At 72.3% G+C, this 57,671-nt stretch carries 46 protein-coding genes and 1 tRNA gene (2 of these 47 cut by a window edge); 28 read left to right on the top strand and 19 right to left on the bottom strand.

Going from position 1 to position 57,671, the window contains the following annotated elements; translation table 11 throughout:
• The 5 genes in view from ACFPGP_RS22040 to idi are tightly spaced (at most 14 nt apart) and all read left to right on the top strand, a layout consistent with a single transcriptional unit that may run on beyond the window.
• Positions 1-851, top strand: partial view of a geranylgeranyl reductase family protein gene (locus ACFPGP_RS22040; protein ID WP_378593456.1) — the 3' portion only. Its footprint begins 76 nt before the window's first position; the window shows 851 of its 927 coding nt (coding positions 77-927); its start codon lies beyond the left edge, outside the window; it ends in the stop codon at positions 849-851.
• A 14-nt stretch (positions 852-865) separates the two neighbouring features.
• Positions 866-1,927, top strand: a complete 1,062-nt coding sequence (locus ACFPGP_RS22035; RefSeq protein WP_378593455.1) for a type III polyketide synthase — start codon at positions 866-868, stop codon at positions 1,925-1,927.
• Positions 1,924-2,457, top strand: a complete 534-nt coding sequence (locus tag ACFPGP_RS22030; RefSeq protein ID WP_378593453.1) for an isoprenylcysteine carboxyl methyltransferase family protein — start codon at positions 1,924-1,926, stop codon at positions 2,455-2,457. Before ACFPGP_RS22035 ends, ACFPGP_RS22030 begins: the two co-directional genes overlap by 4 nt.
• Complete coding sequence (locus ACFPGP_RS22025; RefSeq protein WP_378593451.1) at positions 2,454-3,485, top strand: NAD(P)/FAD-dependent oxidoreductase; 1,032 nt, start codon at positions 2,454-2,456, stop codon at positions 3,483-3,485. The genes ACFPGP_RS22030 and ACFPGP_RS22025 overlap by 4 nt, the downstream gene beginning before the upstream one ends.
• Positions 3,482-4,063, top strand: coding sequence for an isopentenyl-diphosphate Delta-isomerase (idi, locus tag ACFPGP_RS22020; RefSeq protein WP_378593449.1), 582 nt, complete (start codon positions 3,482-3,484; stop codon positions 4,061-4,063). The genes ACFPGP_RS22025 and idi overlap by 4 nt, the downstream gene beginning before the upstream one ends.
• Here idi and ACFPGP_RS22015 read toward each other — a convergent pair.
• On the bottom strand, positions 4,051-4,911 hold the full coding sequence (locus ACFPGP_RS22015; RefSeq protein WP_378593448.1) for a hypothetical protein: 861 nt from the start codon (positions 4,909-4,911) through the stop codon (positions 4,051-4,053). The two genes, idi and ACFPGP_RS22015, sit on opposite strands and share 13 nt — an antisense overlap.
• 11 nt (positions 4,912-4,922) lie before the next feature.
• The gene (locus ACFPGP_RS22010; RefSeq protein ID WP_378593446.1) at positions 4,923-5,750 is read right to left on the bottom strand and encodes a hypothetical protein; all 828 of its coding nucleotides are present in this window, start codon (positions 5,748-5,750) and stop codon (positions 4,923-4,925) included.
• Between the two features lie 149 nt (positions 5,751-5,899).
• Here ACFPGP_RS22010 and ACFPGP_RS22005 point away from each other — a divergent pair, with 149 nt between their 5' ends.
• The 4 genes from ACFPGP_RS22005 (at position 5,900) to ACFPGP_RS21990 (ending at position 9,091) form a co-directional block, all read left to right on the top strand.
• Positions 5,900-6,547 (top strand): GAP family protein, encoded by a 648-nt coding sequence (locus ACFPGP_RS22005; RefSeq protein ID WP_378593445.1) that lies wholly within the window; start codon positions 5,900-5,902, stop codon positions 6,545-6,547.
• On the top strand, positions 6,544-7,452 hold the full coding sequence (mmuM, locus tag ACFPGP_RS22000; RefSeq protein WP_378593443.1) for a homocysteine S-methyltransferase: 909 nt from the start codon (positions 6,544-6,546) through the stop codon (positions 7,450-7,452). Before ACFPGP_RS22005 ends, mmuM begins: the two co-directional genes overlap by 4 nt.
• 103 nt (positions 7,453-7,555) lie before the next feature.
• Positions 7,556-8,380: a DUF4397 domain-containing protein gene (locus ACFPGP_RS21995; RefSeq protein ID WP_378593442.1), complete on the top strand. Its 825-nt coding sequence runs from the start codon at positions 7,556-7,558 to the stop codon at positions 8,378-8,380.
• Between the two features lie 24 nt (positions 8,381-8,404).
• Positions 8,405-9,091 (top strand): class F sortase, encoded by a 687-nt coding sequence (locus ACFPGP_RS21990; protein WP_378593441.1) that lies wholly within the window; start codon positions 8,405-8,407, stop codon positions 9,089-9,091.
• Positions 9,092-9,150: 59 nt separating this feature from the next.
• Here ACFPGP_RS21990 and ACFPGP_RS21985 read toward each other — a convergent pair.
• Positions 9,151-9,227: transfer RNA gene (locus ACFPGP_RS21985), tRNA-Arg, on the bottom strand.
• 711 nt (positions 9,228-9,938) lie between these two features.
• Here ACFPGP_RS21985 and ACFPGP_RS21980 point away from each other — a divergent pair.
• The 5 genes from ACFPGP_RS21980 to ACFPGP_RS21960 all read left to right on the top strand — a co-directional run bounded on the left by ACFPGP_RS21980 (position 9,939) and on the right by ACFPGP_RS21960 (position 21,260).
• Complete coding sequence (locus tag ACFPGP_RS21980) at positions 9,939-13,286, top strand: hypothetical protein (protein ID WP_378593440.1); 3,348 nt, start codon at positions 9,939-9,941, stop codon at positions 13,284-13,286.
• 62 nt (positions 13,287-13,348) lie between these two features.
• Positions 13,349-17,980 carry a hypothetical protein gene (locus tag ACFPGP_RS21975; RefSeq protein WP_378593438.1) on the top strand — a complete coding sequence of 1,544 codons (4,632 nt, stop codon included), beginning with the start codon at positions 13,349-13,351 and terminating at the stop codon, positions 17,978-17,980.
• Positions 17,981-19,232: 1,252 nt separating this feature from the next.
• The gene (locus tag ACFPGP_RS21970) at positions 19,233-19,766 is read left to right on the top strand and encodes a TetR family transcriptional regulator (protein ID WP_378593436.1); all 534 of its coding nucleotides are present in this window, start codon (positions 19,233-19,235) and stop codon (positions 19,764-19,766) included.
• On the top strand, positions 19,759-20,493 hold the full coding sequence (locus ACFPGP_RS21965) for an ABC transporter ATP-binding protein (RefSeq protein ID WP_378593435.1): 735 nt from the start codon (positions 19,759-19,761) through the stop codon (positions 20,491-20,493). Before ACFPGP_RS21970 ends, ACFPGP_RS21965 begins: the two co-directional genes overlap by 8 nt.
• 17 nt (positions 20,494-20,510) lie before the next feature.
• Positions 20,511-21,260, top strand: a complete 750-nt coding sequence (locus ACFPGP_RS21960; RefSeq protein WP_378593434.1) for an ABC transporter permease — start codon at positions 20,511-20,513, stop codon at positions 21,258-21,260.
• A 121-nt stretch (positions 21,261-21,381) separates the two neighbouring features.
• Here ACFPGP_RS21960 and ACFPGP_RS21955 read toward each other — a convergent pair whose 3' ends face one another.
• The gene (locus tag ACFPGP_RS21955; protein WP_378593432.1) at positions 21,382-21,741 is read right to left on the bottom strand and encodes a COG4315 family predicted lipoprotein; all 360 of its coding nucleotides are present in this window, start codon (positions 21,739-21,741) and stop codon (positions 21,382-21,384) included.
• 262 nt (positions 21,742-22,003) lie between these two features.
• On the opposite strand from ACFPGP_RS21955, the gene ACFPGP_RS21950 reads away from it, so the two are divergent.
• A complete protein-coding gene (locus tag ACFPGP_RS21950) occupies positions 22,004-24,703 on the top strand; it encodes a phosphoenolpyruvate carboxylase (RefSeq protein ID WP_378593430.1) in 2,700 nt (899 codons plus the stop codon).
• Between the two features lie 995 nt (positions 24,704-25,698).
• Here ACFPGP_RS21950 and ACFPGP_RS21945 read toward each other — a convergent pair.
• From ACFPGP_RS21945 to ACFPGP_RS21920, 6 genes are all read right to left on the bottom strand, one after another.
• On the bottom strand, positions 25,699-26,109 hold the full coding sequence (locus ACFPGP_RS21945; RefSeq protein ID WP_378593429.1) for a hypothetical protein: 411 nt from the start codon (positions 26,107-26,109) through the stop codon (positions 25,699-25,701).
• A 353-nt stretch (positions 26,110-26,462) separates the two neighbouring features.
• Complete coding sequence (locus ACFPGP_RS21940) at positions 26,463-27,005, bottom strand: hypothetical protein (RefSeq protein ID WP_378593428.1); 543 nt, start codon at positions 27,003-27,005, stop codon at positions 26,463-26,465.
• A 15-nt stretch (positions 27,006-27,020) separates the two neighbouring features.
• Positions 27,021-28,301: an alpha/beta fold hydrolase gene (locus tag ACFPGP_RS21935; RefSeq protein ID WP_378593426.1), complete on the bottom strand. Its 1,281-nt coding sequence runs from the start codon at positions 28,299-28,301 to the stop codon at positions 27,021-27,023.
• 144 nt (positions 28,302-28,445) lie between these two features.
• Complete coding sequence (locus tag ACFPGP_RS21930; RefSeq protein WP_378593425.1) at positions 28,446-28,697, bottom strand: hypothetical protein; 252 nt, start codon at positions 28,695-28,697, stop codon at positions 28,446-28,448.
• A gap of 341 nt (positions 28,698-29,038) precedes the next feature.
• A complete protein-coding gene (locus ACFPGP_RS21925; RefSeq protein ID WP_378593423.1) occupies positions 29,039-29,560 on the bottom strand; it encodes an RNA polymerase sigma factor in 522 nt (173 codons plus the stop codon).
• A 76-nt stretch (positions 29,561-29,636) separates the two neighbouring features.
• Positions 29,637-30,629 carry a TolB family protein gene (locus tag ACFPGP_RS21920; RefSeq protein ID WP_378593421.1) on the bottom strand — a complete coding sequence of 331 codons (993 nt, stop codon included), beginning with the start codon at positions 30,627-30,629 and terminating at the stop codon, positions 29,637-29,639.
• A 1,425-nt stretch (positions 30,630-32,054) separates the two neighbouring features.
• Between ACFPGP_RS21920 and ACFPGP_RS21915 the strand changes: the two genes are divergently transcribed.
• Both ACFPGP_RS21915 and ACFPGP_RS21910 read left to right on the top strand, forming a co-directional pair.
• A complete protein-coding gene (locus ACFPGP_RS21915) occupies positions 32,055-32,627 on the top strand; it encodes a calcium-binding protein (RefSeq protein ID WP_378593419.1) in 573 nt (190 codons plus the stop codon).
• Between the two features lie 263 nt (positions 32,628-32,890).
• Entirely contained in the window at positions 32,891-34,303 is a 1,413-nt protein-coding gene (locus tag ACFPGP_RS21910; protein WP_378593417.1) for a hypothetical protein, read from the top strand.
• Between the two features lie 713 nt (positions 34,304-35,016).
• On the opposite strand, the gene ACFPGP_RS21905 is transcribed toward ACFPGP_RS21910, so the two are convergent.
• Together ACFPGP_RS21905 and ACFPGP_RS21900 are read right to left on the bottom strand one after the other, a co-directional pair.
• The gene (locus ACFPGP_RS21905; RefSeq protein ID WP_378593415.1) at positions 35,017-38,199 is read right to left on the bottom strand and encodes an ATP-binding protein; all 3,183 of its coding nucleotides are present in this window, start codon (positions 38,197-38,199) and stop codon (positions 35,017-35,019) included.
• A 98-nt stretch (positions 38,200-38,297) separates the two neighbouring features.
• Positions 38,298-39,026, bottom strand: a complete 729-nt coding sequence (locus ACFPGP_RS21900) for a PIG-L deacetylase family protein (RefSeq protein WP_378593413.1) — start codon at positions 39,024-39,026, stop codon at positions 38,298-38,300.
• 508 nt (positions 39,027-39,534) lie between these two features.
• On the opposite strand from ACFPGP_RS21900, the gene ACFPGP_RS21895 reads away from it, so the two are divergent.
• The 5 genes from ACFPGP_RS21895 to ACFPGP_RS21875 all read left to right on the top strand — a co-directional run bounded on the left by ACFPGP_RS21895 (position 39,535) and on the right by ACFPGP_RS21875 (position 43,645).
• Complete coding sequence (locus tag ACFPGP_RS21895; RefSeq protein ID WP_378593411.1) at positions 39,535-40,104, top strand: OsmC family protein; 570 nt, start codon at positions 39,535-39,537, stop codon at positions 40,102-40,104.
• Between the two features lie 98 nt (positions 40,105-40,202).
• Positions 40,203-41,441: an NAD(P)-binding domain-containing protein gene (locus ACFPGP_RS21890; RefSeq protein WP_378593409.1), complete on the top strand. Its 1,239-nt coding sequence runs from the start codon at positions 40,203-40,205 to the stop codon at positions 41,439-41,441.
• An 11-nt stretch (positions 41,442-41,452) separates the two neighbouring features.
• Positions 41,453-42,619: an NAD(P)/FAD-dependent oxidoreductase gene (locus ACFPGP_RS21885; protein WP_378593407.1), complete on the top strand. Its 1,167-nt coding sequence runs from the start codon at positions 41,453-41,455 to the stop codon at positions 42,617-42,619.
• A gap of 10 nt (positions 42,620-42,629) precedes the next feature.
• Positions 42,630-43,349, top strand: coding sequence for an AzlC family ABC transporter permease (locus ACFPGP_RS21880; RefSeq protein WP_378593405.1), 720 nt, complete (start codon positions 42,630-42,632; stop codon positions 43,347-43,349).
• On the top strand, positions 43,346-43,645 hold the full coding sequence (locus tag ACFPGP_RS21875; RefSeq protein WP_378593403.1) for an AzlD domain-containing protein: 300 nt from the start codon (positions 43,346-43,348) through the stop codon (positions 43,643-43,645). Before ACFPGP_RS21880 ends, ACFPGP_RS21875 begins: the two co-directional genes overlap by 4 nt.
• A gap of 58 nt (positions 43,646-43,703) precedes the next feature.
• Here the strand turns inward: ACFPGP_RS21875 and ACFPGP_RS21870 are convergent, their stop codons facing one another.
• From ACFPGP_RS21870 to ACFPGP_RS21860, 3 genes are read right to left on the bottom strand one after another with little or no spacing between them, the layout of a single operon-like run.
• Positions 43,704-46,481, bottom strand: a complete 2,778-nt coding sequence (locus ACFPGP_RS21870; RefSeq protein WP_378593401.1) for a multicopper oxidase domain-containing protein — start codon at positions 46,479-46,481, stop codon at positions 43,704-43,706.
• Positions 46,478-47,647: a hypothetical protein gene (locus ACFPGP_RS21865; RefSeq protein WP_378593399.1), complete on the bottom strand. Its 1,170-nt coding sequence runs from the start codon at positions 47,645-47,647 to the stop codon at positions 46,478-46,480. Before ACFPGP_RS21865 ends, ACFPGP_RS21870 begins: the two co-directional genes overlap by 4 nt.
• Positions 47,644-48,276 carry a helix-turn-helix transcriptional regulator gene (locus tag ACFPGP_RS21860; RefSeq protein WP_378593397.1) on the bottom strand — a complete coding sequence of 211 codons (633 nt, stop codon included), beginning with the start codon at positions 48,274-48,276 and terminating at the stop codon, positions 47,644-47,646. The genes ACFPGP_RS21865 and ACFPGP_RS21860 overlap by 4 nt, the downstream gene beginning before the upstream one ends.
• A gap of 135 nt (positions 48,277-48,411) precedes the next feature.
• Between ACFPGP_RS21860 and ACFPGP_RS21855 the strand changes: the two genes are divergently transcribed.
• On the top strand, positions 48,412-49,245 hold the full coding sequence (locus tag ACFPGP_RS21855; RefSeq protein ID WP_378593395.1) for a DUF2249 domain-containing protein: 834 nt from the start codon (positions 48,412-48,414) through the stop codon (positions 49,243-49,245).
• Between the two features lie 135 nt (positions 49,246-49,380).
• Here the strand turns inward: ACFPGP_RS21855 and ACFPGP_RS21850 are convergent, their stop codons facing one another.
• Positions 49,381-50,052, bottom strand: a complete 672-nt coding sequence (locus tag ACFPGP_RS21850; RefSeq protein WP_378593393.1) for a GNAT family N-acetyltransferase — start codon at positions 50,050-50,052, stop codon at positions 49,381-49,383.
• Between the two features lie 54 nt (positions 50,053-50,106).
• Entirely contained in the window at positions 50,107-51,024 is a 918-nt protein-coding gene (locus ACFPGP_RS21845) for a homocysteine S-methyltransferase family protein (RefSeq protein ID WP_378593391.1), read from the bottom strand.
• A gap of 70 nt (positions 51,025-51,094) precedes the next feature.
• Between ACFPGP_RS21845 and ACFPGP_RS21840 the strand changes: the two genes are divergently transcribed.
• Together ACFPGP_RS21840 and ACFPGP_RS21835 are read left to right on the top strand one after the other, a co-directional pair.
• On the top strand, positions 51,095-51,748 hold the full coding sequence (locus ACFPGP_RS21840; RefSeq protein WP_378593389.1) for a TetR/AcrR family transcriptional regulator: 654 nt from the start codon (positions 51,095-51,097) through the stop codon (positions 51,746-51,748).
• A gap of 453 nt (positions 51,749-52,201) precedes the next feature.
• A complete protein-coding gene (locus ACFPGP_RS21835) occupies positions 52,202-52,798 on the top strand; it encodes a hypothetical protein (protein ID WP_378593387.1) in 597 nt (198 codons plus the stop codon).
• A gap of 73 nt (positions 52,799-52,871) precedes the next feature.
• Here the strand turns inward: ACFPGP_RS21835 and ACFPGP_RS21830 are convergent, their stop codons facing one another.
• Positions 52,872-53,762, bottom strand: a complete 891-nt coding sequence (locus tag ACFPGP_RS21830) for a hypothetical protein (RefSeq protein WP_378593385.1) — start codon at positions 53,760-53,762, stop codon at positions 52,872-52,874.
• A gap of 139 nt (positions 53,763-53,901) precedes the next feature.
• Between ACFPGP_RS21830 and ACFPGP_RS21825 the strand changes: the two genes are divergently transcribed.
• Entirely contained in the window at positions 53,902-55,554 is a 1,653-nt protein-coding gene (locus ACFPGP_RS21825) for an amidohydrolase (RefSeq protein WP_378593383.1), read from the top strand.
• A 16-nt stretch (positions 55,555-55,570) separates the two neighbouring features.
• Here ACFPGP_RS21825 and ACFPGP_RS21820 read toward each other — a convergent pair whose 3' ends face one another.
• The gene (locus ACFPGP_RS21820; RefSeq protein ID WP_378593381.1) at positions 55,571-55,783 is read right to left on the bottom strand and encodes a hypothetical protein; all 213 of its coding nucleotides are present in this window, start codon (positions 55,781-55,783) and stop codon (positions 55,571-55,573) included.
• Between the two features lie 382 nt (positions 55,784-56,165).
• Here ACFPGP_RS21820 and arcD point away from each other — a divergent pair, with 382 nt between their 5' ends.
• The gene (gene arcD, locus ACFPGP_RS21815) at positions 56,166-57,641 is read left to right on the top strand and encodes an arginine-ornithine antiporter (protein WP_378593379.1); all 1,476 of its coding nucleotides are present in this window, start codon (positions 56,166-56,168) and stop codon (positions 57,639-57,641) included.
• Positions 57,638-57,671: the start of an arginine deiminase gene (locus ACFPGP_RS21810; protein ID WP_378593377.1), read on the top strand. 1,229 nt of this gene lie beyond the right edge of the window; the window shows 34 of its 1,263 coding nt (coding positions 1-34); it begins with the start codon at positions 57,638-57,640; its stop codon lies beyond the right edge, outside the window. The genes arcD and ACFPGP_RS21810 overlap by 4 nt, the downstream gene beginning before the upstream one ends.

Here is a 57,671-nt window from a genome sequence, read left to right as displayed (position 1 = left end):
GCCACCGGGTCCGAGGCGTCGAGGTCGGCCCCGACGGCGTGGTGCTCGACGGCGCGCTGCGCGCGCCGGTGGTGGTGGGGGCCGACGGCGTCCACTCGGTGGTCCGCGCGGCCGTCGGGCTCGGGCGGCCGGGGCGGCGCGCGCTCGCGCTGCGCGGCTACGCCCCGACGCCCGCCGACCGCCGCGGCACGCAGGTGATCGCGTACGGCGAGCGGCGCCAGCCGTCGTACGCCTGGGCGTTCGACCGCGGCGACGGCCTGTCCAACGTCGGGTACGGCGAGCTGCTGGCGGGCGGTGACGACGAGGCGACGCCGCGGGCGGTGCTGCTCGAGCAGCTCGAGCTGCTGCTGCCGGGCTCGACCGACGGCGGCCGCGGGTGGCGCGGCCACCACCTCCCGCTCTCCGGCTGGTCGTGGCAGCAGCCCGACGGGCCGGTGCTGCTCGCGGGCGACGCCGCCTCGTTGGTCAACCCGATGACGGGGGAGGGCATCTACTACGCCGTCGCCACCGGCATCCGGGCCGGCCGGGCGGCCGCCGCAGCCGTGGCCGACGGCACGCCGGCGCTCGCGGGCGCGGCGTACCGCAGGGAGGTGCGGCGCCTGCTGGCCCGGCACCTGCGGCACACCACGGTGGCCTCCCGGCTCTCGCGCTCGCCGCGCTGGGTGGGCGCCGGCATCACGGCCGCGCGCCGAGACCCGGGAGCGTTCGACGACCTGGTCGAGATCGGGCTCGGCCGCGGGGTGATCACACCCCGACTGGTCAACGGGCTGGTCAACGGGCTGGTGAACGGGCTGGTGCGCGGCCCGGCACGAGGTGGAACCGACGGGGTACCGGGGCGTCCAGCCCCATGACGAAGGAGACGGGCATGCAGATCCTCGCCGTTCGCGGTGCACTGCCGGAGCACCGCTACGCGCAGAAGGAGATCACCGACGCCTTCGCCGAGGTGATCGCGACCGGGCCGGTCGACGACCGGCTGCTCCGGCGGCTGCACGGCAACGCCGGCGTCGAGCACCGCCACCTGGTGCAGCCGCTCGACGCGTACGGCGCGATGACCGACTTCGGGCACGCCAACGACCTCTTCATCGAGGCCGCGGTGCGGCTCGGGTCGCGGGCGCTGCGCGACGTGCTCGACGCCGCCGGGGTCGCGCCGCACGAGGTCGACGTGGTGATGGTGACGACGGTGACCGGCCTCGCCGTGCCCTCGATCGACGCCCGGATCGCCGCCGAGGTGGGCCTGCGGCCCGACGTGAAGCGCTGGCCGCTCGTCGGGCTCGGCTGCGTCGCGGGCGCGGCCGGGTTGGCCCGGCTGAACGACCACCTCGTCGGGCACCCCGACGACGTCGCGGTGCTGGTGTCCGCCGAGATCTGCTCGCTGACCGTGCAGCGCGACGACACCTCGGTCGCCAACCTGGTGGCCAGCGGCCTCTTCGGTGACGGGGCAGCAGCCGTCGTGGCGCGTGGCTCGGCCGGGGCTCCGGGCGCGGTCGAGGTGCTCGACTCGCGCAGCCGGCTCTACCCCGACTCCGAGCGGGCGATGGGGTGGGACGTCACCGCCGGTGGGCTGCGGATCGTCCTCGACGTGTCGGTGCCCGAGCTGGTCGAGACCTACCTGCGCGAGGACGTCACCGGCTTCCTCGCCGACCACGGCCTCGGGCTCGACGACGTCGCCTGGTGGGCCTGCCACCCCGGCGGGCCCAAGGTGCTCGAGGCGGTCGAGACCGCGCTCGAGCTGCCGCGCCGCGCGACCGAGCTGACCTGGGAGTCGCTGGCCCGGATCGGCAACCTCTCCTCGGCGTCGGTGCTGCACGTGCTCGAGGACACGCTGCGTGACCGGCCGCCCGCACCCGGGAGCTGGGGGCTCGTCGTCGCGATGGGTCCGGGGTTCTGTTCCGAGCTGGTGCTGGTGCGGGCGGGGGAGCCGGCGTGACCTCGTTGGTGGCGTTCACCGTGCTGGTGGGGCTGGTCGGGCTCGAGCGGGTGGCCGAGCTGGTCGTCTCGAAGCGCAACGCCGCCTGGGCGCTGGCCCGCGGTGGCGTCGAGGAGGGGCGGGGCCACTACCCGGTGATGGTGGTGCTGCACACCGGTTTCCTGGTCGCGATGCTGGTCGAGGCGTGGGTCGTGCAGCCCGACGTGCCGGCCGCGCTGGCGTGGTCGATGCTGGCGCTCGTCGTCGCGGCCCAGGCGCTGCGGTGGTGGTGCATCGCGACCCTGGGCAGGCGCTGGAACACCCGGGTGATCGTGGTGCCCGGCCTGCCGCTGGTGTCGTCGGGCCCCTACCGGTGGTTCTCCCACCCCAACTACGTCGCCGTGGTCGTCGAGGGGGTCGCGCTGCCGATGGTGCACGCCGCCTGGGTGACGGCCCTGGTGTTCACGGTCGCGAACGCCTTCCTGCTCCGCGTCCGGCTGCGCGTCGAGAACACTGCGCTGGCCCTCGCCCCTGCCGGGAGGCCCGCATGAGGGATCTCGTCGTCGTCGGCGGCGGACCGGTCGGGCTGGCCACCGCGCTGCTCGCCGTGCGGGCGGGGATCGACGTGGAGGTACGCGAGCGGCGTCCGGGCGTCGTCGACAAGGCCTGCGGAGAGGGGCTGATGCCCGGTGCCGTGGCCCTGCTCGCCGAGCTCGGCATCTCTCCTCCGGGCCACCGGGTCGACGGCATCCGCTACCTCGCCGGCGACCGCAGCGTCGACGCGCCGTTCACCCACGGCCCCGGTCTGGGGGTACGGCGCACCGCGCTGCACGCCCGGCTGCGCGAGGCGATCGCGGACGCCGGCGTGCCGGTCGTGGAGCGGGGCGTGCACGACGTGCGTCCGGTGCCCGGTGGGGTGGACGTCGACGGCGAGCGGGCCGGCTGGGTGGTGGCCGCCGACGGCCTGCACTCCACGGTGCGCCGCGGACTCGGCCTCGACGTGCCCGTCCGCCGCGGCCGTCGCTACGGTCTGCGGGTGCACGTGCCCCTCGCCCCCTGGACCTCGCTGGTCGAGGTCCACTGGGGCCACCTGGGGGAGGCCTACGTGACCCCCGTGGCCGACGACTGCGTCGGCGTCGCGGTGCTGACCACGCGCCCCGGGCCCTTCCCCGAGCTGCTCGCCGCCTTCCCCGCGCTCGCCGACCGGCTGCGCGGTGCCGCGCTCGGCCGGGTGCTCGGCGCCGGACCGCTCCGGCAGCGTGCCCGGGCCCGCTCGGCCGGCCGCGTGCTGCTGGTCGGCGACGCCGCGGGCTACGTCGACGCGCTGACCGGCGAGGGCATCGCCGGGGGCCTCGCCCAGGCCGGGCTCGCCGTCCGCTGCGTCGCGGCGGACGACCCCACGTCGTACGAGAAGGAGGCGCGGCGGCTCACCCGCCGCCACGACCTGCTCACCGCAGGGCTGCTGGCCGTCTCGCGCACGCCTGCGCGCCGGGCCGTCGTACCGGCCGCGGACCTGCTGCCCGGCGTCTTCCGCGGGATCGTCGACCAGCTCGCCCGCCCGGCCGGGAGCGCGGCGTGAGCGCCCGCGAGCTCGTGGTGCTCCTCGACGAGGAGGGCCGGGCCGTGGGCACCGCGGACAAGGCGGAGGTGCACGGGGCCGACACCCCGCTGCACCTGGCGTTCTCCTGCTACGTGCTCGACGCGGACCACCGCCTGCTGCTGACCCGCAGGGCGTTGCACAAGAAGACCTGGCCCGGCGCCTGGACCAACACGGTCTGCGGCCACCCCGGGCCGCAGGAGCCGCTGGAGGACGCCGTGCGCCGGCGCGCGCGCGACGAGCTCGGTCTCGAGCTCGAGACGCTCACGCTGGTGCTGCCGGCCTACCGCTACCGGTTCGCGATGGACGACGGCACGGTCGAGAACGAGATGTGCCCGGTGTTCGTGGGGACGACGACAGCCCAGGCCCGCCCCGACCCCGACGAGGTCGACGACGTCGCCTGGGTCGACTGGGTCGAGCTCCGCACGCAGGTCCTGGCCGGCGCCCGGGACGTGAGTCCCTGGTGCGCCGACCAGGTCGGTCAGCTGCCGGCGGAGCCGTGGTCGTCACCCGAGGCCGACCCCGGGCTCCTGCCGGCCGCCGCGCGTCAGCGGGTCTGACGCGCCAGGGGCGCGTCGACGACGTCCACGACGACGGGGTCGAAGGACGTGTAGTCCCAGGTGATCCCGTCCCAGATCTCGTACGAGCCGCTGAGCACGGCCTGTCCGGGCTGGAAGGCCCACCCCGTCACGCTGTCGAACGCGAGCGTGACCGGGATCGGTGCGTCGGGACGGCACTCGAAGCCGCCGCCGTCCCAGTACCCGAGCGCCACGTTGTCCCCGCCAACCCGTTGGCTGGCTCGGACGTAGACGTACAGCAGGGACTCCGTGGTGCACGTGACATCAGCCGTGACGCTCAGGCGACCGGACAGACCGCCGGACGTCGCCTCGAGGTTGGTGAGCGCGAAGCCCGGGTTCGCGACCCGACCGATCGTCAGGAGCGCGGTCCCGCTGCTCGGCGACGGCCCCTGCGAGCTGACGGCGATCCAGTACTTCACCCCGTCGTGGACGCGCATCCGCACCGCGGCCGAGGCTCCCGGCCCACGGTTGCGGTCGGCGTCGACGAGCCGGCGGTGGTTGCGCGGGCCGGCAAACACCGCGAGCTGCGTGTCGTACGACGAGCCGGCGGTGGTGAGCGCCAGCCGGCCGGTGTGGTCGGACCTGAACGTGAACCAGACGCTGTGGGCACCCACGTGACGGCCGTCGGTCGGATCGGCGGTCGCCTCGGTGGTGTCGACCGAGTAGGTGCCCGGCGTGGTGGTCACGACCGTGGCACCGGAGATGTCGTCGTTCGCCGGCGGTTCTGCCTGTGCCGGCGCGACGAGGAAGGCAGGCACGAGGGCCACTGCCGCGGCTGTGCTGATCAGCGCGCCGAGGCGGGGTCGTCGGGTCGTGGTCGACCTGGACATGGTTCCCCCTGTCATCGAGTGGTGCGGGCGAGCGGGTCCTCCACGATGGGGAAGACCCCGGAGTCAAAGGTCAGGCCGGTGTGCGTGATGCCGTCCCACACCTCGGCGCTGCTCACGAACACTCCCTGGCCGGCCTCGAAGGCCCAGCCGGTGTCGCTGTCGAGCGTCAGGGTGATCGGGGTGGGAGCACCTCCGCAGCGCCGGACCTCCAGGTAGGTGAACCCGCGGGCGACGGCGTCACCGACGCGCTCGCTCACGCCGCCGTACAGCCACACCTCGGAGGGAGTGGCGCAGGTGATGGTGCCGGTGAGCACGAGGCGGCCGGACGCGGTGCCGGCGGTGGCGGACTCGACGTCCACGGTGTACGCGGGGTCGGCGACCTTGCCGAGGGTCAGCACGACGTGGCCGCCCGGTCCGCGGGCGGTGCTGACCGCGATCCAGTAGCGGTGCCCCCGCACGACCCTGGTCCGCTCCGCCGACGACTGGCCGGGACCACCGTTGTCGTCCCAGTCGACCAGCGTGCGGTCGCTGCGCGGACCCTGGAAGAGGGTGAGCAGCGTGTCGGGTGTGGAGCCCGCGGTGGTCGAGAGGAGGGTGGTGCTCCGGCTGGCGCGGAACGTGAACCAGATGCTGTGCCCACCGACGTGCCGTCCGTCGCCGGGGCTCGACGTGGCACCGGCGTTGCTCTGGCCGATCGAGCCCGGGACGGTGACGGTCATCGCGCCGACGACGTCGTCGTTCGGGGGTGACGCGGCCTGCGCCGGTGCGCCGAGGGACGCCGGTGCGAGCGTGAGCGCGGCGAGCGACGCCGTCGCCACGACCAGACGACCGTGGGACATGACCACCTCGGGAGACCTCCTGGGTCCCGGCCCCGTCGTCGTCTCCACCGTACGCAGCCACGGGAACGGCAGGTAGAGGACAACGTCACCGCGGCTCGTCGCCGCCGCACCGGACGCCTAGCACCACCCGGGCCTGCGATGATGTGGCCGTGGAGGAGGCCCTGCTGGCGGCCGTGGGCATCGCGGCCTCGCCGTTCGCCGTCGTGCCGGCCGTCCTGCTCCTCTTCGCGGCCCGCCCGGGGGCGTGCTCGGCCGGGTTCGCCGCGGGCTGGGCCGTCGGGGTCGGCGCGGTCACGGCGTCGGCCGTCGTCCTCGCGGACGTCCTCACGCTGCCCGACGCGCCGCCCTCGTGGGTGAGCTGGGCACGGGTCGCGCTCGGCGTGCTCCTGGTGGTGTACGGCGCGGTCAAGCTCGTGCGTCGTCCCGGCGGTGAGCCCGAGGTGCCGGGGTGGATGCGTTCGCTCGAGGAGGCCACGCCGCGGTCCGCACTGCGGTTCGGGCTGCTGGCCTCGGCCCCCAACCCGAAGGTCGCGCTGCTCGCCCTGGCCGGCGGCTTCTCGCTGGGCGCCGACACCGACGGCGGCGCCCGTGAGCTCGGGCTCGTCGTGGCGTTCACCGCGCTCGCGACGTCGACCGCCGCGGCGCCGGTGCTGGCCCACCTCGCCCTCGGCGACCGGGCGCTGCGGAGCCTCGGCCGGGTCAAGGACTGGCTCGTCACCCACCTCGACGCGGTGATGGGTAGCGTGCTCGTCGTGATCGGCGCGGCCGTGCTCTGGAAGGGGGTCGGTGGCCTGTGAGCGCCCGCTCCGGTGCCGCCTCCTCCGACGCCCTCGAGGTGGTCGTGCTCGACGGCGGCCTGTCCACCGCCCTCGAGGAGCAGGGCGCCGACCTCGGCGGCTCGCTGTGGACCGCGCGCCTGCTGGCCGACGAGCCGGACCGCATCGCCGCCGCGCACCGCGCCTTCTTCGACGCCGGGGCTCGGGTGGCGACGACCGCGAGCTACCAGGCCAGCGTCGAGGGCTTCGTCGCCGCCGGTCTCGACCCCGGCGCCGCGCGCACCCTGATCACCCGCAGCGTCACGATCGCCCGCGAGGTGCGGGACGGGCTCGACCGGCCCGGCCTGCGGGTGGCCGCCTCCGTGGGGCCGTACGGCGCGCACCTCGCCGACGGTTCGGAGTACACCGGCCGCTACGGCGTCCCCACCTCGCGGCTGCGCGACTTCCACGGCCCCCGCCTCGAGCTGCTTGCCGCCGCCGGTCCCGACCTCCTCGCCGTCGAGACGATCCCCGACGCCGACGAGGCCGAAGTGCTCGTCCCGCTGCTCGAGGAGCTCGGCGTCCCCGCCTGGTTCAGCTACTCCGTCCGCGGCGACACCACCTGTGCCGGCCAGCCGCTGGACGCGGCGTACGCCGTGCTCGCCGGCGCCTCCTGCCTCGTCGCCGCCGGCGTGAACTGCTCCGACCAGGCCGACGTGCTCGGCGCCGTCCGCCACGCCGTGGCCGCCACCGGCCTCCCGGCGGTCGCCTACCCCAACCGCGGCGGGAGCTGGGACCCGGCCGCGAAGCGCTGGGCCTACGGCGACCCCGTCGACCTCGGCCTCGTCGACAGCTGGGTCGACGCGGGCGCCCGCTTCGTGGGCGGTTGCTGCGGCAACGGACCCGCCGAGATCGCCGCGCTCGCCCGTCACCTGTCCCGGCAGTGAGGGCGTCCCGGGAAGAATTCGCAAGCCCGGCCAATCCGGCACCGCCATGGCTCCGAACCTAGGACAAACCTTGGACAGCAAGGTCTCCCAGGAAGGCTCAGCCATGAAGCGAACCCTTGTCCTCATCTCCGCCGTCGGTCTGGCGGCCGTCCCCGCGGCGATGACCGCGCCCGCCTCGGCCGCCCCCTCGGACGCGACCGTGTCGGTCCTGCACGCCGTCCCCGGTCTCACCGTGGACGTGTACGCCAACGGTGAGGAGCTGATCCCGAACTTCGAGCCCGGCACCCTCACCGACCCGCTCACCCTGCCCGCCGGCACCTACGACCTGCAGGTGTTCGCCGACGGCGACGACCCGGACACCGCGGACCCGGCCATCGAGGCGAAGGGCGTGAAGGTGCCCGCCGGTGCCAACGCGACCGTGGTCGCCCACCTCGACGCCGACGGCAACCCGGTGCTCACGCCGTACGTCAACGACGTGTCGCCGACCGACCCGGGCGAGGCGCGACTCGTCGTCCGTCACACGGCCGCCGCGCCCCCGGTCGACGTCCGCGCGGACGGCAACGTGCTGTTCGCGGACCTCGCGAACCCTGACGAGGCCTCGGCCGACGTCCCCGCGGGCACCTACACCGCCGACGTGACGCTGGCCGGCAAGAACCAGGCCGTCCTCGGTCCGGCCGACCTCGACCTGGTGGAGGGCACGTCCACCATCGTCTACGCGTGGGGCTCCGCCGAGGACGACAACCTCGACCTCGCGGTGCAGACGATCGACGGGCTCCACTCGGCCCCGGCCGGCGTGCCCGGCGGCGAGACCGGAGCCGCGGTCGCCGAGGAGGGAGCCCCGCTGTGGGCCCTCGGCCTGGGAGCTGCCTCGCTGCTGGCCCTCGGCCTCGCCGGGACCCGCCTGGTGCCGGCGCGCGCGCGTCGCTGAGGTAGCGGACCGTAGGGCACGACCATGACGACGCGGGGCAGGAGAGTCTGGTGGGCCGTGGCGATAGCTGCGGTGGCCGGCCTCCTGCTCAGCGTCGTCACCCTCACGACCGGGGACGGCGCGCCGGAGGTCCAGGAGGTCCGCGGCGACGCCGCGGTCTCCGCGCCGGCGACCTCGCCGCGTCCGGGACCGGGCCCGACCCGACCCCCGGCCGACACCGTCGAGGCGCACGATGCGTCGCTGGGCGCCTCGTCCACCGGCCAGCCCCGACCGCCGTCCCGGGTGCGGGTCCCCAGCATCGGGCTGGACGCCACCGTGCGGCCGGTCGGGGTGTCGGAGGACCGGCAGATGCAGCTGCCCGACGACCCACGCGTGCTCGGCTGGTACCGCTTCGGTGCCGCGCCCGGCGAGCGTGGGTCTGTGGTGCTGGCGGGGCACGTCGACTCCCGCACCTACGGCGTCGGACCCCTCGTCGCACTGCAGACCATCACCGCCGGCGCTTGGGTCGAGCTCGCCACGGGTACCGGCGCCGGACGGACCTACCGCGTCGACAGCATCGAGCGCTTCGACCAGCAGGCGCTCCCGGCCACCGTCTTCGCCCGCACGGGCCCGGAGCGCCTCCGGATCGTCACCTGCACCGGCCCGTACCTGCCGGAGCAGGGCGGCTACCAGCAGAACCTCGTCGTCACCGCCGTCCCGGCGCGCAGGTGAACCCGGTCTCTGGAGGCGTCGCGAGCACGCGTGGCGCCCCCTGCATGGCGCCCCCTGCATGGCGCCCCCGGCAGGACTCGAACCTGCGACCAGCGGATTAGAAGGCCGCTGCTCTATCCAGCTGAGCTACGGAGGCGGGGGGTCGGAAGTACGGTCGGGATGACCCTCGGGATGACCACGGTGTCGTTCTCGCCGAACCCGGCGTCAGTCTACGCATGAGCTAGGTCCCGAGCCTGCCACCCTGTGCGACAGTTGAGTTCGCCCGTCACCAGCAAGTCGTGTTCGCGGCGTACTCCTCGCGCCGGAGAATCACCGCCACTGTCCTGGGCGACGGACGCGATCTGGCATGGCCACCTCCTCGGAGTCCGAGGCTCACCGGACCGGTGAGGTTCCTGAACTTCCTCCACCCCAACCCGCGTGCAACCGCTAGGCCCGGCTGCCCGAGGTTGTCTAGCCCGCTCCCTCGCGGGGCGGACCTTTGCGTCGACTGGCATCGGTCGAGGGGCGCGCGGGAACTCCGTGCATGACGTCGGCATCGCTCCACGCTTCGTGTGCCTCCGGTGAACTCAGCCCTGCACCGTCGGTCTGTCCGGGAACGTCCCGTCCCGGTCGTCACGTCTGATAGCCCCTTCGGGCTATGTCAGGGTGCAAGAACGACCTGCTTGACTGCCCTGAACCATGAGTCAGGCTGGGTCCGGGTGATCCCGGGCCATGGGGCGGCTTGCTAGTACCGAACAGGACCTCCGTGTCGATGCCGCCGCGTTCTCGCCCCAGCCGGACGCGTCACCAGCGCGTCGTTCGCCTCCTCGTCGCTGCCGCCCTCGTTCCGCTCGGGATGTTGGTCGCGGTGGCCACTCCGGCCACGGCCGACCACCTCGACTCCGGCGCTGTGATGTCCGACGTGGTGGTCGGCGACGGACACGTGTGCTCGCTGTCCACCGGCGGCGCGGTCTGGTGCTGGGGCGACAACACGTTTGGCCAGCTGGGAACGGGAAGCGACGTTGAGAACGAGTGGCGCCCCGGTCTCGTTCCGGGGCTGTCGGGGGTCACCGCCCTGGCGGCCGGTGCCCACCACACCTGCGCGGTCTTCGGTGTGGACGGCGAGGTCGCCTGCTGGGGCCGCAACGACTCCGGGCAGTTGGGCAACGGCAGCACGAAGCAGAGCAGCCTGCCGGTCGTGGCCGAGGGCGTCACCGGCGCCACCATGGTCGCGGCCGGGCGGGCGCACACGTGCGTCGTGACCGGGGCCGAGCCCGACCAGGAGGTGTGGTGCTGGGGGGCCAACGGGTTCGGCCAGCTGGGCCTCGGGTCGGTTGCCGACGCGAACCTGAGCTACGGGAACTTCTCCGCAGGCCTGCTTCTCGGGCACGACAGCGTCGCGTCCGACGAGGCAGGCCGGGTCTTCACCAGCACCCAGAACGCCCGTGTCTTCGCCTTCGACGAGGATGGCAACACCGAGCAGTCCTGGCGGGTGGGCAGCGGGGCCGCTCCCGGCGGGGCGGTGGCCCCGACCGGCGACGGCGGCGCGTGGGCGGCCGACCCGCGGGGCGGCTCTCCCCTTCTCTACCGGTTGCTGTCGGACGGAGGTGTCGCGGGTCCCGCCAACGTGACCGACCCCGCCATGGGCTGCACGGGCGACCTGTGCCGGCTGGTCGGGCTCGCTCCCACGCCGGATGGAGGGGTCGTGGCCGGCGTGGTCCGGGACTCCGGCCCACCGGTGAGCTGGCTGCGGCGGTACGACGCGACCGGGGCGCCGCTCGGCGGCCTGGTCAAGGTGCCGAACACCACCGGCCCGATCACCGATCTTGCGGCCAGCCGCAACGAGACCGGGACCGCCACATCGATCTTCGCGCTCGAGGGTGAGCGCGTCGTGCGGTTCACCACAAGCCTCACCTATGTGTCCGAGTTCTCGCTCCGCCAGGTCGGTGAGGACTGCGCGATCCGCGACGACTACACCGCGACGTCGCAGGACGTCCCCGACGACCCCACCAAGGCAGACTGGACCTTCACACGCCGGCTCTCGGACTTCCAGCACAGCCGGTTCGGCACCGGGGACGACGGCTACCTGTCGGTGCTGCTCCAGTACGACCTGATCACCCGGACCCTCACCCAGCGGCTCGCCAAGGACCCGGCCCCGGAGATCCCCGAGGACCACGGCCAGTACATCGATGCGCCGGGCAGTCCCGCCACGCAGCCACTGTGCCTGGCCACCGCCGACGCGTTCGGCGCCGGAGCAGGAACGTTGACCGAGGTGCCCACGAGCGCGGCTGTGGGCACGGATCTCCACGCCTCGATCGACGTCACGAGCCTCCCGGACGGCGGCTTCGCCGTCAGCGACGACGACGAGGGCACCAACGGACCGCGACTCTCCCGCCTCGTCCGCATCACCGCCGGTGGTGGCGACGTCGCCGGCTGGGGCCGGGTGTCCTTCCGGAGCATCCCGGCCCGCAGCGTGCCCGCCTGGATCTGGCGGGACGGGCTCAACGGGAACTCCCTCGCCACTGACGAGATCACCTCGCTGGCAGCCGGTCGGCACCACACCTGCGTCGGAGTGCGCCAGGACACCGGGGCGCAGGTGTCCACCGCCTTCGGGTGCTGGGGTGCTGACGGTGCCGGACAGGTGTCGGCGGGTGCTGAGGCGTTCTCCAGCCTGTCCCTGGGCAGGCCTCCCGCGGTCACCGGCTCCCAGACGAGCTTCCCCGTGACGTCGCAGAGATACGCCGCGCACCCGGAGTACGCCGGCCCAGTCTTCGCGGGGGGCAACCAGACGTGTCAGCTGCGCCCCGCCCAGCTCATCTGTCGGGGCGACAACGACGCGGGACAGTTGGGCGCTGCGGACCCGGCGGGAGGATTTGTTCTTTCCACGGTCTCCGGGTCGGATCTCGGAATTGGCGGGCGGCACACGTGCGTCGTGGTCCCGGCATCCCCCTCGGGGCTGACGTGCTGGGGCGCTAACGAGTCCTTCCAGCTGGGGTCCACCAACCCGGTCGGCAGCCCCGTAGCATTGCCCGGCGCCACGGCGGTCAGCGCCGGGCGTGAGACCACCTGTGCCATCAAGGACGGGGACGTCTGGTGCTGGGGCAGCCGGGAGGACGGTCAGATTGGTGACCCGGACCCGCTGCCGGTGCCCAATCCCGTAGCCATCGGCTACTTCCCGGGCGTGGACGCGGTCGTCGCGGGGCCCGCCACTCTCGACGACCCCGCCACCGTCACTTTCGGCCTTCCCGCCGACGCGGTCACCGGCTCGAACGTCGTACTTCGGTCGGCATCCTCCGGACTGCCCGTGAGCACCACGTTGATCTGCCGTGACGGGGACGGCTCGGTGGTCGACTGCGCAGCAGGCGTCGCGCTGGCCGAGGTTCGACCCGTAGCCGGCTGGGTGCCCGGTGGCTCATACGAGCTCGAGGTGAATCCCGCCGGTGTCGAGCCGGCGACGGTCTCCGGGGTTCCGGTTACCGCCGACATCGGCGAGTTCCGTGCCGCGACGTCGGTCGACGCCGTCACGCCCAGCGCCAACTCGGCGTGGGGTGTGGTCCGCGCCCGGAAGGCCCTCGACGGAACCTACCTGCGGGAACGCACGGCGGGAGCGGCCCTGAACTTCGACTTCCGGGGCCGACACCTGAGGCTCATCACTCCCTCCGGGCCCAAGTTCGGCAAGGCCAGCGTGCAGGTGGACGACCGCAAGCCGCTGGTGATCAACCTCTACGCCCCCGCGCCCCATCCAGGTCTCGTGCACGCGATCTTGCGGGTGGGCCGGGGTGCGCACACGGCGACCTTCACCGCGCTGGGTAGGGCCAGCCGCCAGGCACGCAACACCTTTGTCGGTCTCGACGGCCTGGAGACTAGGTCGGGGCTCGTCGGGTCGCCGGTCGCCCAGCAGACTTGGAGCTCCGCGGTCGACGACGCATCTGGCGCACTGCTGCGCTCCCGGGCGCGGGGATCCACGTGGCAGCTCGCGTTCGAAGGCACCGGCGTCAGCTGGTACGGACCCTCGGGACCGGGCGAGGGCGAGGCAAAGGTCTACGTCGACGGGGTGCTGCGCGAGGTCGTCACCGGCTACGCCGACGTGGCGGGCACTGTCGTCCACACCTTCGACGGCCTCACCGATGGGCCGCACACGCTGCTCGTCAAGGTGAAGAGCAAGGGGCCTGGGCCCCTCGACCTGGTTTCGATCGACGGAGCGGAGATCCACTGATGGGCGCCAGGAAGATCACACACGTGCTCCCGGCCCGCCGTCTCGGCCGGTACGGCGTGGCCGTGGCCGTGCTGACGGTGCTGGCACTGTTGGGCGCGCTGGGACCTGCGCTGGTCCCAGAGTCACTGGAGGTGGCGCCGCGAGCAGCCGCCGCGACAAGCGACTCGTGCCTCGACGAGCGCGGCGATGCAATCCCCTGCGAGTTCGGGCTCGAACCGGTGACCTTTCCGGTCGGACAGACCATCGGCGAGTACGAGCTCGGTCTCCTGTCGCGGACCGCCACAGGCGAGGTGCCGAGGCTCGCGCCGCGTGACTTCGCCGCGGGTGACTTCCTCGGTGGATGCGTGCCCGACCAGGAGGCCTGTCTGCTTGACAACCGGATCCGAGTGGGGGCGCGCGACCCGGGACAGTCGCCGGAGGACTACTACCTCTACAAGAACGCCACACCCGTCGAGCCGTCCACAAACGGCGGCGTTCCGCGGGCAGCGGCGTCGGGAGACATGGCGCTCACTCGGCTCGACGCCAATGGTGACGGCCGCGAGGAACTGGTGTATGCGGCCGAGTGCCAGTCCTTCACAGGACCTTCCTCCGAGCTCTGCCTCTCCCTCTACGACCCGGCCGTCAACGAGTACGCGCCGTGGCAGCGGACCGGCCTCGACCTCGACACCGAGTTCGCCCCCATCCGACTGGCGGCCGGCAACATCGCTCAGACCACGGCCACCGTGATCGGGGCGTCCTTCCAGCCGGCCCCCGACGGCAACGGCATGTTCGTCACCTTCACCACCGACCAGCCGTCCGAGCTGCGCGCCGGCGAAGCGGTCCGGTTCGACCTCAACGAGGCCTACCTCCTCAACGAGAGCCTCTGCCTCACCGCCGAGGACGGGACCTCCTCGTGCGCGGGCGCCTTCGGCGAAGGGCTCCAGGCAGTGGAGAAGGTGGCGGCCGACGGCACCACCTTCACGGTGCGGGTCGGGTCACTGCTGAACGCCAGCCCCGGCGAGTGCCCGGAGGGCTTCACCTGCCTGCCGGACAACACGCTGCTGCCCAACGACTGGCCGGCCGCGGACTGCGTCGACGGGTGCTCCGTGGGTGTGATCGGAACCAGCCCGGGGTTGGCCGTCGCCTTCGCCGGGCCCGGCGCGGCGGCCGAGGTCGCGGCGTTCACGGTTCGCCCGAGCACCGCGACGCCGTTCCGTCTGGGCGACGTCGCGAACGTCGGCACCTTGGTGGGGGCGCGGAAGCCCCTCGCGATCACGGTCGGAGACCTGGACGGCGGCTTGCCCGACGAGATTGCCGTCGCGCACGGCACGATCTGTTCGGGTGCACCCTGTTCGCAGGTTCGGATCTTCCGGTGGAACGACTCGCGCCAACTGGTCTCGGTGCGAACCCAGCGGCTGCCCGACATAGCCGCCGACGGTTCCGCCACGACGACAGCGGCGACCACCGAGTCGATCGACCTGGCCGTGGGCAACGTCGCCACCTCGGGGAACGAGGACGGGGCCGACCTGGTGGTCGGGACCGTTCGCAACCGTGGTACGACCGTGGTGCAGGAGCTCGCCGTGCTCGATATCAACGCGGCGTACGGTGTCTCCTTCGCTCAGGGGCGGTTGCTGGCGACCTCGTCGGGAGCTTCCCAAGCCATAGCGGTCCAGCGGCACGCGCAGATCAAGGTCGCCGCCGACGACGTGGACGGCGACGGGGTCGACGACCCCGTCGTTGCGTCAACGCGGGGGGTCGACCTCGACTTCAACCAGACGCTCGCCGAGGTGGACCTGAAGGTCTTCGGCAGTCGCGGTGGCACGGACGTGCTGGACGGTGTCGCCACCGCGATCGGTCCGGACTGGAGCGGGCAGATCGACCTCGCAGTGGGCCAGGTCGGACGGGTCGAGGACCCAGCCGGCGTGGGCATGCCCAACGCCACCAACCCCGACATCGTCCTCGCCTGGACCTGCGACGCGCCCGAAACCTGTGGCGCCGGCACGACCGGCACCGGAGTGGCGGTGCGTGCCTTCGGCGTCGACGCCGATGGGGCGGACCTGGCTATCTCGGCACCGGCACAGGCGACACCGGTCTTCACTGCGGGCTTCATCGGCGACATGAGCTACAGCGCGGCCAGCGAGCGCAGCTTCGTCTCCGCGGAGCTTGCCGATCTCGACGCCGACAGCGAGACGCTCGGGGCGCCGGTGAGCTACCTCACAGTAGGCAAGGTGGAGCCGCTGCTGGTCCTGAAGTCGCCACCGGTCCACTTCGACGCCTTTGACGGCGGCTCGGACGGCAAGGTCGACGGCCTCATCTCCTACAACGACACCGACGACGTGAACGGCTGCTTCGCGCTGAACAAGTCCGACGACTGCGGCACCTCGAGCAGCTACGCGACCACGACCTCCGTGGACACATCGATGTCGGCGAGCTTCTCGAACTCTTGGGGCGTGAGCGGTGGGTTCACTGGCACCGCGTGGGTGGGGGACGTAGGTGAGGATGACGAAGGGGACCCCGAGTGTGACGGAGGGGTTTGCGCCGGGCTCACGCTCAAGCTGAAGGTCGACTACGAGGCGCAGCAGGAGGACGAGGCGAAGGCCGGCCGAACGTTCACCTACTCAGCGAACCGTGAGGTCGCCGCGGGCGCGGACAGCGCGTTCGCCGCCGTCCAGACGATCGAGACCCTCGAGTGGCCGGTCTACCCCGGCGTCTCGTCCTTCGGAGCAAACCTGGAACCCGGCCGCTACGTGCGCGTCGACAGTCCCGCGGAGACGAGGTTCCAGTGGATCGACGCACACGATCCCGAGCTGTCATCGAGCTGGTGGTTGAGCAGCGTCCCGAACAACGTGCTGTCCTACCCACAGAAGGCGGCGGACATCGCGGCCGACGCCAAGCAGGTAGAGCGTGTCGAGGCCGAGGGCACCGAGCTGACGATCACGACGAGCTCGAATCACGGGTGGACCTGCGAGCTTGCCGGATTCGCCCTTCCTGACGGTGACCGTGATGTGCAGGAGCCGGGCTACCTCACCGACTACCCGTGTGCCGCTGCCGCCGTGCCGGTCAGCCTGACCGGCCTCACCGGGCCGGGTCAGCGGTTCAACGGGTCCTACCTCGTGACTGAAGTTCAAGCAGCGGACAAGCTCGTGCTGCGCCGCACCAGTGGTGACCTGCCGTCCGGAAGCTGGCGGGCGGGTGATCAGGACGAAACGAACTGCACCGGTTGTCCCCCCGGTTCCCTGCGCCGCACGCCCGGGGCTTTCGTGGACCAGGACATCGCCGTGTCCCGCGGCGCGAGCTTCGAGAACACCGTCGAGGTGAAGGACGAGAGCGAGTTCAAGGCTTCCGCGTCGTGGTCCATCGACACGAGCCTCGATCTGGAGGTCGTCTTCGGCGCGGAAGCGTTCAACGTCGGTACGGCGGCCAAGGTAGAGGTGGGTGGACACTACAAGCGGTCGGAGGCAGTCAGCCGGACGGTGCAGGCGACGAGCGGTACGACCTTTGCAGTCAAGATCGGCTCCAATCTCAAGACAGGTACCGGCTACTTCGTGCGTCCCTACCTCGCGGCGGACCCGGTGACCCAGGCGATGGTGCTCGAGTGGACGGCCGACTGCCGGACCAGCTGCACCGAAGGCATCTGGGGCGACGTCTACCGGCGTAACCCCGACCTTGCCTTCGCCCTGCCGCGGCTGATGACGCCGTTCCGGGACCCGAACAACACGCCCTACGACCTCGGGAACCTGTTGCGGAGCCCGGACTTCCAGACCTGGACCTGCAAGTTCGACGCCGACTTGAGCCGCAGCTTCTGCGAGCCGGTCCCCGCCGCGGAGACCGGCAAGCCGCTGACGCTTACGTCCTTCGTCCACAACTACAGCCTCAAACCTTTCACCAGTCAGAAGCCGGCGAAGATCCGCTACTTCGTGGGCGATCCCGTGCGGGGTGGCTATCTCGTCACCGAGATCACCCAGGACAGGACTGGTTCCGACGCACCCCTGGTCTGCTCAGGAGCAGCCTTCTGCATCCCCGCCAGGGACCAGTCGCTCGTGAGTGGTACCTGGACACCGCCGCCTGGCCTCGCCGGTCGCGGCTCGCCGGAGAACCCGCTGGCAATCTACGGCGTGATCAAGCCACCGGCAGGGACCACCGAGATCCACCCGTGGGAGCCTGTCGACCTGGCGGCGTGCAAGAACGCCTACCCGCTGCTCGACGCGCTCCACTCGGAGTACTACGACCCGACCAGCGTCTACGACGATCGGCTCTCCCGGTGCCCGACCACCAACAACGAGGGGTTGTTCTTGCAGCGCTTCACGGGTACCCCGGCGCGGTCAAGCGACCTCTCCGTGAGCGCCTCGGAACTGCAGGTCTCCGCGGACGGGTCCTCGCTGAAGCTGGGAGTCCGATCCTCCCAGGCTCTGGCCGGTGACCGGGTCGAGTTCCGGATCTGGTCGTGCGCGAGGTCGGCGGCCTGCTCGCCTGCCACCTTGCCGATGCCGTCGAACGCGTCTCCGGCTCAGGGCCTGTCAGTGACCAAGAGGTTGACCATCGCGCGCGGCGGCGTCCAGAACGTGACGTTGCCGCTCGGGCTGCCGCCCGGCACGCGTACGTTGACGGTCCAGGTCGTTCCTCTCGACACGTGGGAGCGGCCGGGCGGACCGGGTGTGGCCAACGCTGGTCAGTTGCGGAACAACGTCGTGACGACGAGGGTCACGGTGGGCTGATCACCTGATCCAGACGCTCGAGCGCGCGGCCGCGGCAGACGCAGGCCGCGCGCAGAATCCGCGCGCGAGCTTGTTCGTGCCTGCGACGTGACGGTAGGTGGGCGGAGCACCTGACGTCGGCTGCCAGCAGCGATCACTCCGCGCCGAGTTCTGAGATCGCCGGACGAACGTTGCCTGGAGTCGGGCAGCGCCTTGAGACACCTGCTCAATGAGAATCCGGGTGCAGCGTGGCGTGCCAGTCGCAGCGGGGGGACGCCGGGAAGGCCGTTCTGGACTCGGCAGTCTGTCGTTCTGGAACGCAGGTGGGAACTGAGCTGGACGGCTGCACCACTACAGGACTCAGCACGGCCTCCTACCCCCTACGGAGGCGGGGGGCGGAAGTACGGTCGGGATTACCCTCGTGATAACCACTGTGTTGTTCGACCGATCCCAGCGGAAGTGTACTCACGCAGCGCTTGGGCCTGTCCCGCCCGCGAACGGATCATCACCGTGCAGTTGAGGCCGGCCATGGCTCGAAGTGTCCAGCTCTGTTGGACTCGGTCCAGTTGAGCTGGCGTGCCGCCCGTCTTGCAGCTCGGTTGCACCGCCCGTTGCCCTTCGCGCGGGGGGCACGCGCGGCGAAGGGCGTCTTCCTGCACGCGCAGCGGCCGGCCGCCAAGGGTGGCTGAGGCCACATCATCGTCGAAGGAGGTCGAGGCGCAGGGAGCGTTCGACATCGTTCAGGAGCCCGGCGGCGTGGTCGGCCGCCACGGTGTCGACGGACCCCTGGGTCGTGGCGAGCATCCTGCCGAGCAGCCTGCGCTCGAGGCTCCGGTCGAGAGGGTCGCCCTTGGCGCAGAAGGTAGCGGCCGAATGTGAACGTTCGTGGTCTTCTTCACCTGCTCTGGACGAAGCTTGGGCACCGGGCTGCGCCTGGGCTGACCTGGCGAGTCGGGACGTCACTTGCCGGTGCGCGACACGTCCTTGGGCCGATGGTCCCTGATGCGCGGGGCGTCGAGGCCGTTCGGTGGAATCATGGAACCCGACCCAGCGGCAGGTGAAGGATCAGATCGGCAAGCGGCTCGCGCAACGGCTTCCTCATCTGGGCCTTATTGGGCAGCGAGACTCGCGACCTGGTGGGCCCGGTGTTGATCCACCAACTCCTCCGGGGCCGCGGGGGCACATGCTGCCTGTTGCACCCCTGCATGTTAGTCACTAACATGCAGGGGTGATCACGGCCCGCGCACAGCGCACCCGCGACCGGCTTCAAGGGGTGGCTCTGCGCTTGATCGCGGAACAGGGCTACGAGCGGACGACGGTGGAACAGATCGCGCAGGCGGCCGGCGTGAGCCACATGACGTTCTTCCGCTACTTCCCGACCAAGGAGTCGGTGGTGCTCGATGACCCCTTCGATCCGGCGCTCGCGGCGGCCGTTGCTGCCACCCCGCCTGAGCTCCCGCCGCTGGTGCGGGCATGCCAGGGGCTCCGGTCCGCGGTGTCGGACGTGAAGCTCCCCGAGGAGGCACAGGTACGTGCACGGGTGCGGATCGGGGCGAGCACCCCGACGCTGCTGGCAGGGATGTGGGCCAACACCGTGGCCACCCAGGACGTCGTGGCGCAGGCCCTGACACTCACCGTGGACGCGGAGCCCGGCCTGGCAGAGCGGGTCGCCGCAGCAGCCGCGATCGGAGCGCTGACCGCCGCCGTCCTGGCCTGGTCGTTGAGCGATGACGACGTCTCGCTGGCGACGCGGCTGGTCGAGGCGCTGGACGTCCTCGACCCCGAAGGGAGCCCGGGTCGTGGCTGAGGACGTGGCACGCTGCGAAGCCGTCAGCAAGGGCTTCGGAGATGTGGCTGCCGTACGTGAGCTGGACCTCCACGTGGCGGCCGGTGAGGTGTTGGCCCTGGTCGGGCTCAACGGTGCCGGCAAGACCACCCTCATGCGGCTGGTGCTCGGCATGGTGCGCCCTGACGCCGGACGGGTCGAGGTGCTGGGCCGGCCGGTGGGCAGCCGGGTGCACTGGGCGGGTGTGGGGCACATGGTCGACACGCCGTTCGCCTACCCCGAGCTGACCGTGCTCGAGAACCTCAGGGCCGCCGCCCTGCTGCACGGGGTTCCGGTCCGCGACGTGCCTGCGGTGGTGCAGGAGGTGCTGGGACAGCTGCAGCTGGAGGCGTACGCGGGGCGCCGAGCCGGCACTCTCTCGCTGGGCAACCGACAGCGTGTCGGGCTGGGCAGCGCCCTGGCGCACCGTCCACGGTTGCTGGTGCTCGACGAACCCACCAACGCGCTGGACCCCGCGGGCGTGGTGCTTCTGCGCGACTTGGTGGTCAACGCAGCGGGCGGCGGTGCCGGGGTCCTCGTCTCCTCCCACCACCTCGACGAGGTCGCCCGCATCGCCGACCGGGTTGCTGTGATCCATGCCGGGCGCATCGTCGGTGAGCTCGACCCGCACCGGGCCGAGCTGGAGCAGGCCTTCTTCGCCATGGTCTACCAGGCCGACCTGGACTCCCGCTCCGGACGCGTGACGTGATGCAGGCTGCGTGCACCGTGGAGTGGCTCAAGCTCCGCCGCTCCCGCGTCCCCGGCGTGACCGCGGCGGCGCTCCTGCTGCTTCCCGCCGCGATGGCGGCGCTGTTTCTGGCCATGGCGGGCAGCGGCCGCGGTGACGCGATGAGCCTGAAGGCCGGGGCGCTGGTGACCCGTCAGGGGTGGCTCGGCTACCTCGACGCCCTGACCCAGATCTACGCCAGCGCCGGACTGCTCGGGATGGGCGTGCTGGTGGCGTGGTGCTTCGGCCGGGAGTACGCCGACCGAACCGTCGTCTCGCTCTACGCCAGCGCTACTCCCCGCGAGTCCGTCGCTGCGGCCAAGCTCGCCGTCCTGTCGCTGTGGTCTGCTGCGGTGTCCGTGGCGTTGATCCCCTCAGCCCTGCTCGTGGGGCTGGTGGCCGGTCTCGGCGTGCCGGACGACGACGACGTTCTGGCGGTGCTGCGGGTGGCGCTCCTGTCGGCGCTGACCGGACTCTCGGCGCTCACTGTCGCCTTGTTCGCCAGCGTCGGCCGCGGCTTCCTGCCGGCCGTCGGGGGCCTCGTCGGACTGGTCGCGGCTGCCCAGGTGGCCGCGGTCGCAGGAGCCGGCGGCTGGTTTCCCTACTCGGTGCCCGGACTCTGGGCCGTGGCGTCATCCACGCCCACACTGGCCGCGGTCCCGGGGTGGCACCTGCTGGTGGTGCCGTGCTGGGCAGCGGTGCTCGGTGCGCTGACCATCGGCTGGTGGCGGCGCGCGCAGCTCGCCTGACGGGAACCGGCGCCGGCGTCCGTGGCACGGTGGGGGACGCCGTCGTCGACGTCTTGCGGCGGCCAGGACGAGTCACGGTGGCCGAGCGCCACCAGGCCGGACTGAGCGTGGGTAGTCGACCTCAGGTCGAAGGTGTCGGCGCCCGATCGCCGTCGGGCTGGACGGCGTACCAGGTGCCGCCGTTCAGGAAGACGTCGTGGCACTTCACCTCGTCCTTGCCCTCGTGTGCGTAGAAGTACAGGGGGTGCCCGTCGTAGGTGACCTGGGTCGTGCCGTCGGAACGCCGGGTAGTGCCGAGCAGGGCCTCCTCCACCCGATCGCCCGCGAGCGGGGCGCCGTCGGTGAGGACGGGGGGCCAGGCGACGGCACAGGACCCGTAGCAGCGGGGCTGGGAAGTCTTCTCCACGTCGAACACGTAGATCGCCTGACCAGTGCCGTCGAACAGGACCGGTCCGAAGTCACTCACGGCGGCGACGACCATCCGGCCTTCTTCCGGCGGCCGCACGGTCGGGGGCGAGGACGGTTGTGTTGGAGGAGTCGACGCCGTGGTCGATCTCGAGGTCGGGGTGCTCTCCTCAGCCGCGGGCACCGCCGGGTCTCCGGCGCAGGCCGTCAACAGGCCCGCGCACAGAATCGCTGCGAGCGGTCGCATCGTCACGACCCCAGTGTGGCCCATGATGCCGCCCGGCCGGCCGAATGCTGAGTCCGGTCAGGGCGGCTGGCGGCTCAGTAGGGTCGGGATCATGTCGACACCGCCTTCCACCCAGTCCGACCTCGAGGTCTTGGCGGGGCTGCACGCGCAGGTGCTGCGCGAGTCGGGTCACGGGGAACTGGTCGAGGTGATGGACCGGCTCGTCGAGTCCTGCCGTCCCCCGGCGAGGACCGGGCAGGGCGATGCCGCCGCGGCGATCGTCGGCGGCCTGGACGCCGAGACGGCCGCCCTGCTCACACGGGCCGTGACCGTCTACCTGCACCTGACCAATCTCGCCGATGAGCGGCACCGGTCCCGGTCGTTGAGGGCCGGGGACGTGGACTTCACGGGCCCGGACGCCGGGGACCTCCGGCCGGCTGTGGAGGCGCTGGGCGAGCATGCGGCCGCCCACCTGGATCGGCTTCGGATCCACCCCGTGCTCACCGCCCACCCTACTGAGGCCCGGCGTCGAGCGGTGTCGTCCGCGCTGCGCCGGATCGCCGAGCAGCTCGACCGGCTCGACGACCCGGCGAACGGGCCGAGCGAGCGGACCCTGGCCCGCCGCCGGTTGCTCGAGGACATCAACATCCTCCAGCGCACCTCCACACTGAGGAGCACACGTCCAACGCCGGCCGACGAGGTGCAGACGGCCCTGAGCGTCTTCGACAACGCGCTCGTGCGCGCCGTCCCGCGGCTCTACCGAGAGGTCGAGTCGGCCCTCGCGCAGGGTGATGACGCGGCGCGGGCGGTGCCGGCGTTCGTGCGGTTCGGGAGCTGGGTGGGTGGTGACCGTGACGGCAACCCGTTCGTCACCGCCGAGGTCACCCGGCAGACGTTGGCCAGGCACGCGGAGCAGGCCCTGGCCATCCTGACCGAGCAGGTCGAGCGCGTCGCCCGCACCCTGACCATGGACGCCACCTCCACGCCTCCCTCGTCGGCGCTGGTCACTGCTCTGGCCAACGACGCGGTCGCGATGCCCGAGGCGATGGCCGAGATCGTCAAGGACTCGCCGTTCGAACCGCACCGTCAGAAGCTGCTTGCTGTCGGGGTTCGCGTCGCCGCCACCCGCGACCAGCAGGTCGGGCTGGCCTACCGCGACCCCGAGGAGATGCTCGGCGACCTGCGACTGGTGCAGGGCAGCCTCGTGGCGGCCGGGGACACCCGCACGGCGCACGGCGGTCTGCAGCACCTCATCTGGGTCCTGGAGACGTTCGGCTTCCACCTGGCCGAGGTCGAGGTACGCCAGCACAGCGCGGTGCACGAGGCCGCTCTGGTCGAGGTGCTGGCCCGGGTCGAGGGGATCGACGGCTCACCGGTCACCGACCCCGTGGCCGCGGCCCGCGACGCCGCCCTGCTCGACCGGCTGGCCACCGGGGGGTGGCCGGCCGGCGCGGCCACCACCGAGCTCTCCGAGCGCACCCAGGAAGTGCTCGACACGCTGCGGGTGATGGCCTGGCTCCAGCACCGTTGGGGGCCACGCTGTTGCGGGCGCTACGTCATCAGCTTCTGCCAGTCCGCTGCGCACCTGGCCGCGGTCCGGGCCCTCGCGCGGCTGGCGGTCGAGGACCGGCCGCTACGGCTCGACGTGGTTCCGCTCTTCGAGACCGGCGCCGACCTGCGCGGCGCCATCGACACGCTCGACGCGTGGGTCGACCTTCCGAGCACCCGCGCCTGGCTCGACACCACGGGGCGCGCCGCCGAGATCATGCTCGGCTACTCCGACTCGGCCAAGGACATCGGGCCCGCCTCCGCCACACTCACCCTCTACGACGCCCAGCGCGACCTGGTCGAGTGGGGTCGCCGGCACAAGATCCAGCTCACCCTCTTCCACGGGCGGGGCGGGTCGCTGGGACGCGGCGGCGGCCCGCTGCACCGCGCCATCAGCGCCCAGCCGACGGGGTCCGTCGACGGGCGGTTCAAGGTGACCGAGCAGGGTGAGGTGATCTTCGCCCGGTACGCCGACGTGACCCTCGCGCAGCGACACCTGGAGCGGGTGACGTCGGCCGTGCTGCTCGCCGACCAGTCCGGGCCAGCCCGGCAGCGCGATGCCGCTGCCGCCGAGTTCGCCGAGCTCGCAGCCACCGTCGAGCAGGCCAGCCGGGCGGCGTACCGCGCGCTGCTGGACCGGCCCGGGGTGGCCGACCTGCTCGCCGCAGCCAGCCCGCTGGACGAGCTCGGGGAGCTGCGGCTCGGCTCCCGGCCCGCCCGGCGCAGCGGAGCCGCCACAGGCCGGAGCCTCGACGACCTCCGGGCCATCCCCTGGGTCTTCGCCTGGTCGATGACGCGCGTCAACCTGCCCGGCTGGTACGGCCTGGGCTCCGGACTCGCGGCGGTCCGCGACGTGGACGCCCTGAGCGACGCCTACCGGCGGTGGCCCCTCTTCGGAGCGCTGCTCGACGTCGCCGAGATGAGCCTGGCCAAGGCGAACCGGCACCTCGCCCGGGAATTCCTGGCGCTCGGTGGTCGGCCCGAACTGACCGACCACATCCTCGCCGAGATGGAGCTGACCGAGCAGATGGTGCTGCGGACCCTCAGCCAGTCCCGGCTACTCGAGCGCAAGCCCCACCTCGATACCGCCGTCCGGCTCCGCGGACCCCACATCGACGCGCTCAGCCACCTCCAGCTGCGGGCGCTGCAGAGCCTGCGGCACACCGGACCGGATGCCCTCGACGACGCCGGACGCAGTTCCTGGGGCACGGTGCTGCTCCTCACGGTCAACGGCGCCGCGGCCGGACTGCAGAACACCGGGTGACCTGGCCGTCGACGCAGGCAACGTGCCCGGCGGGGCGGAGCGCCCGGCCTACAGAAGAGGTCGTTGGTTGCGTTGACTGACCATCCCAAACGCGCGCTTCGTACGGACGGGATGCTCCCCAACGCTCTCTCTGCTCACCCGGGTCATGCCCGCACGTCGGCTGTGCGACCACCGTCGAACCGCACGCGCCGACGCGACCGGATGACCGCCGAGCCCAGGCGGACTGCTGATGTCATCCGCTTGGCGGGCACAGGGAAGGGTGCCGCCGCCCTGCGTCGTCCCCGGGATGTTGTCAGGACGGGGCAACTCGGGGACGGCGTCCACTCGCCATCAGCGTCACCGTCATCGCCATCGCCATCGCCATCGCGGGCACCTTCCACCGAATGAGTACTGCCCAACGGAACGGGCGCCCCGCCAGCGCACTCTCAGACCCCTGGGCGGGCCGGTCCCATTCACGTTGTGAGGCCTGGGTGCTCAAGCGGCCGCGTGGCGCGCGCGAACGAGACGCGGTCTCGTCCTGCGGCCGACGTGAGGTCTCGGCCCCGCCTACGTGCGACTGTCGACGAGCACACTCATGATGGTCAGTGCTGGCTCGGCTGAGAACCGGCGGAACAGGGCGGGCGCTGCCGGAGGTTCCGGCGCGGCCCTGATGGCTTCGAGCGCTGCGCGATCTCGCCACAGGGAATGAATCGCCCAGTGCCCCTTTCCGTCGCCGAGCAGCTGCGTCGCCAGCAGGCCGTCCGGAGGCCGTCAGCCAGCAGCGACTCGTACGCGGCGACGAGCTGCGCTGCCCCTCCCTGGTTCACGTCCGCGGTCACGATGGTCAGACCTCTCATGCCCGTCAGCATCCTGCGTGGGACGCCCGATGGACACCCCCGCAGCTTGACCTGTCGGGGCATGGCGGTCTGGCGGCCGTGCCTCGGGCGCGTTCCTCAAGGCCGCAACGCGCACGCCGTCCGCGGCTGACCGGGTGCCGGTCGCCCGACGCCACCGGGTCAGTTGTGGTCCGGGTGCAGCGTGCCGTGCGCAACGAGTCGTTCTGCGGCCGTGCGCACGCGCACCACGTCGTCGGCAGCCATGCGCGGTACCCCGGAGTGCTTGTCCAGATGGGCCCGCCCGGACGAGTTCACGGTCACCCGGCCGACGAGGTCGCCTTGCACCCGCACGGTCAGGCGGTCACCAGACAGACCCGGGACACCGGCGATGGAGATCTCGAACTCACGGCCGCTGGCGTCGCTCTCGTACTCCGCATGTCCGTGTGCATGAGGGAAGGCGGACGTCGACTGCATCCGCGCCTCCAGGTCGACCTCGACCGCCTGTGCGGGAGCTGCGAACGGTACGAGGAGGGCGCCACCAAGGCCTGCTGCGAGCAGCGCTCCCGTGACCTTGCGCGTATCCATGAACATGTGGATCCCTCCAAGGACGAGTGAGTGAGGGGCACGGGGGTGGGGCGGAATCCGTTTCGCTCGATTGCCCGATTCAGAGTCTCCACGACCCTCCTCCACCATCGCTCTTGTGAGGGATCTCAGGTAGGGCCGGATGTCACCGGGAGCCGTGCCCTTCGCTGCACATCGGCACATCGGCACATCGGCGACATGGTCGGATGGTTCCGAGCGAGGTGCGGCATCGAGGAGGTGCCGGTCGAGGACCTGCTGAGCGATGCCGGGCCGGCAGCCGCAGTTCGTTCGCACGATCAATGGACGGTGACGTCCGCGCGGTGCAAGCCTCGGGCGACGGGTGTCTTGCTCAGGTGTGCGCTTCATGAGGTGCGCTGCCAGGTGGTGCTGCACCAGAGCACGGCTGCCGGGGCCCAGCCGGGCACGCCGGGCATGAACTCGAACCCGTCGCCGTTCGGACCGGGCTGGTCGAAGTTGACGGTGTCCCCGTTGAGGTCGACCCGGAAGGTGTTCACGCCGACGGGTGCTTCGTCGTCGATGGTGAGAGTGCCGTCCTCGAGGGTGAACACGCCGGACTGCCACTGCTCGTCGGTGGTGGCCTGGGCCATGCGGAACTGGTCGCCGACGAAGTCGATCCGGAACTCCGTCTCGCGTGGGCCGGCCATCTCGGGGTCCAGCAGTGCCTTCTCGGCCGCTCGTCCCCAGCCGGCCTCACGGATGTAGGCCCGGACGGCAGACGCCTTGAGGTCGGTGGTCCAGGTGCCCTCCAGTGGGCTGACCGGAGCTTCCGCCGCGGTGCTTCCTGCCGGTGTGGCAGGCTCCCGGCGTCCTGCGTCGGGCGCGCCACCGGTGGAGCAGCCGGCGACCGTCGACGCGAGCATGGTCAGGGCGATGAGGGTCCGCATGGGTCGGTTCCTTCCTCAGTCGAAGGTGGGTGGGTCCTGCAGGCACGGTTCGGGCGACGGGGGCTGGTCGAGGTCGCCCGCGAGCCAGGTGTTGCGGACGGTGCGTGTGCACTCGACGCCGAGGACGTTGTGTCCACCGGCGGCGAGCTCGACGTGGTGGGCGTCGGGTGCCAGGCGCTGGAGGTGGCTGTCGATCAGCTCGGGAGGGGCGAACGGGTCGAGGCGCCCGGAGAGCGCCAGGACGGGGACGCCGGTCAGGTGCGTCGGGTCGGCCTGGTCGGTGGTGATGCCCCAGGCCCGGCAGACCCCCTGCCAGCCGGGCAGCTGGGCGGCGGTAGGGCACTGGGCCGACAGGGTGGCCCCGATGACGAGACGTTCGTCGGTCTCGCACTTGGGCACGTAGCCCACGCACAACGGGGGTGCGACGCTGAGGGTGGCCGCCAGCAGCTGCAGGTGCGGTCCCGGCCGTCGGGTCGCCGCCTCCTCGAGGAAGGCGGGCAGGGCGGCTGGACCCTCGACCGGTCCGGTGAGCCAGCGCACGCCGCGTTCGAGGGTGGCGCCGTCGATGCGGACTGTCCCGTGCGGGATGTCCACGGACAGGGGACGGCGGTCCAGGTCGCGACGGGCGCGTCTCCAGTCCTGCTCGGGGTCGCCGTACCGCCGCCGGCACCCGGGCTCGGCGCGGCACAGATCAGACACCGCGATCACGAGGGGGTCCAGATCGATGCCGGGGTCGGCGACCAGGGAGTCGACGACGAGGGCCTCCACCCGCTCGGGGTGGGTCAGTGCGAGCTGGCGCCCGGCCTCGGCGGTGGTGCCGTGCCCCATCACCACCCACCGCGGCTCGTCCAGTGCGGTCATGACGGCGGCCAAGGCCTCGCCGAGCCGGGCCGGGATGAGGCCAGCGACATCGACCCCTTCCCGCTGTAGGCGCGCGCGGCACGCGGCGACCGCATCAGTCAGTCGGGCCGGGTCGTCGGATGCGGTGGCGTCGCCGAGGGACTCGACCTCGGGACAGTCGAGGGAGGGCTGGGAGTGGCCGGTGCCGGGGAGGTCGACGATGACGACGCGGCGGCCGGTGCGCTGGGCGATGGGCGCCAGTCCGCCGTAGGCCGGAGTCATGCCGAGGTCGACGCCGGTCTCGAGCACGGGGGCCGCATCGCTTGGAACGGGCGGTTCGACGACGACGACGAAGATCTCCTCCGGTTCACCGGGTTCGGGGACGACGACCCCGCACCGGTGGGCGGGAACGACGAGGACCTCGACGTCGTCGGGGCACGCCCGTTCAACGAACACGGGACCCCGGGCACGGTCCGGGGATGAGGCGGTGCAGCTGCCGAGGGTCGCGGCCCCGGCCACCGCAACGGACACCGCCACGGCCCGGACACCGATGCGCCTGGTACTCCTCACACCGACCACACCCTTCGCCCGGTCCCGCGGTTACGGGACGGCACTCCAGGTGCCGGCGAGCAGGTCGGCACGTGCGGGGCAGGGGTCGTCGACCAGCGACAGGGTCAGGCCGCCAGTGGCGACCCTCCACTCGTAGGTGCCGGCGGGCAGCTCGCCGCAGACGTTGTTGACGAAGGCGTCGACGCGCACCTGGCGGTGGTCGGTCGAGTACGACGCCCCTTCGGCCGACGGCGCGCCTGCCGGCCCGATCAGCGCCAGTACGCCGTCCGGGGTGAGGGTCATCGTCCACCTGCCCGTGATCGGTCCCGCCACGGAGTCGGGGACACGTCGTTGCCACGTCCCCGTGACAGTGTCCGGGGCCGGAGGCTCGAGCGGCGGCGTTTGGTCGGGTCCTGGGGTGATGAGCGCACTCAGTGTGACGGTGGCTGCGACCACGCCGACGGCAGCCGCCGCGGCTAGCGGCGCACCCCACCGACGAGGTGCGGACGGCCGGTCGGGTCCCGTTCCCGAGGAACGTTCGAGGACGCTGAGGAGCGCGGTGCGCGTGTCGACATCGTCGGGCGCCGGCAGCGCGGTGAGCGCGCGCCGCACCCGGGCGTCGAGGTGGGTGTCGTCGTCGTCGGTCACGAGGTCATCTCCTGGGAAAGGTGGGCAGCCAAGCGGCGGCGGGCACGGTGCAGGGCGACCTTCGCGGCGCCAGGGGTGATGCCGAGCACCGTCGCGACCTCGTCCAGCGGTCGGTCCTCGAGGTGGTAGAGCGCCACGAGCGCCCGGTCGCGAGGTGGGAGGGACCGGACCGCGCGGAGCACGTCGAGCTGGTCGTCGGTGCAGTTCGCCGAAGGTATGGGGGGACCGGCTGCGGCGAGCTCCAGGCCGCGGCGGCGGGCTTCGCGCCTGCGCCACGAGAACGCCCGGTTGAGCGCGACGCGTCTCACCCACGCCTCGGGGCTGTCGAACCGGCGCACCTTCGACCAGTGGCGATGGAGGCGGACGAACGCCTCCTGGGCCAGCTCCTCAGCGGTGCCCCGGTCCCGCACGACCACGCCGAGGAGCCTGACCACCTGGGGGTACTCGGCCGTGAAGAACCAGGCGAACGACTCGTCGTCGTCCGGCGCGTGGGGCTGGCCCGTGTCGTGAACACCCATCAGTGGCTCCGGTGGTGACAACCCGAGACGTCCGTCATGTTCCCACTGCGGACCTGTCGGCGACTACCGCCAGCGGTCAGCTGCCCGGCTGCCAGGTGCCGTGCGTGTAGATCCGTTCGTGACGGGCCAGCACCACTGGGGTACCACCGGCCGCCGGCAGGGCCCACAGGCTGCGGTGCCGCGGCCGGTCCGCGGTGAAGACGATCCATCGTCCGTCGGGTGTGTAGCGCGGCTGCACCGCTCGCACGCTGCGGAAGTGGGTCAGCTGCTGCAGGCCGGTGCCGTCGGGTCGGATGCGGAACAGCTCCGAGTTGCGGTCGGGCGACGTCCCGAGCGGGTGCGTGGAGAAGACGATCCAGCGGCCGTCGGGGGACCAGTCCGGAGTGCCGCCCACCAGGGCGAAGTCGGTCAGGCGGCGCTCGTCGGTGCCATCCGCTCGGACCGTGAAGACCGCGGACGTCCACCACCCGTTCGCCGCCGGCCGTTCCCGGTGGTAGGTCAGGTGGCTACCGTCCGGTGACCAGCGCGGGAAGTACTCACGGTCGCAGCCCTCGTTGTCACTCACCCGGCGCACAGCCCCCGTGGCCACCTCGCCCACCCACAGCGAGCAGTCCGCGGGACCGTTGTCGTCAAAGGGGCCGAAGTAGCGGATGAACGCCACGCTGCGGCCGTCCGGGGAGTAGGCCGGCTCGTCGTCGCCGACACACGGCCAGTCGCATCCGAACAGCTCGCGGCTCTCACCCGTGGTCAGGTCGTGCTCGATGAGCGTCTCGGGGAACCGGTTGCGGGTGGTGACAGCGAGGCGGGTCCCGTCGGGCGACCAGTCCGGCAGCAGGGCGTAGCCCTCCTCGAGACCGAAGTCCACCTCATGGTCACCGGAACCGTCCGGGTGCACCAGGTACACGCCCTCACGGCCGTCCCGAAACGTCTGGTAGGCCACCCAATCCTGGTTGCCGGCGAACGGGTTGGGCGCCACCGCGTCCGGACCAACGCCGACGGCCAGGGCGGGTCCTGCAATCACCGACAGGATGGCGGTGCTCGCGACGGCAAGGCTCGCACGAGGTCTCACGGTCTACTCCTCTGGTCTGGCCCGAGCCCGGTTCTGTGGTGACCGGGCCGGATGCCCGTCACGAGGAGGACACCCACCAGGGGGCACCACGGTTACAGGCGACTGAGGAGTCACGACGAGCGCGGGCTGAGCAAGACCCAACCTGGTGACACGCTCATCAGGCATGTCCCGGATGTCGCTGGTTGCCGTCCCGTCGGTAGAGAGTCGCCGGGGAGTGCAGCGGGCCGCTCGGTGACCGGCAGCTCAAACGAGACCTTGACCTGATGCCGAAGGGAATCGTTCCAGAACTGGACACTGCCCGTTCTCGGCCTGAGGTCGGAACTGAACTGGACTGCCCCGTCATTGCAGGTCTCGGCATGACTTCCTACCCCCCACGGAGGCGGGGGGTAGGAAGTACGGTCGGGATAACCCTCGGGATAACCACTGTGTTGTTCGACCGATCCCAGCGGAAGTGTACTCACGCAACGCTTGGGCCTGTCCCGCCCGCGAAGCAGCGCACCGGTTCCAGTAACGGGCCGTCCTGTGCGAGACGCAGACCTGGCGGTGGCCGACGACGGCACCGTGGTTGCGGTGTGGCGACAAGGCCGCCAGGCCGCGGAGCGTGTCCTGTTCCGAGCCGCGACCAGCGGCAGCTGGGGTCAGGTCGAGGAGATAGTCGGACCGCGCGAGCGCGGCCACCACCTCAGCCATCCTCGGACGCCACGGGCGGCGGTGTCGTCGCAGCTGTGTGGAGCGATTGCACGTGGTGGTTCCGTTGCCGCGCCGTCGGCCTGGTGAGGGGCGGCGGGCAGTGGCACGGGCCGCGGATGCTCTCGCAGGTCAAGGGACAGGTCGACCGACACCCGCCGGTCGTTGTGGACGACGCCGGCCGGGTGCGGGTCGCATGCGCTCGCGCTGTGCGCACCGATGACGACGCCGCACTGTGGACGCGAACCTGGACCGGCGCCAGCGGGTGGAGCGCCTTGGTGAGTGTCGCGCCCGGTGCGCACGTGGGCTCCTTCGGCGACCCGCAGCTCGTCCTCGGAAGCGGAGGGCAGCCGGCGTTTATGTGGCAGAACTTCGTCGCCGCCCCGGTCGTGGCCACGGGTCCGCGGCCGTCGCCCTGACTACTCCCTGCCGGTCTTCCTGAGGAACCGGCCAGCGTCTCCGTGCGTGCCTCGCCGCGACGGGGCACCGCTCTGCCACCGAGCCTCCAGAGCACCCCGCGACTCCATTGCTCCACGGCCCGACGCTTCCGGACCTCGGCGTCAATGCAGTCAAACCGTCTGAGGAACGACAGCAGGTCGCCCGGGTGGGCGGTGACGTTGGCCCCTGGCCGCCGGACCGCTGACGCGGTGAACTGAAGGCACCCGAGCACGCGGACGTCACGCTCCGACTGGGCGCAGTGCGGCCCTCCGATCGGGTGGCACTGAACGTGGAGGAGCCATGCGCCGTCTGACCAGCACAGTCAGGCGCGGTCGGCTTGTGGTTGGGGTGACAGCGTGCGCGTTCGCTGCTCTCGCTGCTGCGCCTGCCAAGGCGGCAGACCTGACCGGCACCCCGGGTGACGATGTCATCCACGGCACCCCGCACGCCGACGCCATCCGCGGTCTGGCGGGCAACGACTGGCTCTACGGGCGACGTGGCGCCGACGTCATCCGCACCGGCGCGGGCTCGGAGTGGGTTGAGGGCGGCCCAGGCGACGACACCATCATCGGGTCGCGCGGACGCGTCTGCTTCGAGGACCTCTACGGCGGTTCCGGTGACGACTACCTGTGGGGCGGCCCCGGCACCGACGGACTTTCCGGTCGGCGAGGAGACGACGAGATCCACGGCGGCGCCGGAGGCGACGACATCCGGCCCGGCTCAGGCACCGACATCGTCTTCGCCGGAGCAGGGAGCGACTTCCTCACCCCCGCAGGCGGCGGCAACGACCGCGTCAACACCGGGCCGGGGCCCGGACGAGGTCCAGGGATGGGGCAAGGGCCGTCAGGTGTACCGGCTGGGAAAGGGACGTGACGAGTTGTCGTGGTCTCGCCACGACCCTGGCGCGGACTGGATCTACTGCGGCCCCGGCCTGGACTCCGTGTACTACAACGGCCCGGAGCCGGGCGAGGGCGATCACCTCATCGGGTGCGAGTTCGTCGGCGATTGAGCAGATCCAGCGAGCGCCCAACCATCTCCGGTCCCGATACCCCGAGAGGACCTGTGCCTCTACCGGTCGCTCAAACCGGCACGCTCTGCTGGTAGGGGTCATTTCGAGCCGCACACCGGGAGCCGTCATGACTGCTCAACAGCGTCGACCACGTCGCTCGGCCAACGCCGGCCTTGCCGTCGCAGCGATCACCCTGACGCTCGCTGTCACCCCGGCTGCGGTGGCACACCGGACATCGACGGCCCACGCGAGCGGTCTTGCTGCCCCGCGGTCGGCCGTCGTCAGCAGGGGGCTGCTGGGCACGTGGACGCAGACCTGGACCGATCCGGTCAAGATCTCTGAGCCGACAGACGTCAGCGAGAACGTCGCCATCGACGGGTCCGGCGCCGGTGTCGTCGTCACTTGGTCACCGCGAGACGCCAACCTGCTGGCCCGCATCTACCGTCCGGGAACCGGCTGGGGCGACATCATCGACACCCCCGAGAGCTCGAACTCGATCCTGTACGTCCACGCGGCGATGGCGCCAGACGGGCAGGTCTGCCTCAGCTACGAGGAAAGACGGTACGCCGGGAACGTCATGTGCGACGCCGGCGACGGCGTCATCGGCGAGGAGTTCTCACAAGACCACCCCATCAGCGTGAGCGTCAGCAGCACCGGTGTCTTCACCGCCGCGTGGTGGGACGCCAACGATGCCGGGGAGCGACAGGTGTGGGCCTCCCAACGGCCCTCCGGCGCTGGGCAGACCTGGTCCGAGCCCGTCCAGCTGAACACAGCCGGGCACGAGACGGGCATCCGGCCGCAGGTGGTCCCCGGCAATGCGGCGCAGGCCAGCGTCATCTGGCCCGACCGGCTCGTCGCCGACACCGGCCCCTCGCAGGTGGTGGTCCGCACCCAGCGCCCCGACGGGACCTGGACCGACCAGGTCCCCGTCGCACCGGCCGGGATGCGTGACGTGGTCTCTGCGTTGCGGCCCGACGGTGACCTGGTCGTCGCCTACCGGCAACCGCACGAGGGTCCTCTGGATGTCCGCGAGCGCGACGGCATGACCTGGGGCGAGCCGGTCCGCGTCCGGGACGTGTCACGCAAGGTCGACCAGCGGACTGAGCTCACCCTCGCTGTCGGCGGCCGCGAGGTGACGGCACTTGCCTGGGAGGCGGACCTGCACGCGACGCCGAAGTACCGGCCGTTCGTCAAGGCGACCGTGGGTCGCAGTGGCGACTTCAGTCGCCCCGTTTCGCTCAGCGAGGGATGGGAGTACAGCTGGCTGCAGCAGGTCGTGGTGACCGGGAAGGGGACGGTCGTCTCCGCCTGGTGGTCCGACGGGCGGGGAGGAAGCCGCTACCTCGGCGGCTACCACGCCCGCGCCTGGACCGCGAGGCGTGGCTGGAGCCGAGTCACGGCGATCGGCGGCAACAACACCGAAGGATGGTCGGTGGTGTTCCCCGCCCTCGCGATCGGACCCTCCTCGAACGCCTGGTACGCCCACGTGGCAGGCCAGCGTCCCACCGTTCGCGTCAGCCACACCAGCGGAACTGGGTGAGCAGAACCGGAGCACCGGTCGATGCGCGGGGGGCAGCGACTGCGTCACTGATCCGCGAGGCCGATCTGGGACGGCAGGGGGGTGCAGGGCGGCGGTCGCGCTCGCGCCGGGCGATCGACGGAGGGAACAAGTCCACGGCGCGAGCTACCAGTCGAGGTAGCACACCGAACGGTCGGTGCGAGCCAGTTGCAGTCCTCCCTGCGGCACACCGGTGGTCCCGGTGACCCAGATGCCGGGTCGGGGCGCGGGCCCGTAGGCGCCTCCCCGGCGTCCATGACTGCGGAGAGCGCGGCGGACAGCGCCTCCTCGTCGTGCAGCAGCTCGTGCAGCGCCAGGACGTCGTCGGCGTCGAACGGCGGTCCGGCTGGCGGATCTTCCGGGTGTGCGGGATGCTCGGGCGCGGTGATGACGTGGCAGCCTGCGGCGGCCAGCGGGGCGACGGCGACCTCGGGAAGGCCGAGCGGCACGAGATCCTCACAGCCCCGGCAGATCCACCAGACGTGGCGAGCGGTGGGGGACAGGGTCAGGAGCACTGCGGAGGTGGGCACGCTGTGGTGGAGGCCGCACCGTGGGCAGCTGGCCTGAAGTAGCTTCATGGTTCCTCCTCGGGGTGGAAAGAGCAGGCTCACCATGGGCGACCCAACTTCCCCGCGCCTTCCCTGCTGGGGGAACGCACGGGGAAGTCGAGCCGGGTGAGCCGCGTCGACGAGGGGTCAGGTTGCCGACGGCGAGGCGAGCGCGGACTCGGCGTCCGCTGGTGTGCTGCCGAGGGCGAGTGGTCGGGCGCAGCGCTCGGCGTCTCGGGGGTGGCCGATCTGGGCGAACATCCGGCTCGCCTGGTCGAGCAGTCGCCGGGCGGCTGCGGGGTCGCCCTCGGCCGCCTCGAGGTGGGCCCTGGCCTCCACGGTCGCTGCCTGCCAGGCGGTACCCGGCCACAACGCCGTCGACCGCTCGGCGCTGGCGAGGTGCTCCCGCGCGTGCTCGAGGTCGCCGGCATCGGCACACGCGATCGCTGCGGGGACGGCGAAGGTCACCGAGCAGAACCAGCACTGGTCCCGGTCGTCAGTGGCGTTGCTGGCCATGTCGACGACCTCGCACGCCGCGGCGGGGTCGGGGGCTGCAGCGATCATGGTGCCGTGGATGCGGTCGATGAGGTGGATGGCCACGGGGGTCCAGCGCGCCAGCGGGAGAGCCCGGTCCAGGAGGTGCTGGGCCCCGTCTCGGTCGCCGCGGGCCAGGCGCACCTCGGCCAGCCGTTGCAGGCACAGAGCCTGCCCGGCTCGGGCGCCGGCCTCGGCGTGCAGGTCCAGTGCTTCGCGCAGGGCGTGCTCGGCCCGGTCGAGGTCCCCGGACAGCAGCGCGGCCTCGCCGGCCAGTGCGTGTGCGAACGCGACTGCCCGGAGAGAGCCGGCGCGCTCGGCACTGCTGCGGATCTCCTCGGCGAGGCGCAGCACCTCGGGGTAGGGCGTGGGTCCGTACAGCAGGTACTCCGAGACGCACAGGTTGGCGTCGAACACGGCCGCGACCACGCGTGAGTCGTGCGCGGAGGAGCGGAGCTCGGTCTCCAGACGGGAGTACCACTCGCCGCGCTGGTGCGCGATGAGCCCCTGGAGAGCCACCAGGTCGAGCACCTCCCAGCTGTCCTGGGCCAGGGACAGCAACGCGCGTGCCTGGGCGGCCGTGTCGGCCGCCGTCTCGAGGTCACCTCGGAAGAAGGCGAGGTTGGCGCGCGCCAGTAGCAGTGGCCCGTCACCGGGCCCCTCGTCGGGATCCAGCCCGGCAAGGGCGGCCTCGGCGGTGTCGAGGTCCCCGGCAGCGGTCGCGGCCCGAGCCAGGCCGGTGCGCGCCCGCTTGAGCAACGGACCACTGGTGGTTGCCAGCGCCTGACGGTACGACTCGACAGCGCGCGGGTCCCCCAGGCGGGTCAGGATGTCGGCGCGGAGCAGGTGCAGCTCGCCGGCGATCTCGGCCGGCGGCCGGTCAGCGGCGTCGAGGAGCGCCAGCGCGTCACGGTAGGCGCCGACGGCGGCTTCGGCCCTCGCGGCGCGCAGGAGGTGCGGCGCCGCACCGGTCGAGTCGCCCGCCGCTACCAGGTGGTGGGCCACTCTCGCCGGTGAGGCGCCGAGGTCCTCCAGGCGACGCGCTGCGTCCCGGTGCAGCAGTCGCCGCCGGTGCGCCGGCAGCTGCTCGAGCAGCGCCTCACGCAGCAGGGGGTGCCGGAAGCGGTACCCGGCCGCGTCCCGCACGATCGCATGGGCGGCGAGCGCCTCGTCGAGCCGGTCGTAGGCCGTCGCCTCGTCGAGCCCGGAGAGGGCCACGAACTCGTCGGTGTCGAAGCCGGTTCCGGCGACTGCGACGCGGGTCAGGACGTCGCGGACAGGTCGTGGCAGCTGCTCGATCAGCACGGTCATCAGGGGCCGCAGGTCGTCCGGCGCGTCCGCGGCGCGCCTCGCGAGCTCCACCACGGCGAACGGTTGGCCGCGCGACAGCACACCGATCGAGGACAGGAGCTCGGCGCTCGGGGAACGCACGTAGCGTTCGACGAGGTCCCGCACTTCCTCCTCGTCGAGCGCGGACAGGGAGATCTCGACCGCGTTGCGACGCTCGATCAGGCTGCTGCGCACGTCGCTGAGAGCCGCTGTCGCCTGGCTCGGTCGGTAGGCCAGGAGGACGGCCAGACGGGTACCTCCGCAGGAACGGGCGATGTGGTGGAGCAGCCGCAGGCTCGCCTCGTCGCAGTCGTGGGCGTCGTCGACCACGATCAGTGCGCCCTCGCCGGCGGCCGCGAGCCTGAGGAGCTCGGTGCTCGCCACGAACAGTCGTTGATGACCTCCGCCGCCGGGGTCGCCCACCTCCCGCACGACCAACGCGCGTTCGATCTCGGCACGGTGTTCATCGGCGAGGCCGTCGAGCAGCGCGGGGTGCTGCCGGCACAGGTCGGCGACGGCTTCGAGCACCGGGGCGTAGGGCCACGCTCCGTCGATGCGCGAGGCGCTGCCTCGACCGGTACGCCAGCCCCGCGCCGCCGCCAGGTCGATCGTGCGCTCCAGCAGCACCGACTTCCCGGAGCCGGGTGGCCCCGACACCAGTGCCGCGCAGCTCGTGCCGTGGGCGGCGCGATCGAGCAGGTCGGCCAGGGCGGCGCTCTCGCGGCCACGGCCGACCAGGTCATCGGTGTCGTCGGTGTCGACGAGGGGTGTGACGTCGGTCGCCGACGTCAGCGCCAGCGCGCGGTCGCGCAACGCGATGGCCGCGGGACCCGGCGTGACGCCGAGCTCTTGCCGCAGCACGCGGTCCAGCCGTTCGAACTGGCGCAACGCGGCCATCCGGTCCCCTCGGCCCAGGTGCTCGCGCATCACCTCCAGGTGAGCGGCCTCGTCGGCCGGATCGGCGGCGAGCAGGTCGCGCCAGCGACGTGCCTGCCGCAGCAGCTCGACACGGAGGCCCGCGAGTCGCTCGCGCTCGTGCTCGGTCCAGGCCTGGTAGAGGTCGTCGGGCAGCAGGTCACCGCCGTACGCCGCCAGGGCACGCTCGGCGCTCGCCACGTCGCCGCGATCACGGGCGGTCGTCGCGAGGGCCTCGAAGTCGGCGATGTCGGTGCGCGCTCCCTCGTCGGGAAGCAGCGTGACGACGTCGCCGCGGACCACGACGGCGTCCGGGTGCCCGATCGCGCGGCGAGCGTAGTGCGCCGCCTTGTGCAGCCGTGGGTTCGCGTCCGGGCCCACGTCCGGCCACAACGCCTCGACGACGCGGTCGCGGAGCAACCGGCGCCCCTCGGCGAGGACGAGCAGCTTGACCAGGTCAGCCGCCGCGCGCCGCTGCCAGGCCGAGGGCGCGACCGGGCTGCCGTCGACGACGACCTCGAAGCCCCCGAGCAGCCGGATCTCGACACTCATGGACCGGTCCTCCTGCGATGCCCGCGCCGGGAAGTCTAGGGCGACCGTCATGGACGGTCCACACAGATGCGACCGCGAACCCGGCGCACCGGTCCCCGTCACGCCGCCGGCGTTGCGCGGAGTGCGTCGGCGTCCGCGGTGACGAAGAACTCCTCGCTCCACCACGAGTCGTACACGGCTGCTCCCACGAGGGTGCGGAGCCCCGCGGTCTGGGAGGCGTGCGCGGCCAGCGCCTGACGCTTGCGCTCGAGCAGGCCCCCTTCACAGCGCAGCGAGAGTGCCAGCCGCTCCGGCGGCGTGCACGGGCGCTCCTTCCCCATCCACAGCCCGACGCGGTCGCTGAGGCCGCCCCACCGGCGGTAGTAGTCGGGGGTCAGCGTCGCGTACCACAGCGCGGCCCGACGGCCCGTCGCGTGCCACGCCCGCGTCGTCCAGGCGGAGATCGCCTGGTGGTCGCTGTGACCTGTCATCCCGTCGGGGCCGAAGGTGAGGACCAGCGCCGGCTGGACCTCGTCGAGCAGCGCAGCGATCGCATCGACACCCGCCTGGTCCTCGGGACGGCAGCGGCCGTCGTCGTGACCGAGGTGGCGGTGCTCCTCGACTCCGACGGCGGCCAGGCTGGCCGTCAGCTCGCGTTCCCGGAGCGCGGCCAGTCGGCGCGGCGGCCACCCTCGTGGGTCGTCGGTGCCGTGCTCGCCCCACGTCGCGGTGGCCACGACGACACGGTGTCCCGCATCGCGCGCGAGGGCCATCACGCCGGCGGACAGGTACGCCTCGTCGTCAGGGTGGGCCCAGACCCCCAGCACGGGTCCGTGAACCAGGGTCATCGCCGTCTCCTCTCGTCCGGTCGGAGGTTGCCGGCAGCTGCTTCCCAGTTCCTTCCTCCAGCCCCGCAGCGTCCGGAAGGCCACCGGAAGCCGCACGCGTCAAGGTCTCTGCCCGGACCCACCGAAGGTCGGTGGGCGGAGGAGAGGAAGACGATGGACGCGACCCACGCCGTACTGGCCAGGACCGTCATCGCCGAGCGGCACCGCCAGGCCCGCGAGGCACGACTCGCACACGCCGCGCGCGTCAGCCGACGCAGGCAACGACCGGCTACCCGGAAGCGGTGGCCCGCGCCGTGACCACGCGGACCGGCCCTCCGTCGCCCTGACGACGGGGGGCCGACGCACGTCCGGGCGCGGCGGAGCGCGGCGACTCCGAGGTTGCCGCGCGCTCGGCTTCCCGCCGCCCGCCGCGGGGGGAAGCGCAGGGGGAAGGGCTGGGGAAGCCGCGCCCCCCACGGTGTGCCCACCGGTTCGGCAACCCGCCGGCCACCCACCAGAGGAGCAGCACATGAACACCACCGTCCGCGTCGCCCGCAACGGGGTCGACGTCCCGACGCTCTTCGCCACGCTCGACGCGGTGAAGGCCAACCCCGAGCTGGCGCAGTTCCAGTTCCGTGCCCACAACCGCTGGGTCAGCGGCACCCACAGCCGCAGCAGCATCCAGGGCTTCTACGGTGCGATGCAGGAGGACACGACGCGCACCACGCCGTTCGTCTACGACGCCGACCACCCGCAGGTGCTGACCGGTCAGGGCAACGCGCCGACGCCTGTGGAGTTCCTCCTCCACGCGATCGCCGCGTGCCTGACGGCCGGCCTCGGGAACATCGCGTCCGCGCGTGGCGTGACCCTCCACGAGGTGGAGTCCACCGTCGAGGGCGACATCGACCTCAACGGAATCCTCGGCACCGCGCCTGCCGAACGGAACGGCTACACCGGCATCCGGGTGTCCTTCCGGATCAGCGGGGACGCGGACGAGCAGACGCTGCGCGAGCTCATCGAGCAGTCCACGCGCCGCTCGGCGGTCTTCGACGTGCTCAGCAACGGCACCTCCGTCGACGTCGCGGTCGACGTCGCCTAGGACCGCGGGCCGAACGCCGGCCGTCCCGCGCTGAGGGACGGCCGGCGACCCCACCGGGAGCACAGCCCATCCACACCAGAACCCACCAGGAGGACGGGATGCACAGCATCGACACCGTCGTCATCGGCGCCGGCCACGCCGGGGTCGCGACCAGCCACGCCCTCACCGCCGCCGGTGTCGAGCACGTCGTCCTCGAGCGTGGTCGGATCGGCGAACGCTGGCTCTCCGAGCGCTGGGACAGCCTGCGTCTGCTCACCCCGAACTGGATGTCACGCCTTCCCGGCTGGGAGTACGGCGGGCCCGACCCCGACGGCTTCATGACGGCGGGCGAGCTCGCCACCTACCTGGGCGCATATGCCGGCTCCTTCGCGGCGCCGGTGGTGCACAGCGCCGTGCACCGGGTCGCCGTCGACTCCCGGGAAGGCTTCCGGGTCGTCACCGACCTCGACGTGTGGCGTGCGGCCCGGGTGGTCGTCGCCACCGGCCACTGCCACCGGGCTGTCGTTCCCCGGGGCGCGACCGACCTCTCCGCAGACATCCTCCAGCTCGACCCGCTTCACTACCGGGGGCCGCAGTCGGTCGCCCCGGACGGCGTGCTGGTCGTCGGAGCGTCATCGACCGGCGTCCAGATCGCTGCCGAGCTGAGAGCGGCGGGGCATGACGTCGTGCTCGCGGTGGGACGTCACAGCCGACTGCCCCGTCGCTACCGCGGCCGCGACATCATGAGCTGGCTGGACGTGCTGGGATCGTTCGACCGCACCGTGGACGAGCTGCCGGCCCGCGCTGCCCGCTCGGAGCCCTCCCTGCAGCTGGTCGCCGGGTCGGACAACCTGGACCTGGAGGTCCTGCACGCGGCAGGCGTGCAGCTCGTCGGACGCTTCCGCGGGGCCGCCGGCGCGACCGCGTACTTCGCCGACGACCTCAGCAGCCACGTGTCCGACGCCGAACGACGGATGTGCCGCGTCCTCGCGAGGATCGACGCCCTCCCACCTCAGGGGACCGGGCCCACCGATGCCGTGGACGTCAGGCCCGTGCGAGTCGCGTCCGGCACCGGCCACCTCAGCCTGCGGGAGCGCCGCATCGGCACCGTGGTGTGGGCGACCGGCTTCCACGGGGCCTGGCCGTGGCTCGAGCCACCGGTCGTCTCACACGGCCGCATCACGCAGCACCGCGGACGTACCGCCGTACCCGGCCTCTACACCGTCGGGCAGCGCTTCCAGCACCGACGCGGCTCCAGCCTCATCGACGGGGCCCGGCACGACGTCGTCGATGTCGTGAGCGACGTCGTCACCGCACGCACCCACCCGCGCCGACTCGTCCCGAGCGGCGCCGCCTGAAGGAGACCCACATGTCCGATCCCGACTTCGACGCCATCGTCGTCGGCGGCCGCTGCGCCGGAGCCGCCACGGCCATGCTGCTGGCTCGACGCGGTGCCCGCGTGCTCGTCGTCGACCGCGCCCGCCGCGGCAGCGACACGTTGTCCACGCACGCGTTGCTGCGGCCGGGCGTCGTCCAGCTGCACCGTTGGGGGCTGCTCCCGGCGCTGCAGGCGACGGGCACGCCTGCGATCACGACGACCACCTTCCACTACGGCGCCGAGTCGACGCGCATCACGTTGCGGCCCGTGCACGGCACCCACGCCCTGTACGCGCCGCGCCGGACGGTGCTCGACCCCCTCTTGCTCGCTGCCGCGGAGGAAGCGGGTGCCGAGGTCCTCGCCGGTGTCGCCGCGACAGGTCTTGTCCACGACGAGCACGGCCGGGTCCGCGGCGTCGAGCTGAACGCCGCCGGTCAGCGCCGACAGGTCCGGGCCGCCACGACCATCGGTGCCGACGGGATGCGTTCCCTGGTGGCCGACGCGGTCGGAGCCGGCCCCTCACCACTGGGTCGTTCCGCGGGCAGGTGCGTCTACGGCTACCTCGACGGCGTCGTCACCGACGGCTTCGAGTGGTTCTACGGGGCCGGCCTGACGGCCGGGCTGATTCCCACCGATGCCGGGCAGACACTGGTGTTCGCCTGCGCCCCTGTGAGCGCGGCGTCGGCCACCCGCCTGCCCAGCGCCTGGCCGCCGCTTCTCGAGCTGCTGGACCGGGCCTGGCCCGCAGGCGCCGCGATGGCCTCTGCCGCCGCCACCAGCGGGAGGCTCCGTCGTTTCCGCGGGGCCCCCGCCTACCGGCGCCCGGCGTACGGACCGGGGTGGGCGCTCGTGGGTGACGCCGGCTACTACGTCGACCCGATGAGCTCGCACGGGATGTCCCAGGCGCTCCGCGACGCCGAGCTGCTCGCCGCGGCTCTCACCTCCGCCGAGCCGACGGTCGGGCTCAGCAGCTACGAGGCGTCCAGGGACGCGCTCTCAGCCCCCATCGCAGCGGCGGTGGAGGCCATCGCTGCGTTCGACTGGGACGAGCGGACGGCTCGCTCCCGGGTCCTGGCGATGACGTCCGCGATCAGCGACGAGGTCGACGCGCTCGCGCGCCTCGGAGAACCCTGGCCCGGCGCTGTGCCGGCAGCCTGAAGGGCCTGTCATGCTCCCCGAGACCGGCACGCCCGTGGGGACGTGGTCGACGGCTGTGCGGGCAGCGTCCCGCGACCTCCTTCCCTTCCTGATCACGCTCGTCCCGTTCGCGCTCGTGGTCGGCGTGACGGCCCAGCAGACCCGCGTCGGCGCTCTCGGCGGGCTGGCGGGCGGCTTCGCGATCTACGCCGGGACCGCCCAGCTGTCGGCGATGAGTCTCCTCGGCGCGGGCGCCCCGGTCGCGACGGTCGTCGTGACCGTCGCCATCATCAACGCCCGTCTCCCGCTGTACGCCGCCGCGCTCGAGCGCCACTTCCGCCCGCAACCACGCTGGTTCAGGTGGGTCGGCCCCCACTTCATCGTCGACCAGACCTACGTCCTCGTGAGCGCCCGTGACGACCTCGACCACCCGACCTGCTTTCGCCGGTACTGGCTCTCGATCGCGGCGGTCCTGTCCGTCGTGTGGCTGACGTCCATCGCGGCCGGTCTCGTGGTCGGCCACCGACTGCCCACCAGCAGCCCCGTCCTGGCCTTCGCCCCAGCTGCCCTCTTCATCCCCCTGCTCGTTGCCCGCCTCACCGAGCGGACCTCCACGACCGCGGCCGTGGCCGCCGTGGTCACCACGGCAGCGGTGCACCTGTCCGGCCTGGTCCCGGCCGGACTGCCTGTCCTGGTGGGGGCGGTGAGCGGAACCGTGGCCGCAGCCACGATGGCCAGGAGGACATCATGACCACCGTTCTCGCACTCGGCGCGGCCGCCGGCGTCACCTGGTTCCTCCGCGTGCTGACCGTGACCATCGTGCCCGCCCACCAGCTCCCCGCGATCGTGCGGGAAGCCCTGCCCCACGTCGGTCCGGCCGTGCTGGCCGCCCTCATCACTGCCTCCCTGCTCACTGCCCCCGACCACCACAGCGCGGCGTTCGGGATCGGGGCCGCTGCCACGGCGTTCCTCGCCTGGCGCGGCCACAGCGCCCTGACCGCCGTCCTCGTCGGCCTCGTCGTGGTCGCCGTCCTCGGCCGTCTGTAGCGCGAGACGTGCGTCCTGCCGGTGTCGGGCTCCAGGTGTCCGGACGTCTCCGCCCGCGTCAGCGCCCGGCGCGGGCTCCCGCGGCGGCCCGTCGCGCTCCACCGGAGATCTGGAACAGGCCATGGGCTCCCCGCTCGGCGTCGACCATCACGTGCGACACGAACGGGTAGGAGCCGGGCTGGGGGAACGTCAGCTCGACGAACCCGCCCTGCGCGGCGCCGAGGCTGAGCGCCTGCGCGCCGCCTCGACCATCGCTCCGGCGGTCGAGGAGGTAGGCGCCCTCGGACCACACCGTGTCGAACTGCCCGCCCACGACGTGGAAGGAGGTGGCGCGGTTCGGTCCTGCGTCGAGGACCCAGACCCGGACCCGTTCCCCGACCTGTGCGGGCAGCGGCTGATGGTCGTACTGGTTGGCGTACCCGTTGAACACCACCGCGTCCGGAGTCCCGGCCACGAGCTCGTCGACGTCGACGGTGCCACCCGGTGCGCCGAGGTACAGCTCGGACTGCACCAGCACGTAGCTGCGGTCCACCCGGGGGAGGCCGCGTGGCTCGATGACCACGGCGCCGAACAGGCCGTTGGCGATGTGGGCCGACATCGGCATCGTCGAGCAGTGGTACATCCAGATACCGGCGCGGGTGGCCCGGAACCGGTAGACCAGCGACTCGCCGGGCTCGATGGTGCGCATCGGGCGCTGCGGCGCGAGTGCGCCGGCGTGGAAGTCGATCGAGTGCCCGATGGTGCCGTCGTTGACCAGCGTGACCACGAACCGGTCGCCGACCCGTCCGTGCAGCACCGGCCCGGGGGCACTGCCGTTGTAGGTCCACAGCTCCTGGGTGACGCCGGGGGCGACCTCCTGGACCTCGTCGCTGACGGTGAGCGTCTGCCGGTGCACCCGGACCCGCTCCAAGCGTGGGAGAACGGCGTCGCGGGCGTGGAAGCCGGGGGGAGGGGCCGCGAGGAAGTCGAGGTCGTCGGCGGTGTCGCCGGACACCGCCGTGCCGCTCGTGCCCATGTCCGTGCCCGCCATCCCCGACGTGTCGTCTCCGGCCGGCCCGTGGGTGTGCCCCGCGTGGGTGTCGGCCGTGGTCGTCGCGCCCGTGTCGCCGGTGACGTCGACGTGGAGCACCATGCCCATCTGCCGGTGACCGACGACCGTGCACCAGCCCTCGAGGTCGCGGCCGACGACGCCGACGTCGAGCCGCGCGGTGGCGCCGCCGGCGAGCCGGCCGGTGGTGTCCCCGCTGTCGAGCGCCAGGTCGTGCACGTCGTCGTCGGCGTTCCTCAGCACGATCACCAGGCGGTTCCCGGCCGGCACATCGATCGTGGAGGGCGTGAACCGCATGTCCGAGGCCACCACCTCGACCGTCGTGGTCTGCCCGGTGGCCGTGACGCCGGCCGCGGCAGAGGCCCCAAAGGAGAGCGCGGTCGGGTCCACGGCGACCCCTGCGGCGACGGCGAGCACGACGGTCGCCAGCCCGGCGGCGGCCAGTCCGGTACCCCGGGCCCGAGCCGCAGCGGCGCAGGCCCCCGGGTCGGAGGGCTGCGCGCCCGCGGTCGACCGGTCGGCGGCAGTGATCCGCCTCGCGGCCCGCGAGGCCCGGATCGCCAGCACGAGCAGGGGGAGGGTGGCAGCCAGGGAGGCGAGGGCCAGCGTCGAGGCGAGGACGCGCACGGCGCTCGGGACGGGCAGGGCGCAGATCAGCAGCGAGGCGTTGGTGACCACGACCCGCAGGGGCGCGGCGCGGTCGAGCACGGCGTTGGCGGCCCGCACCGGGGTGGCACCGCCGCCGAGCGAGACCGGCACCAGGTGGCAGAGCGCCCCGAGCAGCACCTGGGCAGCGAACCCGACGGCAAGGAAGGGCACCAGCCATCCCAGCCAGGTTCCGGCCTGGACCCTGGAGCTGCTCGTGGCCAGACCCGCGGCCAGCGCGACCAGGCACCCGGCGAACCAGCAGGCCCCCGCGGCCAGCGACCACGCCGCGTAGGAGCGGGGTGGCCGGTTGCGCAGGGGCGGGACGAGGCTGCGCCCGACCAGGGCCAGCCCGGCGAGGTAGCCGGCCAGTCCGACTGCCGTCAGTCGGGGCTGCCCGACGAAGGCGGACCCGGCGGTCGCCGCCACCGATGCCACCAGTACCGGCAGGGCGTGCGCAGCCGCGCGTTCGGCGTCGGAAGCCATCCGGGTGCGCAGCACCGTCGGCCACAACGTCACGAGGGTGCCGACCACGGTCAGTCCGACCCATCCGAGGAGGTTCACGGTCACGTGGGCCACGAGGGTGCGCGTGTGCCAGGGCTCGGCGAGGTCGTGGGCCAGGGCCACGCCCAGTGCCGCACCGACGGGCAGGAAGCAGGCGGCGGCGACGTAGTAGCGCACGACGCCCTCGAATCGCGACGGCAGGCAGGTGTGGAGAGCCCGCCAGAGCGTGGCGCCGTGCCAGGTCACCGCGGTCGCGACCGCGGCCGCACCGACGACGGTGACCGGCCAGGTCGAGGTGAGGACACCGGTGATGACGCCCACGGCGCCGAGGTTGTGCAGCAGGAGCCGCCTCGACTGCGGCGCGCGCGGCGCGGCCGGCAGGTGCAGCAACGTCTCGGTGAAGTGACGGCTCCACACGAGGATCGCGTGGGTGGTCGCCCCGAGCAGGAGCAGGTGCAGCAGCAGCCAGCGGGGCGACGGCACCCACGGGTGGACCAGGGTCAGCGCCAACGCGGCGGCCAGCCAGAGGACGACCGGCAGGTCGCGCAGCGGCCAGAAGCCACGGTCCGACGTGGAGCGGGACGCGTCGTCGTCGGCGGTGCCGGCTCGCCGTCCCCGACCGGGAGCCCGTGTGCTCACCGGGTCCTCCCGGCGCGTGCCGTCGACCGTGTGGCGGACCAGGCTGCGACGGTCACGAACGAGACGAGGGCGACGATGTTGAGGACCCCTCCGACGACCCAGGCTCCGTGGCTGCCGAGGGCGTCGCCGGCCCACAGCCGCAGCGCCAGCGAGGCGTTGAGCAGGACGACCGGTCCGTAGAAGGCGGGGCGGTAGGGAAGCGGCCGGCGCACGACCGCCGGGAGGATCACCGGCGCGTGCGCCATCACCATCGACATGGCGAAGCCCAGGAAGCTGGCGTGCACCACCGCGTCGTAGCGGACCCCGGCGTCGGCGGGACCCCCGACGAGCCAGGTGGCACCGGCCACCGCCAGCCACGCGTACCCCGCGAGGAGACAGCACGCCGCGTAGCGCGGCAGGCCCGTGCCGCGGACGGTACGGCGCGCCACGTCGTGGAACGCCAGCCACCCTGTCAGCACCAGCAGGGCAAGACCCAGCAGCACCGTCCCGACGGCAGGCCACAGCAACGAGGCGGTGACGGCCGCGAGCAGCGCCGAGGCGAGCAGCACCAGAACCCCTCCGGCCCCGACGCCCAGGCCGATCCGCGCGAGCTCGAGCCGCTCACCGGCGATGGTGAGGACCACGAATCCCACCAGCCACGGCAACAGCGCGGCAACCGGTACGTCGGCCAGCCACAGCAGGGACGCCCCGACCGCCAGCACCGCGCCCAGGGCCTGGACGAGCACGGCGTCATCGCGCTGGCGACGCCACAGGGGCAGGTAGGTGGCGGTCAGGGCGCCCGTGCCCGCCACGAGTACGGCGCGGCCGAGGCCCAGCGGTGCGGGAGACAGCAGCAGGATCGCGCCCACGCCCAGCAGTGCCGGTGCGGCATAGCCCGCGCGTCGGCCGAGCGCGACCGCACGCTCGAGCGCGATGAGCGTGCCCAGGAAGCCGAGGACCATCAGCATCCCGTGCACCTCGGGCAGACGTTCAGCGTCCACCGGAGCCGGCAGGCCGAGGAGCAGCAGCGCCGCGTCGAGCCCGCTGAGGAGCGCGAGTCCAGCGGGCAGCAGCAGTGCCGTCCGCCATCTCGTCGCCCCGGCGTTCTGGGGGTCCCGGGTCTGCTCGTCGTCCTGGGTGTCCCGGGCGACCGGGCGGGCGTGTGTCGCGGGCGCCGGTGCGCTCATGAGCGGCTCGTCGTGAGGTGGAGCCGGCACGCGCCGGGCTCGGCGAAGGGCAGGAGGCGCGCGCCGGCGGGCTCGGCGCCGTACTCCTCGAGGGCGGCCTGGGTGAGACCGAGGTGGACCGCGCAGACGACGTCGGGATAGTGGTACGCCGCCTCGAGCAGCGGGCAGCGTGTCAGCCGGACCGACGTGGCGCGGGAGTCGGCCTCGGGAGCGAAGCCGAGGTCGTCGAGCATCGCCACGACCTCTCGACGGCCTGCGGCCGCCGTCGCTGCCGGGGAGGCGCCGCGCTGCCCCGCCAGGTCGACGCCCCAGCTCCACCCGGCGGCGAGCGCGTCCTCGCGAGGGGTGCTGCTGCGGTCGTGGATCGTGCGGGCGAGGGCCGCGGCGAGCCCGGCGTACTCGGAGACGGCGGTGGGCTCGGCCTCGGACGCCCGGTACAGCCAGGCGGGTCTGCCCCGACCTGACGGCTCGGCGCGGGAGCGCGTGACCAGTCCGATGTCGACGAGTGCGTCGAGGTGCTCGCGCACCGTGTTCTCGTGCAGGCCCGCTGCCGTGGCCAGCGCGCCGAGAGTCGTCGGCTCGGCCTGTGACCGCAGCATCTCGAGCAGTGCAGCGCGTGATCGCGACATCGAGGTGCGACCGGCGGGGTGGGCCGGAGTCGGGCCGAAACCCCTCGCACGTGCCCGGCGCACTGCCTCATTATTTTCCACGGACTAGAGTGTACTAAAATACCGGAGAGAGACGAAGCCCGAGGAGGACCCACCATGACCGACGTCGTGATCGCACCCAACGAGGCAGACGCCCGGGCCGCGGAGGCGGTCGAGCAGCATCACGCACAGATGAGCGGCACCCTCTCGGCGCAGGTGGAGGCGCTGGTCTCGGCCGTGGCCCGAGGTGACGCCGCGGGGTCCGAGCAGGCGCGGGGACTGCTGCTGACCTGGTGCCGGGACGAGCTCGTGCCGCACGCCCTGGCCGAGGAGGACGCGATGTACCCCCCGGCCCGGGCCACGCTCGACGGCAGGCTCCTGGTGGACGGCATGCTCGCCGAGCACCGGGTGATCACCGGCCTGGTCGAACAGCTCTCGGACGATGCGACGCGCGGTGCTCGAGCGGTCGCCGTGGCGGCGGCCCTGCGCGCGGTGTTCGAGGTGCACCTGGCCAAGGAGAACGACCTGGTCCTCCCGCTGCTGCTCAGCACGCCGGGCGTGTCGGTCGCGGATCTCCTGGGTGGCATGCACGAGCTCCTCGGCGGCCACGACCGCGAGGCCCACGCGGACGACGCGGACGCGGCGGCCACTGCCGCCGCGGCTGAGGGGACAGGGTGCGGGAGCGGCCACGCCTGCTCGTGCGGCGAGCAGGACGCCGAGGGGTACCCGGAGCTGGATGCGCGCGGCATCCCGCACGCCATCCGTCATGCGACGATCATCGGCGCTCTCGACACGGTCCGGCCGGGTAGCGGCCTCGTCCTGCTCGCGCCCCACGACCCCGTCCCCCTGCTCGCCCAGGTCGGCGAGCGCTGGCCCGACCGCTTCCGCGTCGACTACCTCGAGCGCGGTCCGCAGGTCTGGCGACTGGTCCTCGTGCGGGGCGAGGTCTGACCCCGCGGACCGCGCCACGACCACCCGACCGCTGCGCAAGGCGACTCCGGAGCTCCTTCTCGTCCTGACCATGCAGCGTCCTGCCCCGGGCGGCGCTCGGCAGACGCCGAGTCGCCGCCCCGGGTGAGCCTCTCGTCACCGCGGGTCACGCCACATCTGCCACAGAGGTGGCGAGTCGTCGGCGAACAGCTCGCCGGTGACCTGGAAGCCGTGGCGTTCGTAGAGTGCGCGGTTCCGTTCGCTGGTGGCTTCGAGGTAGGCGGGCAGGCCCTGCTCGTCCGCCGCGTCGAGTCGTGTCTGCAGCAGGCGCCCGCCCCACCCCTGGCCCTGGTCCGTGGTGCGGACGCCGGCGAACCAGAGGTAGAGGTGCGGATCGTGGGGATGGCGTGCCTCCATCACGCTGCCCAGTGCCTCGAGGCGACCCGGCGTCACGCCGCCGATGTGGGCGGTGGCCGCACCGACCCGGTCTGACTGGTCCTCGGAGAGAGGTGCCACTCCCGGGGGGACCCACAGCGCGGCGCCTGCAGCGCCTTCGACGCAGTAGGACTCCCGATGCGTGAGGAGGGCGTCGACGACGACCCGGAACCACGGGGCGAGCAGTCGGTCTCGTTGGTGTGGGTCCGGCATGCACCACGCGAAGACCGGGTCGTCGCGGAACGCGTCGGCCAGGGTCCGGCTCAGCGCGTCCGCGTCCGCGGTCGTGGCCCGGCGCACGCCGGGCGCCGGTGCTGCGCCCGGCCGGTCGGTGGTCGGTGGTGTGTCGGTGGTCGGGGTGCCGACGATGGTGGTGGTGGTGTCGTTCCTCATGTCCTGCTCGTTCTCCTTGTCGTGCTGCTCGGGACCGCGGTTGCGGAAGGGTGGTCAGACTCCCCAGAGGGCGGCGATGTGGCGTGCGTCGGTACCGCAACAACCACCGATGACGCTCAGGCCGGGGAGTCGCTCGCGCAGGTCGTCGTACGACGTGGCGAGCAGGGCGAGATCACCGGTGTCCAGCTCGTCCGCATCGTCGAGCTCGGCGTGGCTGAGGGTGGACGCGTTCGGGTTGACCTGGACGATGCGACCCAGCCACTCGCCCGCCTCGAGTGCCGGCGCGATGTGGGTCGGGTGGGCGCAGTTGACGACGAATCCGTCCGGTGGCTCCTGGGCCTCGACCAGGGCCACCGCGTCCTGGAGCGACGTTCCGTCCGGCAGTCGGCCGTCGGTCTCGACGGTGAAGCCCACCAGCACCGGGACGCCGGCGCGCCGCGCGGCACGCGCGATCCCCAGCCCCTCGTGCGCGCTGGTGATCGTGTAGGCCGCGACCACGTCGGCGCCCGCGGCGGCGAACGCCTCCACCTGGAGGCGGTGGTAGTCCGCCGCCTCATCGGGGTCGGCCTCCCCGCTCGCGGCGTACCCGTCGCCGCGCGGACCGATCGCCCCGATGATCCGGACGTCGACGAGGTCGGCGTACGAGTCACGCAGCCCCTCGAGGAGCTCGACGGCGGCACGGTTCGCCTTGTCCAGCGCGGCGTGGTCGTAGCCCAGCCGGGCGCCCCAGTCGGGATTGGCGCGCCAGGTCGGCGTCTCCAGGGTGAGGCCGACGCCGGCCCTGCGGGCGACCGCCGCGTAGCCGTCGTAGTAGTCGCGCAGGAGTGCTCGCCCGCGGTCGCTCTCGACAAGCGGGAACGAGGCGAACTCCGGGAGGTCGACGCCGCGGTTGAAGATCAGGTCGGTCTCCAGGCCGCCGTCGCTGACGTAGCGACCCGTGTCGAGCCAGGACGTGTTCGGGGTGGTGCTCATGTGTTCCTCCTCTGAAACAGACTGATTGGTCTGTTTGTAACAGACCGCTCGGTCTGGTAGCAAGGGAGTTATGCCGAAGGACGGGACCATCAACCGCGAGCGGATCCTCGACGCGGCCCAGCACCTGGTGATCGAGAACGGCTTCGCTGCCACCTCGGTGGACCAGGTGCTGAGGGCTGCGGGGACCTCCAAGGGCGCGTTCTTCCACCACTTCGGCTCCAAGGTCGACCTCGCGCGGGCCCTCACGGAGCGCTACGTCACCGCCGACATCGGCCAGCTGCAGGCGGCGCTCGACGCCACCGCCCGGGTCAGCGATCCCGCGGACCGGGTCGTGGCCTTCGTCCGGCACTTCGAGGACTCGGCCGAGGAGGTCATGTCCGCGCAGAGCAACTGCCTCTACGTCGCCGTGCTCACCGAGCAGCAGCTGGTCTCCAACGGCACCGCTGACCTCATCCGCCACGCCATCGAGGTCTGGCGCACGGCCATCGCCGAGCTCCTCTCGGCAGCGGCGACGTCGCGCGACCTCGACCTGGGAGACGTCGAGGCCCTCGCCGACCACGTGTTCGTGACCTTCGAGGGGGCGTTCCTGCTGTGCCGCTCCACCGGATCACCGGAACACATGCGGGCCCAGCTCCGGGTCCTGCGCCGGTTGCTGACCGCCGCACTCTCGGCCGAACCCGTGGGACGTGAGGCCAGCGAATCTGCGGGTCGGGAGGTCGGCTGATGGTGCCCGTGCTGGTGTTCTTCGCGACCGCAGTCCTCGTCGGGTGTCTGATTCGTGTGATCGTCGGGCTTGCGGTCGCCGGACTGGCACATGCGGTCGTCACTGCCGACTAGCGCGGACTCGAGCCGACGTCCTGTCGCGACGGAAGCCGGAGCGGGACGTGCGAGACGCCCGGCGTCGTGGGCACGGGGCACCTCCTGGTCCTGCTCCCAGTCCACGCCGAGGGCTGCCGGTGGACCAGTGGCTTGGTTCATCGGGACCCGGGACCCCGGCCCGACGGTCGCAAGGCCCGAGCTCCGGCGGGCCGCAGGTCCTGACTTGCGGGGGCGCAGGTCCTGACCTGCGCGGCAGCCATTCCCTCCGGACCCGGACACCGGGATGGTTGAAACCGCAAGCAGCGCCGCGCGAGACACCACCGTGATCCAGGGCTGCTGGCTAGTGAAGAAGGCCACCATGAACCGCAAGACCCTCGACTACCTGCTCGCCAGTGCGGGCCTTGTCGTCGCCGTCGTCCTCCTGGCCGCCGGCGGCCTGATGACCTGGGCGCACGTCTACGTCGCCGACCAGGTGCACGACCAGCTCGCCATCCAGGCGATCACGATGCCCGAGAAGGACGCCCTCGAGACCGCCGACCAGCACGCGGCCCTCGACCAGTACGCCGGCGAGCAGATGCTCACCGGTGACCAGGCCCAGGCGTACGCGGACTACTACATCCTCGTGCACATGAACGAGGCCAGCGGCAACCGCACCTACGAGGACGTGTCCGGTGAGTACATCGGCATGCTGCAGGACGAGAACGCCGACCCCGACAAGCTCGCCGAGCTCGGCCAGCTGCGCCAGACGCTCTTCATGGGCAACACCCTGCGCGGCCTGCTGCTCGACGCCTACGCCTTCTCGGTGATGGGCACCATCGCGCTCTACGCCGCGATCGTGTCGTTCATCGGCGCGGCCCTGATGATCGTGCTCTCGGTGCTGGGCTTCGCCCACGCCAAGCGGGTCCACACCGAGGGGCCGGCGGTGGCCACCCCCGAGCCCGTTCCGGCTGCCTGACCCGCACCACCGGCCCGACCCACACGACGCCCCCGGGAGATCCCCGGGGGCGTCGTCGCGGGCGCGGCCGACCTCAGCCGATGCAGCTCGACCCGGCGGCCGCGCCGCTGCACAGGAGCAGGGTGTCCAGGTCGATGCGCGGGTGCCCCGGCGTCGCCCGGTTGACCACCCGCAACGTGTGCGTGCCGCTCATGTAGATCCCCTGCCAGACGACGACGCGGTGCTGGGTGGTGTCCGCATGGGTGTCGACGGTCGCCTTCTTCACGCCGTCCACGAACACGTCGGCCTTGCCACGGTCGGCGGCCTTCTCCATCACCAGCGCGACCGGTCCCGACCCGGTGAAGGTCAGGCGGGCGCTGGCGCCCTGGGCCGTCGTGTTGTGCGTGGTGCCCCCGGAGAAACCGGGGAAGTGGCCGACCCGCCAGCTCCCGCGGTAGGTGATCGCAGGGTCCGTGTCCTCGCGGGTGCCCAGCTCGCTGAGGGCGATGTTGCTCGTCGCGGTGTTCCCGGCGCAGTCGGTGACGCGCACCAGGAAGCGGTCGGGCACCCGGCCCCAGTTGGCGGCGTTGAGGTTGGGCACCAAGGCCCGCCGCGCCGTCGGAGGCACCGAGAAGGTGTCGACGGCGCCCCCGAGCACGGGGTCGTCGTCGCTGCCGAGGTACTCGTAGCTCTGCCAGGTGACCGTCTGGCCGCAGATGCCCGACGGGTCGCTCGCCTGCCAGGTCAGGACGTGGTCGAGCTGCCAGTACTCGAGCGCCTGCGGGTCGTCCTCGTAGTACGCCGTGAAGACCTGGGCCCCGACGAGTGGTCGGGCGTACGGCGCCAGCAGCACCGTGGGTGGCGTGGTGTCGGCCCGTCGGTCCCCGGCGGAGCCGTTGGCCGCCGGTACGCCGACCAGCAGGGCCAGCCCGACGACCGCGAGCGCCGCCGCGGCGACCCCGGTGCGCGCGTGTGTGTGCAACATGTCCTCCCCCGTCCCTCCGGACCCCGGGTCCGGTTTCCTGCCACGATGGCACTCGCGACCCCGTCCGGTCATCGTCCATGTGCATGACCGGTGCCACGACCGGCGCACGGGCGTCACGAGGAGCAGAGGGAGCAACGACGTGCCAGATACACCGACCCCCGGCCCGGGCACCGCCCTGGTGAACGCCCGGCTCTTCACCGCCGGCCAGGAGTCCTCGGTGGCCGGCGCCGTGGCCGTCCGTGACGGGCGGATCGTGGCGGTCGGCACCGACGACGAGGCCCGGGCGGCCGCCGGCCCCGGCTCCGAGGTCGTGGACGTCGGGGGAGGGCTGGTGCTGCCCGGGTTCCAGGACGCGCACGTCCACCCGGTGATGGCCGGGCTCGACATGATCCGCTGCGACCTGCACGGCACGACGTCCGCAGACGAGTGCCTCGCCCGGGTCGCGGCGTACGCGCTCGTCAACCCGGGGCAGGAGTGGATCCTCGGCGGTGGCTGGTCGATGGAGCACTTCCCCGGGGGAACGCCCACCCGGCAGGCGCTCGACGCCGTGGTCTCCGACCGCCCGGTCGTGCTCACCAACCGCGACGGCCACGGCGCATGGGCCAACTCGGTCGCGCTGCGGCTGGCCGGGATCGGGGTCGGTACGCCGGACCCACCCGACGGCCGGATCGAGCGCGAGGAGGGCGGTCACCCCAGCGGAGCGCTGCACGAGGGAGCGATGGACATCGCCCTGCGCCACGCCCCGCCGGCTGGTGCGCACGAGGGACGCGCGGCCCTGCTCGCGGCGCAGGCCGAGCTCTTCACGCTGGGCATCACCGGGTGGCAGGACGCCGCGGTCGGCGCGATGTGGGGGATGCCCGACCTGCTCGAGACCTACCTCGACGCGGCGGTCTCGGGCGAGCTGGTCGCCCGTGTCGTCGGGGCCCTGTGGTGGGAGCGCGACCAGGGCGCCGAGCAGGTGGAGACCCTGGTCGAGCGGCGTGCCCACGCGACCGCCGGGCGCTTCCGCCCGATCGCGGTGAAGATCATGCAGGACGGCGTCGCCGAGAACTACACGGCCGGGATGACGGAGCCCTACCTCGACGGGTGCGGCTGCGCGACCGGCAACAGCGGGCTCTCCTTCGTCGACCCCGAGGCCCTGCGCGGGCACGTCACCCGGCTCGACGCCGAGGGGTTCTCGGTGCACTTCCATGCGCTCGGAGACCGCGCCGTCCGCGAGGCGCTCGACGCGGTCGAGGCGGCGCGGGCGGCCAACGGTCCGTCGTCCAACCGGCACCACCTGGCCCACCTGCAGGTCGTGCACCCCGACGACCTGCCCCGCTTCGCGGCGCTCGACGCGTCGGCGAACATCCAGCCGCTCTGGGCCTGCCACGAGCCGCAGATGGACGAGCTGACGATCCCCTTCATCGGCGAGCGTCGCGCCGCGTGGCAGTACCCGTTCGGCTCGCTGGCCGCTGCCGGGGCCCGACTGGTCGCCGGCAGCGACTGGTCGGTCAGCAGCGCCGACCCGCTCGAGGGCATCCACGTCGCCGTGAACCGCCGGGCACCGGGCAGCGCCGCTCCCGCGTTCTTCCCCGAGAACGCGCTGACGCTCGCGCAGGCGGTCACCGCCTACACGGCGGCCGCGGCGTACGTGAACCACCAGGACGACGTGACCGGCGCGCTGCGCCCCGGCTTCCACGCCGACCTCGCGGTGCTCGACCGCGACGTGTTCACAGCGCCGCCGGAGGAGATCTGCGAGGCGCGGGTCGTGCGCACCTACGTCGGCGGCGAGCTCGTGCACCACGCCTGAGGCGGCCCCGCACGCGCTAGGGGCAGAACGCCGTCAGCATGCCCTCCCGCTCGTCGCCCGTGCCGGGCACGCCGTCGGGGCCGAGCCAGATGGCGAAGCCGATCTCCGCCGAGACGTACGACGGGGCGCGCCCGGGCAGCGTGACCACGGCGTGCTGCGGAAGTGCGCCGGGCGGGGCCTCGCCCGTCCAGCAGCCGTGCTCGAAGGCGAGCACCTCCGCCGGCGTCACCGGCCTCTGCTCGCGGTCAGGCCCTCCACCCGGGAAGTGCGGGCCGAAAGGTGCCCAGCCACCAGATCGCAACGAGGAGGAGGACCATCCCAATCGCGTGCGAGGTCAACCGGTGGACGAAGAGGGCCGAGAAGGTGCGCGCGTACCACCGGGGCGGGTTGTCCGCGCCGGGCAGGGTCCACTGCTCCCACTCGCGCGAGGCGCGCAAGGCGGGTTTCTCGGGCACGGTCCCACGCTCCCGTGACCCCACCGGTCCGGACCACCGTCGAAGGTCCTCCCGGCCGGGCGACCTTCGACCCTGTCCAGACGGATCGCCGAGGAGAACCGTCGGGACCACAGCAGGACCTCTCCTGCCGTCGGAACGACGAAGGAGGTCAGGCACATGACGACCCATGCGCCCGCACCCACTCCCCGCGCCACCCCACCGGTGAAGACCCACCGGACTGCGGCCGGGCTCGCACTACCCGCCCTCACCGCCCTGGTGGTGGGCTCCATGATCGGGAGCGGCATCTTCGCCCTCCCCTCCCAGATGGCAGGGAGCGCGGCCCCGGGACCGCTCCTCATCGGCTGGCTGATCACCGGCGTCGGCATGCTGATGCTGGCGTTCGTCTTCCAGGGGCTCGCCCAGCGCAAGCCCGACGTGGACGGCGGTGTGTACGGCTACGCCCGTGCCGGGTTCGGTGACTACATCGGCTTCACCTCGGCCTGGGGGTACTGGATCAGCGCCGCGGTCGGCAACGTCGCCTACCTCGTCCTGCTGTTCGCCACGCTCAACTACTGGTTCGAGGGCACCTTCACCGACGGCACGACCACGATGGCCATCGTCGGAGCCTCGGTCCTGCTCTGGCTGGTGCACTTCCTGACCATCAGCGGCGTCAAGAACGCCGCGTTCGCCAACGTCGTCGTCACGATCGCCAAGGTCGTCCCGATCGTCACCTTCATCGCCATCGCGGCGGTCGGCTTCAGCTCCGGCCTCTTCACCCAGGACTTCTGGGGCGACAGCGCCGGCCTCGGCACGACGATGGACCAGGTCAAGAACATGATGCTGGTGACCGTCTGGGTGTTCATCGGCGTCGAGGGCGCGAGCGTCTACTCCAAGCGCGCTGCCCAGCGCAAGGACGTCGGCCGCGCGACCGTGTTGGGCTTCGTGGTCGTGCTCGCGCTGCTGCTCGCGGTCAACCTGCTGTCCTACGGACTGATGGCGCAGGCGAAGATCGCCGGGCTCGCCGACCCGTCGCTGGCCGGTGTGCTTGAGCACGAGGTCGGCAGCTGGGGCGCGGGCTTCATCTCCGCCGGACTGGTGATCTCCCTGCTCGGCGCACTCATCGCCTGGGTGCTGCTCGCCGTCGAGATCCTGCGCCTGCCCGCGATGGAGGGCGTCCTGCCCCAGGGCCTCGGCAAGGACAACGCGCACGGCGCTCCCGCCAACGCGCTGTGGATGACCAACCTGGTCACCCAGGCCCTGCTGCTCTGGACCCTCAAGGACTCGAGCACCTACCTGGACCTGATCTACCTCGCGACCTCGCTGATCCTGCTGCCGTACCTCTGGTCGGCGGCCTACCAGGTCAAGCTCGGCCTGACCGGTGAGGCGTACGCCGACGGCCACGGCCGCTGGCGCGACCTGGTCGTGGGCGCGATCGCCCTCGGGTACTCCGTGTGGCTGGTCTACGCCGGCGGCTGGGAGTACGTGCTCGTCGCCGCGCTGTTCTACCTGATCGGCACGGCGCTCTTCGTCTGGGCCCGGACGACTGACAAGAAGCAGCTGTTCACCAACGTGGAGAAGGTCCTCGTCGCAGTCGTCACCGCCGGCGCGGTGGCCGCGGTGATCGGTCTGGCCCAGGGCTGGGTCTCGGTATGACCGGGGTGACCCCCACCTCACGCGTCGGAG

The sequence above is a fragment of the Nocardioides taihuensis genome, assembly GCF_042657275.1.
Taxonomy (GTDB): domain Bacteria; phylum Actinomycetota; class Actinomycetes; order Propionibacteriales; family Nocardioidaceae; genus Nocardioides; species Nocardioides taihuensis.
The sequence above is the reverse complement of the archived record's forward strand: the minus strand, read 5'-3'. Positions and strand labels throughout refer to the sequence as shown.

What these genes read in the sequence shown, in the direction of transcription:
- ACFPGP_RS22035 (WP_378593455.1), top strand. Translation starts at nt 866, where the DNA reads ATGCAGATCCTCGCCGTTCGCGGTGCACTGCCGGAGCACCGCTACGCG.
- ACFPGP_RS22025 (WP_378593451.1), top strand. Translation starts at nt 2,454, where the DNA reads ATGAGGGATCTCGTCGTCGTCGGCGGCGGACCGGTCGGGCTGGCCACC.
- ACFPGP_RS22015 (WP_378593448.1), bottom strand. Translation starts at nt 4,911, where the DNA reads ATGTCCAGGTCGACCACGACCCGACGACCCCGCCTCGGCGCGCTGATC.
- ACFPGP_RS22010 (WP_378593446.1), bottom strand. Translation starts at nt 5,750, where the DNA reads ATGTCCCACGGTCGTCTGGTCGTGGCGACGGCGTCGCTCGCCGCGCTC.
- ACFPGP_RS21995 (WP_378593442.1), top strand. Translation starts at nt 7,556, where the DNA reads ATGAAGCGAACCCTTGTCCTCATCTCCGCCGTCGGTCTGGCGGCCGTC.
- ACFPGP_RS21990 (WP_378593441.1), top strand. Translation starts at nt 8,405, where the DNA reads ATGACGACGCGGGGCAGGAGAGTCTGGTGGGCCGTGGCGATAGCTGCG.
- ACFPGP_RS21955 (WP_378593432.1), bottom strand. Translation starts at nt 21,741, where the DNA reads ATGGTCGTCGCCGCCGTGAGTGACTTCGGACCGGTCCTGTTCGACGGC.
- ACFPGP_RS21950 (WP_378593430.1), top strand. Translation starts at nt 22,004, where the DNA reads ATGTCGACACCGCCTTCCACCCAGTCCGACCTCGAGGTCTTGGCGGGG.
- ACFPGP_RS21945 (WP_378593429.1), bottom strand. Translation starts at nt 26,109, where the DNA reads ATGTTCATGGATACGCGCAAGGTCACGGGAGCGCTGCTCGCAGCAGGC.
- ACFPGP_RS21940 (WP_378593428.1), bottom strand. Translation starts at nt 27,005, where the DNA reads ATGCGGACCCTCATCGCCCTGACCATGCTCGCGTCGACGGTCGCCGGC.
- ACFPGP_RS21930 (WP_378593425.1), bottom strand. Translation starts at nt 28,697, where the DNA reads ATGACCCTCACCCCGGACGGCGTACTGGCGCTGATCGGGCCGGCAGGC.
- ACFPGP_RS21925 (WP_378593423.1), bottom strand. Translation starts at nt 29,560, where the DNA reads ATGGGTGTTCACGACACGGGCCAGCCCCACGCGCCGGACGACGACGAG.
- ACFPGP_RS21915 (WP_378593419.1), top strand. Translation starts at nt 32,055, where the DNA reads ATGCGCCGTCTGACCAGCACAGTCAGGCGCGGTCGGCTTGTGGTTGGG.
- ACFPGP_RS21910 (WP_378593417.1), top strand. Translation starts at nt 32,891, where the DNA reads ATGACTGCTCAACAGCGTCGACCACGTCGCTCGGCCAACGCCGGCCTT.
- ACFPGP_RS21905 (WP_378593415.1), bottom strand. Translation starts at nt 38,199, where the DNA reads ATGAGTGTCGAGATCCGGCTGCTCGGGGGCTTCGAGGTCGTCGTCGAC.
- ACFPGP_RS21900 (WP_378593413.1), bottom strand. Translation starts at nt 39,026, where the DNA reads ATGACCCTGGTTCACGGACCCGTGCTGGGGGTCTGGGCCCACCCTGAC.
- ACFPGP_RS21895 (WP_378593411.1), top strand. Translation starts at nt 39,535, where the DNA reads ATGAACACCACCGTCCGCGTCGCCCGCAACGGGGTCGACGTCCCGACG.
- ACFPGP_RS21890 (WP_378593409.1), top strand. Translation starts at nt 40,203, where the DNA reads ATGCACAGCATCGACACCGTCGTCATCGGCGCCGGCCACGCCGGGGTC.
- ACFPGP_RS21885 (WP_378593407.1), top strand. Translation starts at nt 41,453, where the DNA reads ATGTCCGATCCCGACTTCGACGCCATCGTCGTCGGCGGCCGCTGCGCC.
- ACFPGP_RS21880 (WP_378593405.1), top strand. Translation starts at nt 42,630, where the DNA reads ATGCTCCCCGAGACCGGCACGCCCGTGGGGACGTGGTCGACGGCTGTG.
- ACFPGP_RS21875 (WP_378593403.1), top strand. Translation starts at nt 43,346, where the DNA reads ATGACCACCGTTCTCGCACTCGGCGCGGCCGCCGGCGTCACCTGGTTC.
- ACFPGP_RS21865 (WP_378593399.1), bottom strand. Translation starts at nt 47,647, where the DNA reads ATGAGCGCACCGGCGCCCGCGACACACGCCCGCCCGGTCGCCCGGGAC.
- ACFPGP_RS21860 (WP_378593397.1), bottom strand. Translation starts at nt 48,276, where the DNA reads ATGTCGCGATCACGCGCTGCACTGCTCGAGATGCTGCGGTCACAGGCC.
- ACFPGP_RS21855 (WP_378593395.1), top strand. Translation starts at nt 48,412, where the DNA reads ATGACCGACGTCGTGATCGCACCCAACGAGGCAGACGCCCGGGCCGCG.
- ACFPGP_RS21850 (WP_378593393.1), bottom strand. Translation starts at nt 50,052, where the DNA reads ATGAGGAACGACACCACCACCACCATCGTCGGCACCCCGACCACCGAC.
- ACFPGP_RS21845 (WP_378593391.1), bottom strand. Translation starts at nt 51,024, where the DNA reads ATGAGCACCACCCCGAACACGTCCTGGCTCGACACGGGTCGCTACGTC.
- ACFPGP_RS21840 (WP_378593389.1), top strand. Translation starts at nt 51,095, where the DNA reads ATGCCGAAGGACGGGACCATCAACCGCGAGCGGATCCTCGACGCGGCC.
- ACFPGP_RS21835 (WP_378593387.1), top strand. Translation starts at nt 52,202, where the DNA reads ATGAACCGCAAGACCCTCGACTACCTGCTCGCCAGTGCGGGCCTTGTC.
- ACFPGP_RS21830 (WP_378593385.1), bottom strand. Translation starts at nt 53,762, where the DNA reads ATGTTGCACACACACGCGCGCACCGGGGTCGCCGCGGCGGCGCTCGCG.
- arcD (WP_378593379.1), top strand. Translation starts at nt 56,166, where the DNA reads ATGACGACCCATGCGCCCGCACCCACTCCCCGCGCCACCCCACCGGTG.